Below are 56225 nucleotides of genomic sequence, written 5' to 3'. Positions count from 1 at the left end.
ATTGGGGATATTGCGCGACACCTCGCGGTGTGCGGCATGGCAACAAAAACAGATCGGGCATGGCCGAACCTGAAACAGGAGGGGTAAACCTGTTTCAGATCCGGCCATGTTTTCGCGGGCCGCCCGGCAATCGCGCCTGTACGGGACGCGTATCAGTGGCCCAAGGTGCGCGGCCCAGCGTGAATACGGGCCTGCGCCAATGTAAAACCTGTGCGCTGCCGGGCCTGTGGCCCAGCGCTCAGGCCATCACGTCGTTCAGCAGTTGCAACAGGCGGCGTGCGTCATCCGCCCCGGGTGCGGGCGGCAGCGAGGTCAGAATGCCAAGCCCCTCCATGGCGTCATGAAAGGCATCAGCCGCCATGTCAGTAACAACCGCTGTATGCACCAGCGCGTTTACACGCATGATGCCTATAACATCCTGCCGTGCCTGCCCGTGCGTGGGCGCGTCAACCACCACCAGCTGCGGGGCCTGTCGCTGCACGCAATCCTTGCAGGCTGCGGCATCTGCAACCGTGGTTACGGTGCAGCCCTGCCGCTCGAGCTCCCGCACAAAGGGGGCAAAAACGGCCGGTCTGCCCGTCTGCAACAAGATGGAGCGCTTCATGGCGACCTAGTGACCGCCGCCGCAGGTCTGGTCGGGCGTAAATTCTGTCAGCTTGCCCTGGCAAAAAGCCTGTACGGCCATGCCCACTGTGGGCTGGTTGCCAGCGTAGTACACGCTGATGCCCATCTGGTTGAAACCCATCAGGGGGCGCATGCCCATACCGCCAGCCAACAGCGCGTTTACACCGTGGGCGGCAAGGTACTGTACCGGAGCAAGACAGCCGCCCTGCTGATGAGGAATGGAGGCGAGGGTGGATTGACCAGCCACCTGCCCGTTTTCCAGCTCAACAATGGTGTAAATATCGCAATGACCAAAATGCATGCCCATGCCGGAATCCAGGCCGCCGGGCATTTGCGAAGGAATTGCCAGAATAGTCTTGCTCATGATGCTTTCCTTTTACAGACTGTTTTTTGCGCCCCGCCGCCCCGGCTGAGCAGCAAGGGCGCACGCGCGCTCCCAGGCTGCGGCCAGTATTTCGGCAAGGGCTGAATTTTCTTCCGTAAGGGCCTGACGCCGCACCATGGTCTGCGTTACCAGTGAGCTGAAAGGCAGCTCGCCCAGCAGGTGGTGCCCCCCCTCTTCAATCATGGCGTGGATACGGGCTGTTTCCTGCGCGTTCAAGTCGGCCTTGTTGATGAGTACCGTTACGGGAATACGAAAATGCGCGCACAGCTCGGCCACCCGGCCAAAGTCGTGCCGCCCCGAAGGGGTGGGTTCCACCACCGCCACGGCCAGCGCCGCGCCGGAAAGAGAGCTGATAACAGGGCAACCTACGCCGGGCGAACCATCGCAGAGCACAAGGTCTGCCCCCAGGCTGGCAGCCTTTTCGCGGGCCTGACGCTTGATCTGCGACACGAGCCGACCGGAATTTTCCTGTCCCGGTTCAAGCTGGGCATGCACGAAGGGGCCAAGGCGTGTATCGCTCATGTACCACTCACCGCAGCGCCGCTCAGGAAATTCCACGGCCCCCGCCGGGCATAGCTTGTGGCACACACCGCAGCCCTCGCAGCCCAATTCGTCAATGCTGTATACGCCGTCGGCAAGGTGCACCGCGTCAAAGCGGCACAACTCGGCACAACGTCCGCATGCGGTGCAGAGATCAGGATTGATGCGGGCCGTGTTGCCCGATATGAAGGCCTCGCGCTGCTGTATCTGCGGGTTCAGCAGAATGTGCATGTCAGGCACGTCCACATCCAGATCGCAGAGCACGGCCTTTTGCCCACGTGCATGCGCCAGCGCGGCAAATGCGGCGCAAACCGTTGTCTTTCCTGTGCCGCCCTTGCCGCTAACAACTACAATCTCATGCATGGCGCGCACCCTCCGCAAAATTCCGCAGCTTTGCCGCAAGCTCGGCAAAACTCTGCCGCCACTGCTGCCCAGTGGCGCCCTGGTCCTCTGTGGGAGGTACGCCGTGCGCATAGGCCTCGGCGGCCTCGCGCTCAAAGGGCAGTTCTGCCAAAACAGGCAGTTTGGCCCCGGCGCACCAGGCGCGCATCTCTTCCTCGCACGCAGCATTGCCCTGCATGCCCACGCGGTTGATAACCAAGGCAACAGGTCGCCCCAGCTGTGCAAAAGCCGCATGGGCCAGCTTGAAATCGTACAGACCAAAGGGTGTGGGTTCCGCCACCAGCAGCACGGCATCGGCGTTGCGGGCAGCGGTCATGGCCGGGCAGCTCACGCCGGGTGGCGCATCCATAAGTACATCCGCGGGGTGGGCCATGAGCTCTGCCGCCAGCCTGCGCTCTTGCGCGCGCAGCAACGGCGGGGTCATGGCCTCACCCACACGGGTGCGCCCCATAAGAAATGGCACGCTTCGTTCGCCAGCCCGGGCCGTGCCCAGCAGCAACGCGCCCAGCTCGCGCTGTGCCACGCGCAGCGCCTGTTCCGGACACACCGCAAAACAGCCGCCGCAGCCGTGACACATATCCTGAAAATACATGGGCTTTGCGCCCAGCATGGCAATAGCGCCATAGGAACACATGGGGCGGCAAGCGCCACAGCCAGTGCATCTTTCTGCCAGCAGTTCCGGCACTTCAAGGCAGACCGTTTCAGGCTCTGCAAGGCTTGGGTGCAGCAAAAGATGCAGGTTGGGCGCTTCCACATCGGCGTCGGCCAGCATGAGGTCGCCTGTCCACTGTGAGGCAAGGCAGGCGGTTACCGTGGTTTTTCCCGCGCCGCCCTTGCCACTGGCAATAACAATGCGCATATGAACCTACTTGTTGGGAGCAGTGGCGGGGCTCACCGAGCCATCCGCAAGGCAGCGCACGGCATCTGCCACGCTGCGGTTGTCCATGTCCTGATACACGTCCAGCCCTGCAGCCTTAAGCGCCATAAAAGCCTTGGGCCCCACATAGCCGCTCATGACAGCCTGCACACCCAGCCCGGCCAGACGCTCGGCAGTCTGGATGCCAGCCCCCTGAGCAGCAGCCTGTGACGCGCCGTTATCCACATAGTCGGCCCGCATGGTTTCCATATCCACAATGACAAATCCGCCAGCCCTGCCGAATCGCGGATCAACCTGCGATTCCAGCCCCGGGCCTTCGCTTGAGACGGCAACTTTCATCTGCTCGCTCCCTTGTTTTTGCTCAAATGAGCATAATCCCACGCGACAAATTGTCAAGCAGATAAAAATAAAATCCGCCGCACCAGCCAGTTGCTGCATGCGGCGGAAACTCCGCCAATGGCGGTTGGGGGGGAAGAATGAATTACTTGTTCACGTAATGGTCAAGAGATTTGACGCGGTAGCTGTTGACCGGCATGAGATCGGTGGTCACGTAACCGGGCGCGGCGTTGATGAGGTCAGGAATGCGGTTGACTATGGTGGCGCAGGTCAGCTCTACCGTGGCGGGCCGTGAAATGACGACCTGAGTGTCTGGTTCGCCCATGAGCGTCCAGTCGTTACGGTCAACCTCGCCGGGGGCGTAGACCTTACCCACGCACTCGCTCTCGATGACTATGCCCTCTTCCGTCTCAGTGGTGACCACGGCAGACATGCCCGTGGCATGCCCGGCCGGTATGGTCATGCCCAGGGTTTCAGAACGCAGCTCGGCCCCGTGGGTTTGCGGCACACACTTCTGCACCTGACTTTTTACCGTGAGACCCAGCCGTTCGGCCAGCCAGCCGTTGACGTTCCACATATACGAGGGCAAAAACTCGCCCTTTTCGATGAGCTGCTGCCGCTCTGCGGGCGAGATAGCGTCTGCCGAGGCAATTTCCCTTTCAAATGCCGACAGATCGAGGCCTGCGCCGTGGGCTTTGGCCAGTGCGATGCCGTAGTCTTCCACATTGTAGCTCGAGTTGCCCTTGATGCGCGTAATGCTGTGCATGGCACCAGCCAGAGTGGCAATAAGATTGCCCCAGAAAACATCCTGATACCCCGAACCGCAGATGGTGCAGCCGGTCTGCTTTGCCATGGCGTCCACCTGCCGGGTGAGCGCGGGTGATGAGTTCATGGGAAAGATGGCTTCTTCATTGGTGGTAATGGCGTTGACGCCGTTTCTGGCGCAGACCATGAGGGCCTCGGCGATATCGCGCATCAGGCTCATGGTGGTGATGATGCAGGCATCGGGCTTGATGGCAGCAAGCACCCTGTCGGCCTCGCTCGCGTGCTGCACTACCACGCCCCGGTCTGGGCCGCCAATGATAGAGCCGATATCGTGGCCCACTACCGCCGGGTTCACATCAAAGGCTGCCACGATTTCCGCGCCTTTCTCATATACATAGCGCATCGAATACTTTGACATTTTTCCACAACCATACTGGGCAATCCGCAATTTGCTCATGAGTTTCCTCCTGGTTTTGGATATGCTTTATGCTGAAAAATGCTTTCAACTTCAGCATACGCAACGCTTGTGAAAAAACAAGCATGTTACGCTTATAAAATTTTAGCGCGTTTCATTTCTTTGCCAGAACCAGCACGAATGCCTGATACAAAGCGCAAAAAACCCCCGGATCAGAAAATCCGGGGGTCTGAATCAGCCATCTACCAGTTGTAAGGCGGCATGGACGTGGGTTTGTTAACACTATGAGAAATCTTGTTCCCTGCCAAGGAAGGAAGCCTTTTTATGAAGGCAGTGTACTCTTTGGTACTCGACCGGAATCAAAGGGCTTCCTGACGCAGGCAGGGGAAAAAAGAGCCATGGTGTTAACAGACCCTCTAGCCCCTGTCTTCCAGCGCGGCCACCGAAGGCAGAACCTTGCCTTCAAGCAGCTCAAGCGACGCACCGCCGCCAGTGGAGATATAGCCCATTTTTTCAGACAGGCCGTACTTTTCCACAGCAGCCACAGAATCACCTCCGCCCACCACCACAAAGGCCTTGGAATCGGCAAGATAGTGCGCCAGTGCCTTGGTTCCCTCGCCGAAGGGGTCGGTTTCAAAAGCGCCCACGGGACCGTTCCACACCACGGTGGCAACCTTGGAGAGCAGCTTTTTGTACTGCATGACGGTGTCTCGGCCGATGTCCAGAATCATCTGGTCGGCGGGCACGTCGCCTACGGCGCGGGTGGTCGCCGCCTGACCGGGGGCCAGTTCTTCAGCGGTCACGACATCCATGGGCAGGGGCAGTTCCCTGTTGAGATTCTTGGCCTGCTCCATGATGCGCTTGGCGTCGGGCACGAGGTCTTCCTCGTACAGCGACTTGCCCACCATGTACCCGGCAGCAGCCAGAAACGTATTGGCAATGCCGCCGCCCACGATGAGCACATCCACCTTGTCAAGCAGATTTTCGAGCAGGGCCAGCTTGGTGGAAACCTTGGAACCGCCGATGATGGCTGCCAGCGGACGGGCGGGATTATTCAGCACCTTGGCGAAGGCATCCAGCTCGGCCCGCAGCAGAGGCCCGGCGCAGGCCACCTTGGCCACGCGCACCGCGCCCTCGGTGGAGGCATGCGCGCGGTGGGCAGCGCCAAAGGCGTCCATCACATATACATCGCCCAGAGCGGCCAGCTGAGCGGCCAGGGCGGGATCATTCTTTTTTTCACCCTTGAGAAAACGCACGTTTTCAAGAAGGGTTACGGCACCGGGGGCCGCCTTGGCCTCGTCGAGCGTGGGGGCAAGAGCCACGGGCAGTTCCAGCAGTTCTGAAAGACGGGCCGCCACGGGCTTGAGCGAAAACTGTTCTTCATACTGGCCCTCGGTGGGCCGCCCCAGATGCGAAATCAGCACCACGCCCGCGCCCTTTTCCAGAGCGGTGCGGATGGTGGGCAAGGACGCACGGATGCGCTTGTCGTTGGTGACCTGTCCGTCCTTCATGGGAACGTTGAGGTCTTCACGAATCACAACGGTCTTACCCGCCAGCTCCAGATCCTGCATTTTCTTGATAGGCATATGTGTTCTCCCTGTCAGAGGATTGGCCCGGTTTGGCAGAGGGGCTACTTCGTACCCTGCTGCAAAAGCTCTTCCGCCAGTTCCAGCACATGCGCCACGGTAAAGCCCAGGCGCTCAAAAAGTACCTTGGCAGGCGCGGAGGCGCCAAAGCGCTCCATGCCGACCACTGCGCCGTCAAGGCCCACATACTTGCGCCAGTAGTCCGCCGCTGCGGCTTCAATGGCAATGCGGGCGCGCACGCCACGGGGCAGCACGCTTTCCTTGTAGGCCGCGTCCTGCGCGTCAAAAATCTCGGTGCAGGGCATGGAAACCACGCGGGCCTTGCGGCCATTGGCGTTCAGCTGCTCTGCCGTCTCAAGGGCCAGACCCACTTCGGAACCGGTGGCCATAAGGATGATCTCGGGCGTACCCTTGCAGTCGCGCAGTACATAGCCGCCGCGCTCAATGGCCTCTACCTGTGCATCGGTACGCTGGCAGAAAGGCAGATTCTGGCGCGAAAGTGAAAGACCGGTAGGCGTGTGGGCGTTCTCGAGGGCGCAGCGCCAGGCCACGGCGGTTTCCACCGTGTCGCAGGGACGCCACACGTTGAAATTGGGCATCAGGCGCAGCATGCCGAGCTGCTCCACTGGCTGGTGGGTTGGGCCGTCCTCGCCCACGCCGATGGAGTCGTGCGTCAGCACCCACACAGAGCGGATACCCATGATGGCGGCAAGACGCAGGGCGTTTTTGGCCTGATCGGCAAAAGACATGAACGTACCGGCGTAAGGAATAAAACCGCCGTGCAGGGCAAAGCCGTTCATGATGGCGCTCATGCCGAATTCGCGCACGCCGTAGGAAACATAGTTGCCCTCGTGGGTCTGCACGTCCATGTGCTCGGAAGAGCTGGTGAGCGTGCCTACAGAGCCGGTGAGGTCAGCAGAGCCGCCCACCAGTTCGGGCAGATAGGGCACAAGGCATTCCAGCGCTTTTTTGGAGGCCACGCGGGTTGCCGTGGTTTCGGCCTTGCTCACGGCGTCGGCCACCATGTTCTGGGCAATGGTCGCCCAGCCGCCGGGCAGTTCGCCGCGCATGCGGCGGGTAAATTCGGCAGCCAGCTCGGGGTTGGCAGTGGCGTATTCCGCAAAGGTGTGTTCCCAGGCGGCCTCGTCGGCCTTGCCCTTTTCGCGCGCGTCCCACGCCTTGTACAGATCCTGGGGAACGCTGAAGGGTTCCTCTGTCCAGCCAAGGGCAGCGCGGGTGGCGGCAATACCCTCGTCGCCAAGAGGCGAGCCATGGCAGGAGGACGAATCGGCCTTGGGCGAACCAAAACCAATGTGGGTACGGCAGATGATAAGGCTGGGACGGCTGTGGTCGGACTTGGCCTCGGCAATGGCTGCGTCCAGGGCCGAAGCGTCGTGCCCGTTGATGGGGCCGATGACCTGCCAGTGATAGGCGCGGAAGCGCGCGGCCACGTCTTCGTTGAACCAGCCGTCGATCTTGCCGTCGATGGAAATACCGTTGGAATCATAGAGGGTGATGAGCTTGCCGAGGCCCCAGGTGCCCGCCAGAGAGCAGGCTTCGTGCGAGACTCCTTCCATCAGGCAGCCGTCGCCGGTGAACACATAGGTGTGGTGGTCCACAATCTTGTGTTCAGGCGTATTGTAACGGGCGGCCAGCATGCTTTCGGCCAGCGCCATGCCCACGGCGGAAGAAATGCCCTGCCCCAGAGGGCCGGTGGTCATTTCAATGCCCAGATCGGGTTCGTATTCCGGGTGGCCTGCGGTTTTGGCTCCCCACTGGCGGAAGTTGCGCAGCTCTTCCATGGGCAGATCGTAGCCTGTGAGGTGCAGCAGGGCGTACAGCAGCATGGAAGCATGGCCGTTGGAAAGCACAAACCTGTCGCGGTCAAACCAGCGGGGGTTGGCGGGGTTGTGCTTGAAACCGTGACGCCACAGGGCTTCGGCCATGTCGGCCATTCCCAGAGGTGCGCCGGGGTGACCGGAGCGGGCTTTTTCAATGGCGTCCATGGCAAGGGCGCGGATGGCATTGGCGCACTGTCTGCGGGTGGGCATGACTCTTTCCTCTACTTTTGCGTGATATTGTTGGCGGCGCGTCGTTTCAGGGCTTCTTCCGCAGAGCGGGGTGTTCTGCCCGCCAAGGGAGCCATGAAGGCGGCAAGCCGCTTGTCGTATGGTTTGTGGCCAAAAAAGGCCGAACCGGACACAAGAACTTCTGCTCCGGCATCCACAAGCTGGGCCGTGTTTTCGGGGCACACGCCGCCGTCGATCTGGATAAGCGCGTCGGCTCCGCCGTTGGCGTCGAGCATCTGGCGGGCGGCGCGGATTTTGTCAAACGTGGCGGGAATAAAAGCCTGCCCCGAAAAACCAGGGTTCACGCTCATGAGCAGCAGCATGTCCATATCTGCCGCCAGCCACCGTGCCGCGCTGATATCCGTGCCGGGGTTGAGGGCAAGGCCCGCCTTGCAACCCATGGCCCGTATGGCCGTGAGGGTGCGCTGGGGGTGCCTGTCGGCCTCGGCGTGGATAACCAGCATGTCTGCCCCGGCCTTGTGAAAATCAGCAATGTACCGGGCCGGATCATTCACCATGAGGTGCACGTCAAAAAAAAGCCCGCTGACAGACCGCAAGGCCTTAATCAACGGGGGACCAAAGGTAATGTTGGGCACAAAGGCCCCATCCATTACGTCCAGATGCAACCAGGTGACGCCAGCTGCTTCAAGAGCGGCAAGCTCTTCGGCCAGTCGGGCGAAATCGGCAGACAGCAATGAGGGCGATAAAATCATGATTATATCGGGGGGTCGTTTTGCGGGGGAGGACCACCAACAGAAAGGGTCGCCTCCCCCGCGTCCCTTCCCTGAAATTTTCGGCAGGCGTACTGCCGCATCAGTTATTTACGCAAGCCGGGTCTGGCTTGCAGCTGCCAAGGCTGCCTACTTTTCGCTGAGCAGGCGGCGCAGCGAGATCAGCTCGCGCTGAAGCATGCGCATAAAATTCGGGTCGGGCACGGCCGCCACCCTTTCGGGCAGGCTGTCATCCACCACCGCACTGCCCGCAAGCACGCGACGCGCGCCTTCAATGGTCATGCCCTGCTCGTGCAGCAACTGCTGGATACGGCGCAACAGGGCCACGTTTTCTTCTGTGTACAGGCGCTGGCCCTTACCGGTGCGCAACGGCGCCAGCTGGGGAAACTCCGTTTCCCAGAAGCGCAGCACATGGGTCTTGAGGTCGAGCAGTTCCGCAACCTCGCCTATGCGATAGGTATTGTCGGGCGTGTGGTCCGACATGCTATACCCCTCCTGAAACTCTCTGACCATGTGCTGGAAATGCGCAGGCCCGAAAAAGCCGGGCCGGCGCGCACGTTGCTAGATCTTTACGCCCAGAGCGCTCACCAGTGACTGTGCCACCTTCTCCCGCTCTTTGTCCACTTCCGTATCCTTCAGGGTACGCTCCGCATGGCGGAAGGTAAGCCGGAAGGTAAGGTTGCGCACGGGCTCTTCGTCCTGCTCCACCTTGGGTTCAAAGCAGTCGACCAGGGCCACGTCTTCCAGCAGGGCAACCTTGAGGCCCTGCACATGGGCAATAATGTCGGCCACCTTGAGACCGGTACCAGTGGTAACCGTAATATCGCGTCGTACGGGCGGGTATACGGGCAGGGGCGCAAAGCGCACCGTGGCCGCATCGTGAAGCTCGCGCAGGATTTCGAGGTTCATCTCGGCCACCCACACGTCCTTGCGCGCATGATATTCGTCGGCCATGGCGGGTTTGACCCGGCCCATGAAGCCCACGGCGCGGCCCTGCACAAAGATGTTGACGCAGGGCAGCAAAAAGGCGTGCTGCTGCGCAAGCTCGTAGGTGGGAGCTTCAAGGTGCAGGTAGTGCAGCAGGTTTTCCACCACGCCCTTGAGGTCGGCGTAGTCCATATCGCCTTCTGCCTGGGGCCAGGCAGTGTCGTAACGCGCGCCGTACAGCAGCACGCCCAGCATGCCCGTTTCACGGGCAGTGGTTTCAGAAGCGGCATCGGCCTCAAAAATATTGGCCAGTTCAAACAGTCGCAGCCCCTGAGCACCCTGGGCAAGGTTGTTGCGCAGATCGTACAGCAGGCCAGGGGCCAGCGCGGTGCGCAGGGCATCCTGTTCTGCCGACAGGGGGTTCATGATGGAGATGCGGCCCTCGCGGGGCAGGCTCAGGTGGTCCATGTCCTTGTGGCCCACAAAGCTGTAGTTCACAGCTTCGTTGAGGCCAAGACCGGCACCCCAGTGCTTCAGGCGCGACCAGAAACCATAGCGGGATTCCGGCTCGCCAGCGCGGTCAAGATTGCGGGCAACGGCGGGCAGCACGGGAGCGATGGTATCGAGCCCGTGCACGCGGCCCACTTCTTCAATAAGATCGGCCTCGCGGGTGAGATCGGGCCGCCACGAAGGCTGGCTCACGCGCCACACGGGGCTGTTTTCGCCCTTGTCCACGTTGCAGCCCATGCCGGTCAGCACCCTTTCGTCAAACTCGTTGGTGAGGTGCACACCCAGCAGAGAATCGGCACGAGCGGGGCGGAATTCGATGCTCGCGCCCTTGAAGGGGCAGGGTTCACTGATGGAAAGGCCACGCTGCACGCGTCCGCCACTCACGGCGGCCATCATGGCGCAGGCGCGGTCAAGCGCCCACACGGTGCGCTGCTGGTCAATGCCACGTTCGAAGCGGTACGAAGCTTCGGACGAAAGGCCCAGACGGCGCGAAGTTTTGCGGATGGTGGCGGGCTTGAACACGGCGCTTTCCAGAAACACGTTGGTGCTTGCATCGGAAATCTCGCTGTTCAGGCCGCCCATAACACCGGCCAGTGCCACGGCGCGGGCTCCGTCGCGTATGTACAGGTCGGCACCGGTAAGCGTGCGTTCCTGTCCGTCCAGGGTGGTGAACTTGTCGCCTTCCTGCGCGCGGCGCACCACAATGCGGCCACCCTCGAGCTTGTCCATGTCGAAGGAGTGCAGGGGCTGACCGCATTCAAAAAGAATGTAGTTGGTCACGTCCACGATATTGGAAATGGGGCGCACACCCACGGCATGCAGGCGGTGACGCAGGCGCATGGGCGAAGGCCCGATCTTGACGCCCGTAATCACTCGGCCAGAATACAGCCAGCAGTGTTCGGGGTCTTCAATATCAATGGGAACCAGCACCTCAGACCCTGCTGCGTCAAGTTCGAGCGGCAGATCAGGGATGGAAAGTGGCAGGCTGCACGCAAGGGCGGTTTCACGGGCGAGGCCCAGCACCGAGAGGCAGTCCGCACGGTTGGGCGTAATGGAAATATCGAGCACTTCCCTGTCCAGCTCAAGCTGTTCCACCAGGGGCTTGCCCACCACAAAGCTTTCGGGCAGCACCATGATGCCGGTGTGGTCTTCGGTCAGGCCCAGCTCGCGTTCAGAGCAAATCATGCCAAAGGAAGGCGCGCCGCGCAGCTTGGCCTTTTTGATCACCAGGCCGTCGGGCATTTTTGTGCCAACCAGAGCCACAGGAACCTTTTGCCCGGCTGCCACGTTGGGCGCACCGCAAACGATATCCAGCAGCTCGCCCTGCCCGGCGTCCACCTTGCACACATGCAGGTGGTCAGATTCCGGGTGGTTGTCGCACGAAACCACATGCCCCACCACAATGGAGCCGATGGCATCGTAGGGTCGCCTGATGTCTTCCAGCTCCAGGCCGAGCATGGTCAGGCGGTCGCCCAGCGCCTCGGCCGTTCCTTCATACGGAGTAAATTCACGCAGCCATGAAAGTGAGAGCAGCATAGTTCGTCCTGTTTCCGCGCCTTGGCGTGGTTATTTGAAACTCCAGGCAGGAGTTTGATTTTGCGGGTTGGGCAGAGGGCGCTCGTAGTGGCCGCCCTGGCCCGCGCCCGGTCCATAGGCTCCCGGCAGAGGGCGCTTGCGTTCGGGCTTTTCTTCCGGCTGGCGGTCGTCAATGGTGTTGCCGTAGGCATCGGTATACCCCATGCCACCCTCGGCGGTGCGCCCGGCGCTCTTGCTTGGCAGGGCCTCAATGCGTTTTGGCTCACCGGGCGGATCCATACCCGAATTGCGCGCGCTGTAGGCAGAGGCCGCCAGAGCCGAAGGCGCAGCCAGCCACTGCGGGCTGCAAGGTGCAAGCGAAACCGCGGACAGCAACGCAAGTAATACAAAAGCGAGCGGCAACACCGCACGCTGGCGGCGCAACCGGGCAGGCATGACACTGCGTGCTATGCAACTGACAACACTGGGCATACTGACCTACCGGGCAAACTGGCCCAAAAAGCGCACGTCGTTTTCAAAAAACATGCGCAGATCGCCAATGCCGTACTTGAGCATGGTCACGCGTTCCACGCCCATGCCAAAGGCAAAACCGCTGACGTCGGCGGGGTAACCCACGGCCTCGAACACTGCCGGGTCAACCATGCCGCAGCCCAGAATTTCAACCCAGCCGGTGGTTTTGCACACGCGGCACGGGGCATCGCCAATGTGGCCCTTGCCGCCGCACATGCAGCACGAAATGTCCACTTCTGCCGAAGGCTCGGTAAAGGGGAAGAAGCTGGGGCGAAAACGCACCTGGGTTTCAGCGCCAAACACCGCGCGCACAAATGCCGTAAGCGTGCCGCGCAGATGGGCCATGCTGATACCCTCGCCCACCATGAGACCTTCAATCTGATGGAACATGGGGGTGTGGGTAATGTCGCTGTCGCGGCGGTAGACCTTGCCGGGGGCGATAACAGCCAGGGGAGGCTTGCGCGCCAGCATGGTGCGGGCCTGCACGGGCGAAGTATGCGTGCGCATGAGCACCTTTTCGGTGACGTACAGGGTATCCTGCATGTCGCGGGCGGGGTGTTCGGGCGGCATGTTGAGCGCCTCAAAATTGTAGTAGTCGATTTCCACTTCCGGGCCGGAGGCAACGTCAAAGCCCAGCCCCTGAAAGATCTGGCAGATTTCTTCGGTCACCAGTGTGGTGGGGTGCAGGCTGCCGCGCCAGGGGGCGCGACCGGGCACGGAGGGATCGAAACGGCGCAGCGCTTCGGCCTCGCGACCAGCCTCAAGGGCGGCCTTGCGGGCTTCAAACAGGGCGTTGCAGCGTTCTTTGACGCTGTTGGCAGTCTGGCCCACGGCGGGACGGTCTGCCGGGGCAAGCGAAGGCAACTGGGCCATGATCTGGGCTATGCGGCCCTTGCGACCCAGAACATCCACGCGCAAAGCCTCAAGGGCATCCAACGAAGAAGCCTGGCCCAGACCTTTTTCAAGTTCAGGAACCAGGCTTTCCAGTGCAGAAATCAGATCCATAGCGGATATCCCAATGCCGCGTGGTGCGGCTTTTGTTAAGGGAGGCGCGGTTGCTGAAAGGGAGAGCTGCGGGGTGGCCTGCTATCAGACCCGCCCTTGCGGCAGCATGCCAATTCTGCGCCCACGCTTCCTCACGGCATGAATTCGCCCTGCCTGCCGGGTTTACCGGCAACACAAAAAAATCAAGGCGCGGACGGCGCTTGTGCACCGCCCGCGCCTTATACCATGCAAGGCCCCGCTCCCGCAAGCCGCACTGTTCCGCCAGGAATCATGCGTCGCTGCCAGGAGGCTGCCCTCCGGCGCGGGGAGCGCCACTCTTACTTCAGAGCGGCCTTGGCCAGATCGACGATCTTGGCGAAGTCGTCCTTGTGATACACGGCAAGGTCAGCCAGAACCTTACGGTTCAGCTCAATGCCAGCCTGCTTGAGGCCGTGCATGAAGCGGCTGTAGGACAGACCGCTCAAACGCGCGCCGGCGTTGATGCGGAGAATCCACAGAGTGCGGAAATCGCGTTTCCTCTGCTTGCGGCCCACATAAGAATACTGCATCGAGCGTTCCACAGCCTCGCGCGCGGTGCGATACAGACGGCTGCGGCCGCCGCGGAAACCCTTGGCTGCGGTCAAATATTTTTTGTGACGACGATGACTTGCAAGACCTCTCTTTACACGCATATGCGCTGCCTCCTTCTCCCAACCAGGCGGAGGAATGCCCGTTGGGGAGCGTAAAAAACTCCAGACTCTCAAATGAGAGACGCGGATTGAACGTCAGTCGCGGCTCCGCATGCGCCGCCGATGCCGTAGCATCGCGCTGATTTACCTAAGTCCCTACAGAATTTGCCTTGCGATTTCACAGCGCTTGCCGTGATTTGCGCAATATCTTGCTCTGCTGTTTCTGCTGTCTGCAATGCAAACGGCTGACGCAGCTAATTCGTTCGTTGACTCGGAAGCCAAGGGAAGCGCCGAGCGGAGCATAGTTAGACCTATGTGACCGAGGCGCGCCCCGCAGGCTGACAAAGCCAACGGGCGAATGGGCAAGTCAGCTAGCCGTTGGGCAGCATCCGGCGCACAGCCTTCTCGTTGGTCTGATCCACGGTGGTGGACTGACCCAAGCGCATCTTGCGGCTGGCGGCCTTCTTGGTCAGAATGTGGCGCAAGTTCTGGCGGCGACGCTTGAACTTACCGCTGCCGGTCTGCGAAAAACGCTTGGCGGCGGAACGCCGGGTTTTGATCTTGGGCATGGCGTACTCCTTAAAAACGTATACACTTGGCCGCCGTTTTACGGGCGCACCAAGGGAAGGGCATAATGCCCCAAAGCGCCGTACCGCGCAAGGGAAAATTCGTCCCCTTGCACAGATGTCACACGGCTACTTTTTTGGAACCAGCATCATCTGCAGAGTGCGGCCTTCGGCGCGGGCTTCCTGATCAACCTTGGCGATATCGGCAAGGTCCTGCACAACCCGTTCAAGAATGGCCATACCGCGATCTTTGTGGACAATTTCGCGGCCCCTGAAAAACACAGTAATCTTGCAGCGGTCGCCGTCTTCAAGAAAACGGCGGATGTGGCGGACCTTGGTTTCGTAATCGTGGTCGTCCGTCTTGGGGCGAACCTTGATTTCCTTAATCTGCACCACGGCCTGCCGCTTTTTGGCTTCCTGCTTCTTTTTCTGCTGCTCGTACTTGAACTTACCGTAGTCCATTATGCGACAAACGGGCGGTTCAGAAGTGGAAGCCACCTCCACAAGATCCATGCCGGCTTCTTTGGCCAGGGCAATAGCATCATTGCGTTGCAGAATTCCAAGCTGTTCGCCATCGGCGGCGATCACGCGCACTTCGCGGGCGCGGATCATCTCGTTGCGACGCACACCGTCTTGCGGCATGTCGCGACGGAATCTCATATTAGGCGAAGCTATAGCGCATCCCTCCTTGTTTGAAAGGCTCCTCGGCGTCCGCCCGGATAAGCGCGGCGATTTCCGCTACGGACTTGAGCCCCAGATTATCCCCATTGCGCAGGCGCACATTGGCGCCGCCCGCCTGCACTTCTTTTTCACCCACCACCAGAATAAACGGAACCTTGGCAAGCTGCGCTTCGCGCACCTTGAAGCCCAGCTTCTCGTTGCGCGTGTCGGCCGTGGCGCGGATACCCAGCGCCTTCAGCTCGTCGCACATCTTCAGGGTAGCCTCATCACCGGCATCTGTCACCGTGAGCAGGCGAGCCTGCTCGGGCGCAAGCCACGTGGGCAGCGCACCGGCGAAGTTCTCAACAAGTATGCCGATGAACCGCTCGAGCGAGCCCATGATGGCACGGTGCACCATGACCGGCCTGTGCCGTTCGCCGTCCTGCCCCACGTAGGTGAGGTCAAAACGCTCCGGCAGGGTGAAATCAACCTGAATAGTCGAGCATTGCCATTCACGGCCGATGCAGTCAAGCAGGCGCACGTCAATTTTGGGGCCGTAGAACGCGCCATCGCCCGCATTTATCTCGTAGGGCAACCCGGCTTTTTCAACAGCCTTGGTAAGGGCGTTGGTAGCCAGTTCCCAGGCTTCGTCGGTACCAATGCTGCTTTCGGGGCGGGTAGATACGGCCACCTTGTACTGGAAGCCAAACAAATTCATGAGGTCGCGGATAAGGTGAATGACCTCAAGAATTTCGCCTTCAAGCTGCTCTGGCGCGCACAAAATATGCGCATCGTCCTGGGTAAACTGACGCACGCGCAAAAGCCCGTGCAGCACACCACTTTTTTCGTGGCGGTGCACGACGCCCAGTTCAAAATAGCGCTGGGGCAGATCGCGGTAGCTGTGCAGCTCGTTGCCGTAAATAAGCATATGCGAGATGCAGTTCATGGGCTTGACGCCGTAAGCGTCTTCCTCGATCTGCGTAAAATACATATTTTCGCGGTAGTGGTCGTAGTGGCCGGATTTCTGCCACGTTTCCACGCGCAGCAACTGCGGGCCCTGCACGATTTCGTAACCGCGCTTCAGGTGCTCGCGCCGCCAGAAGTCTTCAAGTATGGTGCGAACCATCATGCCGCGGGGCAGCCAGAAAACCATGCCGGGCGCAACATCTTCCTTGAAAGTAAAGAGGTTGAGCTCGCGGCCCAGCTTGCGGTGGTCGCGGCGCTTGGCTTCTTCAAGCTGTTTCAGGTAGGCGTCCAGCGCCTTTTGGTCGGCAAAGGCCGTGCCATAAATACGCGAAAGCATGCGATTTTTTTCATCGCCACGCCAGTAGGCACCGGCAACGCTCATGAGCTTGGCCGCCTTGGCAAAGCCCGTGTGCGGCACGTGGGGGCCACGGCACAGGTCGGTGAAATCGCCGCAGGTGTAGAGCGACACCGTATCGGCGTCGATGCTTTCAATCAGCTCTACCTTGTACGATTCGCCCATGGCGCGAAAAACCTCAACGGCTTCGGCCTTGGGCAGCACCTTGCAGGTAAAGGGCTCGCGCGCATCGGCAATGCGCTGCATTTCCGCTTCGATAGCGGGAAAATCTTCGCTGGAAAAAGGCTTTTCCACGTCAAAGTCGTAGTAAAAGCCAGTATCAATGGAGGGGCCAATAGTGACCTTGGCCGTGGGGAAGAGACGCTTGACCGCCGCAGCCATCACATGGGCGGTAGAGTGACGGATCATCTGCAGACCTTCGGCCGAGTCGGCATACACGGGCGCAAGCTCGGCGCAGCCAGCAGGCAGGGGTGCGGAAAGATCCAGCAGCGCGCCGTTGTCGGCACGAGCGGCCACGACCGCCTTGAACTTTTTACCGCTCAAGGCTTTCTGCAGGGCAGAGGCTACAGAATCACCGGCCTCCACCATCTGCCCTTCCACGCGGACTTCCATGAGAAACTCCTTACAAAAACATCCGGAGGCACATAAAACAAAGTGGGGAGGTAAACCTCCCCACTGCGCCGAATCCGGTCTTCGGGTCGCTTGCTGCGACCTGTGCTATGGGCGGGGCCAAGGCCTTCCGCCGTTAAGGGGAACTATCCCCGAAGAGTCATTTGGTAGGAACGAACAGACTTGAACTGTTGACCCCTTCCGTGTCAAGGAAGTGCTCTAGCCACCTGAGCTACGCTCCTACATGGGCAAGAGGCTATATAGCTACTCCCCATGCCCCCGTCAACACTTTTTTGTCACATTGCCGCAATTTATTGCAAAACAATCTTTCAAAACCGCTTGAGCCGCCAGTTTTTCCGCCCAATATTTTTGGCTGGCGCACCGCCCCCAAAAACCCGATCAGGGCACTAGAAAGCCCCAGTCTGACGCAGTTCTGCCAGCCACGTGGCAAAGCATTCCTGCGCGCGGGCAGAATACAGGGCCTTGCGGTCTTTTTTGCGGGCCTTTTCGCCCAGCTCTGGCACAAGACCAAAGTGCGCATTGGACGGCTGAAAATGCTTGACCGGCGTACGCAGGTGGTTGAGCAGACCGCCAAGGGCGCTCTCCACAGGCGGGGGGGGCAGCTCGTGCCCACGGGCACGGGCGTCAAGCAGCATGCCCAGCCACAGGCCGCTGGCGGCAGACTCCACATAGCCTTCCACGCCGGTGATCTGCCCCGCCAGATACACGCCGGGGCGCGCCCGCAGGGAAAGATCGGGCGCAAGAACCTCTGGCGCATTCACATAGGTATTGCGGTGCATGCTGCCAAAACGCGCGAATTCCGCGTTCTCCAGACCGGGAACCAGCCGGAACACGCGGGCCTGTTCGCCCTGGGTGAGCTTGGTCTGGCAGCCTACGAGATTGCAGGTTTCGCTGTTGGCGTTTTCAGCCCGCAATTGCAGAATTGCCCACGGGCGGCGGCCCGTGCGCGGGTCTACAAAGCCCACGGGCTTGAGCGGCCCAAAGGTCAGCGTGCGGGGGCCGCGCTCGGCAAGTGCCTCGATGGGCATGCAGCCCTCAAAATGCTTTTCCTGCTCAAATTCGTGGGGCGAAACCTTCTGCGCTTCCAGCAGGGCTGCATAAAATGCGTCGTATTCATCGCGGCTCATGGGACAGTTGAGGTAGTCGCCCTCGCCTTCGCCCTCGCCGTTTTCCTGCCCGTAGCGCGAGGCGCGGAACACGACATCCATATTAAGGGAATGCGTCCACACGATAGGCGCGATGGCATCGTAAAAATAACAGTGCCTGGCGCTCAGGGTCTCGGCCAGCGAGGCGGAAATACCTTCCGAGGCCATGGGCCCGGCGGCCAGCACCACTGCTCTGCCCTCGCCGTAAAAAGGCGCAAGCACGGGATCGTCGAGCGATTCCACCTGATGGTGCACCAGCGTGATATTGGCTTGGCCTGCCACGCGCTCCGTCATGGCGCGGGCAAAGGCCTCGCGGTCAACGGCCAGCGCCTTGCCCGCAGGCACGCGGTGCGCGTCGGCCAGCGCCATAAAATCGCTGCCAAGGGCACGCATTTCGGCCTTGAGCAGACCCACGCCAGAGGTAAGCTCGTCTGAACGCAGTGAATTGGAACACACAAGTTCGGCCAGATGATCGCTGATATGGGCAGCCGACCTGTGGGCCGGCTTTTGTTCAAACAGGGTTACGGAGTGACCGGCGCGAGCCAGATACAGGGCACATTCGCACCCGGCAAGGCCACCGCCCACCACTGCTATGGACATGGTTTGCATACATTCTCCTTGCCGCGCAGCTTGTAAGAAAACCCGGCTGTTGGCAAGGGCTGGCCCCAACAGTCTGCAAAGCATCAGCATGGTTATGGCAGAATACCCGCCCCGCGGCATGGCAAAGCCCCTGTAAAAAAACGCAAAGCGCCCCGATCTCTCGGGGCGCTGGCATAATCCGGCTCTGACATTTCTGCGCGTACTGAGCCAATGGACACGGCATCAGCCAGCCCTGTCGGCTTGCCCACAACGTGCAAGAATCTTGTAAACCGCTTTTTCCGAAAGAAAATACCGCTCCGCCAGTTGCGGAACAGTCCAGCCCGCATTGCGGCACGCGACCATTTCGCGGTTTCTGGCCGCACGTTGCGCACGGCAGGGGGCAACCTCGCCCCACTGCTTTCTGTTTTCTTCCTTACGGGGAATGTACAGGTACTCCCCGTCAACATATTCCTGTATGGCCTGCAGCAGATGCTGCGGCAAAACATGTGTGGCCTTTTTATAGCCCATGGTGCTTCCTCCTGCTGACAATTCAGGACGGAGCAAGGGCTATTGCCTAAACATTCAAGCTGTTATGCAATAGCCCCTGCTAAGCACAACAGGCAGAATCCTTATAAGTGTTCATCCAGCATCCCTGTTAGTTGTTTGTGAATATCTATTTTTATACTGGCCGCCACTGGCCGTCAACGACTTCTGGCCTCAACACCGCGCTTGCCCCCGCTGAAAACCTGCGCTACTAACAACTGATGCACGACGATCTTTCAGCACAGCACACCGCCAACCAGGCGCACGAAACAGGCATGGCCCCCGTGGACATTGCCTTTGTGCGCGCAGGTGCGCGTGAGCTCTACGCTCAGGGGCAGGACGACTTTCTGGCCCCTGCCACCAGCCAGTCGGCAGGTATGGACCTGCGCGCCTGCCTTGAGGGTCCTGATGCTGTTATCCCCGTCGGGGGCAGGCTCAAGGTACGCACGGGCATAAGCGTGCAACCCCGCGCCGCTGGCATTGCCGGTTTTGTCTACTCACGCAGCGGCCTTGGAGCGCGCGACGGCATCACCGTGGCTCAGGGTGTTGGCATCATCGACCCGGACTATACCGGTGAAATTCTGGTGTTCCTTCTGAACACCTCTGGTCACGAGCGACGTATCCAAAACGGAGAGCGCGTGGCCCAGCTTATTTTTCAGCCCTACGTGCGACCCCGATGGCGTGAAGTTTCGGAACTGTCTGCTACAGAGCGCGGTTCCGGCGGTTTCGGTCACACCGGGCGCTGATACTCTGCACTGGCCACCGCCGGTGTCTTTCATCCATTCCACCATTCATACGTTCACCGAGAAGGAGTTTGTCCATGTCACAAGCTTTTGCCGCCGTGAAAGCCGGGGAAGAGAGCCTGCTCTGCCGTTCCTACAGCCGTTACCCGCTGGCTATCGTCCGAGGCAAGGGCTCGCGACTCTGGGACGTGGACGGCAAGGAATATGTCGACCTGCTGGCTGGCATTGCCGTAACAGCTCTTGGGCACTGCAATGATGAAATCTGTGCGGCTCTGGAAACCCAGGCCCGCAAGCTCTGGCACGTGAGCAACCTGTTTTATCAGGAAGAACAGCTGGAGCTGGCAACGCTGCTGCTCTCCACCGGCCACCACGGCAAGGCCTTTTTCTGCAATTCTGGCGCAGAAGCCAACGAGGCCTGCATCAAGCTGGCGCGTCGCTACATGCGCAGCGTGAAAAAGCGCGATGCCTATGAAATCATCACCCTGGGCGGCTGCTTTCATGGCCGTACCCTGGGCGCGCTGGCAGCCACCGGACGCGAAAGCCTGAGCCAGGGCTTCACCCCCCTGCCAGAAGGCTTCAAGCAGGTTCCGGCCTGCGATCTGGCAGCGCTTGAAGCTGCCATCACCCCGGCCACGGCCGCGGTGCTGGTTGAAGTGGTCCAGGGCGAAGGCGGCATTGTGCCCCTGCCCGCAGACTACCTGCACGGCGTTGAGGCCCTGTGCCGCAAGCACGACATACTGCTGATGTGCGACGAAGTTCAGGCGGGTTTGTGCCGCACCGGCAAGTTCTGGGCATTCCAGAACTACGGCCTCACGCCCGACATCATCAGCATGGCCAAGTCGCTGGCCAACGGCCTGCCCATGGGTGCCATGCTGGCGACAGACGAAGTTGCGCAGGGCTTTGAAGCTGGCAGCCACGCCACCACCTTTGGCGGCGGCGCGCTTGTTTCTGCCGTTGCGGCCAAAACCGTGGAAATCATGCTGCGCGACCACCTGTCCGAACGTGCAGGAGCGCTTGGCGAACACATGAAGGAACAGCTGGCCGCACTGCAGCAGCGCGTACCCGGCAAAATCCGCGAGGTACGCGGGCTGGGCCTCATGCTGGGCATCGAGCTGACTGTTTCGGGCAAGGATGTGTGGGAAGAATTGCTGCGCCGGGGCTACATATGCAACCTGAGCCACGGCGTGACCCTGCGCCTTTTGCCGCCGCTGAACATCGACCAGGCTGATCTGGATGGTTTTGTGGCCACGCTTGAGGATATCCTGAAGGCTTTTTAAAAAAATCGCCCTCCACGGGGCTTTACAGAAGCACAATTGTACACTAAAAAGTGCTTCCTGAAATATTCTGCAAAAACATACGGCAACCCCGCTCTGCGGGGTTGCCGCTTGCTTTACACAAGGAGTTGAAAAAATGGACGTTTTTGACCAGGCTACCGAACTGGAGCGTCTTGACCGCGAATCGGCCCTCATGCGTGCGCGTGCCGCAGTGGACCGTGGCGGCCCCGAATGGATCAACGGCGTGGCCTGCTGCCGTGAATGCGGCGACCCCATCCCCGCCAAGCGCCTTGAAGCTCTGCCCGGTGTCGGCCTGTGCCGCGCCTGCCAGGAAGAGCGCGAAGGCAGCCGCGACTAGACAGCCCGCGCTGACGTGCCACTGGCCCAGCATTGATGGCCGCGACATTTGGGGTTCCGTGCCCTGACAGCTCACCAGCCCCCAAACCGGGCATACCTGCGCGGCATTGCTGCACAGGCTGCTGGCTTCAGGCACAAGCCCAACCGTCTACGCACGCCCTTGCTCCGCGCAACCGGCTTACCACGCCCCCAGGGCCTGCCAGACGGCAGGGCCTTTTTTTTCGCCCATAATCAGGCTGCAAAAATCAGTACCTGGCTTCTTCACGGCTCTAGCCGTCCTCATTACGGCCAACGGCCACTCCTTGCGCAAAAAAACGCCCTGCCCGCAAATTTCGGACAGGGCGCATAATCAGCACGCAGACTACAGCGCAGGCGAACTGACCGGGGTCAGTTCCAGATAAAGTGCAGCAGCCAGTAAGAGATGTAGCCAATACCCGCCGCAGCGGGCAGGGTGAGCACCCACGCCGTCACCAGATTGGCGGCCACATTCCAGCGCACGGCCGAAAGCCGCTTGGTGGAACCCACGCCAAAAATGCAGGCCGAGATGGTGTGCGTGGTGCTGACCGGCGCGCCCATGAGCGAGGCCCCGGTAATTACCATGGCAGCGGCACTTTCAGCCGCAAAACCGTGCACCGGCTCAAGTTTGAAGATACGGTGCCCCATGGTTTTGACAATCTTCCAGCCGCCTACGGCAGTGCCCAGAGCCATGGCACCCGCGCAGGAAAGCTTGACCCACATGGGCACTTCCACGGTGTCGATCTTGCCAAAAATCAGCAGGGCGAGCGTGACAATACCCATGGTCTTTTGCGCGTCGTTGAGGCCGTGGCTTGTGGCCATAAAGGCGGCAGACACAAGCTGCAAACGCCGGAACGAGGCGTTGACCGTACGCCGGTGAATGCGCCCGCAGATCCAGTAAATAAGCCACATGCAGCCAAAACCCATCACATAACCGGCCATGGGCGAAGCTACGAGAGGCACAAGCACCTTGTCCCAGATGCCCTTGCCGTTGAGAGCACCGAAGCCCGCATCGGCCACTGCCGCGCCGATCAGCCCGCCAATAAGTGCGTGCGACGATGACGAGGGGATGCCGAAATACCAGGTAATACAGTTCCAGCTGATAGCCCCCACCAGTGCCGCCAGCACGAGAACATGGCTGCCCTCAACAACCTGCGGCAAGACAATACCGCTGCCAAGGGTTTTGGCCACTTCCGTACCCAGCAACGCCCCGCCGAGATTCAGCAAGGCCGCTGCCCCCACCGCAAAGCGCGGCGTGACCACCTTGGTGGAAACCACGGTGGCAATGGCATTGGCGCAGTCGTGCGCGCCGTTGGTGAAGTCGAACACCAGGGCCACCAGCACAATGAGCGCCAGCAGCACGGGGATATCAAACATTTTTCAGCACCGCTTCCTCAATGGTTTCCGCCAGGGCATTGACCTGCTCAAGCAGAATGTTCATGCGCTCGTACGCCTGGCTCCATTTGAGCACCCGCATGAGAGCCTTGCTTGTAAGTTCCTGATGCTCGTCCATCAATTCTGCCAGGCCTACGGCCAGCACCATGTCGCATTCGCTGCGCAGGGTACGGAAGGCACGGGTTTTGTGGCAATCACGCCTGCTGGCCAGGCCCTCAAGCATTTCACGGGTAAGGTCAAGCATGGCACTGATGGTGCGCGCCATTTGCAGGGCAGGAAAACGGATGGAGGCGAATTCAAAAATATGCAACCGCGTGCTCAGGCTGTGCAGGCAGTCCATGCACTCTTCCTGTTCCTGGTTGATACGCAGGATGTCCTCGCGGTCAATGGGCGTGATGAATGTCTGCGAAAGTGCCCGGATGATCTTGCTGTGCAGCAGGTCGGCCTCTTCTTCCAGAAAGGCGATTTCCTTGTGCACGTGGTCCATGTTGGAAACGTCTTCCAGCATGTTTACCAGCAGGGCGGCCATGCGGCGCAGCAGATCATTCTGCTCTGTCAGCATGGAAAAAAACGGTGCGGATTTGGGCAATAGAGCAGGAAACATCCCTTCTCCTTAAAACGGGTTGCGGGCGCAGGGCGCCAACGAATAGCAGCTGCTCCGCACAGGCGACCTGCGCTGCTCAGCCGTGGCGAATACAACACTGCTTCGCCATCCTGTTTGACCTAATCCATTTATACCGGCCAGAACTTTGTGCCAAGAGAAAACACGGGGGCAAATTAAACTTTTCAACTTTTCAAAAATAAATCAAATCATGATAGTATGTTATGAGAAGTGATTTTTGCGTTTTTTTGGCTGCAACCGCAGGTTTTTGGCCACTTGACAATCAACGGATTGAGCAATCAATCCATAGCTAAAACAAGCCTTGTGCCCCAAAAACCCATAACCTCCCGCCTCTGCTGCCGAACGCTATCAGTAACCCGTGTCGAGCCACTCCATCGCGCGAAGTGCGGCTGGTTCTGGCAAAAACGTCCAGGGGGGCGGCACCACACAGGTTGCTCCCGGCAGGGTCAGGCAGCCATGATGCAGAAAAAATACCGGGGAATCCGCGCCAGAGTCATCATCGGGGCTGGCGAAACCGTAAAGGGGGTCATTCCACAAAGGATGCCCGAAAGAGGCCGCGTGGGCGCGTATCTGGTGTCGCGCGCCGCGGCGGATGCGGCAGCCCGCGAGGGTCAGACCCACGCGGTGGAACTGTGAATCTTCGGTAAACGCGGGCAGGTTCAACTCTGGCCCGTCAAAGTAGTACAGGGGCAAAAATTCCGTCCAGCGTGTACGGCCAGTGTCACACTCCAGCACACGGCTTTTGTTGCGCTTGTCTGTGCGCAAGGCCCGCCTGACCGTAAAATCTTCCTCAAGCCGCCCTGCCAGCAGGGCCACATAGCGCTTTTCACAGTGGCCACCGGCTTCGAACCGCCGAAAGTCATCCGCTGCTTCAAGGCTGAAGGCCCCGCACACAAGCCCCGATGTACCGTGGTCAAGCCGCTGGAGCAGCTGTGGGATTGGAGACGCCGCTGCCCCCGAGGCACTTTCTGCACGCCCGGTGTGCGCGCCCCTGCCCCGCAAAAGTTGCGGCAGCATACCCTCAAGACTGGGAGCGGTGCCGCCCACCAGCGCGGCCGTGTGCAACCCTGCTGGTTTGAAAAAAAAGCACAGATCACCCTGTACGCCCAGAAGACGCGGCTCGCACTGGTCGCTGTCCATTCCGGGGGCGCATGCGGCGGCCTGTCCGCAGGCTTCCACCTGTTCCCCCCGCACGGGAGCGGTCTGCTGCGTTGAATCTTGCGCCACTTCCTGCGCGGCCTCCTGCAGTACAACCACATCGCCCTTGCGCAGGCGTTGCGCCGCTGTGCAGACGCGGCCATTTACCCGCACCAGTCCGTTTTCAATGCAGCGCTTACGACCACGCAGGCCCATGTGCGGCAAGAGCACGCTCAGGGAAAAATCAAGCCGCTGGCCAGTCATTCCCTGACTTTCTGCCTCAAACTGGCCTGATGCAAATTTGGAAGAGGCGGGTTCTGTATGTGAGATGTCGTTGTTCACAGGGTCACCGAACTGCCGGGCACGAGCTCCAGCAGGGCTTTGGCGGTTAGTTCCGGCACATGTCTCTGAGGATCATTTTCATTCACCAGATCCTTTTCCACCAGCCGCACGCCCATGCGGGCCAGAGCCGCGCGTTCGTCTGTATCAAGCCCGCCCTCATAACGGCCATGCCGGGTATCGACCAGCACGTCATGCAGCAGGGCTTCACCCGGCGCGTCGGGCGCGTCTTCGCGCAAATGGCGCAAAATCATGGCCGCCTGCCCCGACACCGTAAGACCGTGCAGTTCAGCGTCTGTACCAGTGTTGGGAATAAAAATTTTGGGACACGAAATTCCGGCAATGCACTTGCCCACGTTTTGAGGCAGCAGATTGGCCAGCACGCTGGTGTAAAAACTGCCCATGGGGTAACAGATGGCCCCCGCAGACCTCAGATAGGCCGCAGATGCTGGCGCAAGCGGCGGGCGGCACGGTGTTTGCGGCTTTTTTGATCCGTCCTGATTACGGTCCGGCTCGTGCACGGTCAAAAACAGCCGCCGCACGGCAACGCTCAGATTTTTGAAGTGGTGCTGCCCCACCACAACCGAGCCGTCTTCAAGCTCTGCCGCCAGGTGCAGGCTCTCGCTCACAATGGGCAAAACCACTCCGCGCGTCTGCAACAGGCGGCTCAGAAATGCCATTACAGGCCCAAAAACGCGCTTGTGGTGCAGATATCCGCCCGCCAGAATCAGATTGCCCATACAGGCCCTGAAAGGATCAAAATCGTCTGGCATGCGCTGCAAAAAGAACTTGAAGTGCAGGCGTAGCGCATCGGCAAACAGGGGGGGCATGTCTGCCCACACGGGGTGCGATTCACTGCCCATGCTTCGCAAATGCTCACGCAGCGGCTCGGGATCGGCATGTTCTTCGCCTTTGTCCGGCAATCTGCTGGCGCAGAAGGCCATGACGGCGGCGGGCACAACAGCGCTGTCGGCCAGGGCCAGCAACCTGTTACGAATGTCTCCCACGGCGGGCATGGCAAATGAACGCCGCAGGGCGGCAGAACTGCCGCCGGAATCAAAGGGCGTCACCAGATGTACGGAATTATGCGTGTAGTGGATCAGTTCGCGGCTCAGGTCGCGCAGGGCCGTGCCGCCCGTAAAAAAAACCAGTCGTGGACCAAGAGGCGGAAAACAGAAAGGCGAAGAGTTTTCGCTCACACCGGGCTCCCTGCGGCCAGAAAGTCGCCTTCGGGCAGGGTTTCGCAAAGGTTGCGACAGGAGGGAATAAGCCCCATCTCGCACATACGTAAAAAGATCAGTCGGCCTATCCAGGCATCCGTGGCGGCATAGGCAATCTGGCGAGGGGTCAGTTCCATGAGGCTCCAGTTGGAGCACTGCGAACCCTTGGAAATACGCCAGCCAAAAAAGTTTGCGGCAAGGGTGCGCAGCCCCTGGCTGGGCAGCTTGTGCGCGCGCGCAACACCGCCAAGATCAACCAGCCCGGCAGGTTCAAAATCATACACCTTGGCAAGGTCGCGCATATCGTCGCGAATACCCACACCGGCCTTGACCTGATCGGGATTGGCCAGAATCTCGACAATGTGCGGGCCAAACGGCAGAAATGCCAGCTGCACCAGGTACACGGCATTGGCTGTGGCCAGCTGGATAAGAGCCGGAGAATTGCGCCGCCCCTTGCGGAAAGAAGGCCGCGTTTCCGTATCAAAACCAAGCAGATCGGCAGAGCGCAGATCAGGCAACGCATTTTTCCAGTCGTCCAGAGAGCGAATAACCTGTACCTGCCCTTCGTAATGACAAAGGGGCATGGCGTTGATTTCTTCGCAACTCAGCCGACGGCGCAAGACGTCCATATCCATAGGTTACTTACCAATGCAGAATTGGGCAAATATGCTGTTCAGCACTTCAGCCGGGCTTGAAAGCCCGGTAACTTCCCCCAGATACGAGGCGGCCAAATCAAGCCTGACCGCACAACAATCATAAGGCTGCCCAGCGACCACATCCGCACGCAGCCCTTCAAGCTCTCTCAAGGCGTTCTCGAGCACCAGCGACTGGCGCGCGTTGGGCGCAAGGCCGTCTTCCGGCGCGGCTTCAGCGCTGCCCCCAAGCAACACTGCACGCAATGTCGCGGCAAGCTCCTCGACATATGTATCGGAAAGTGCGCTTACAGCGCAACATGTTCTGGAGCCAATCCACCGTGGAGGAAAAACTTTTGGCATGCAAATGTCGCATTTGTTCCATACCACAAGCAGAGGGGTATCGCCAACCGCTTCCAGAACCTCGCAGGCGGCGGGGTCGGGACACGCATCAGCGGCCGCGCCCTCATCGCCCAGCCTGGCTCCATCAAGCACCAGAACCACAAGATCGGCGTGAGAAAGTTTTTCGCGGCTGCGGGTTACGCCCAACTGCTCGACGGTTTCCTCCGCATCGCGCAGTCCCGCAGTATCGGTAAGGCGCACGGGCAGTCCGTCGAGCAGGCAGGTTTCTTCCAGAAAATCTCTGGTCGTACCGGGAATGTCGGTCACAAGCGCACGTTCGCGCCCCAGCAGGGCGTTGAGCAGACTTGATTTGCCCGCATTGACGGCCCCGGCCAGCACCACTTGCGCGCCCTGCTGCGCAATCTGCGCGCGACGGCTGCCCGCCAGCAGGCGGCGCACGGCCAGCATGACGCTGTCCAGCACCTCGCACAGCGCCGCGGGCTCCATGCCTTCCACTTCCTCATCGGGAAAGTCCACGGCAAGGCACATCTGCGCACGCAGTATTTCAAGCTCGTCCCGCAGCTCAAGGGTTCGCTGTCCAAGCAGCCCGTCCAGCCGGTTGAAACCATAGCGCAGAGCCTCGCGGGAGGGAGCGGCAATGAGCTCGGCCACGGCTTCGGCCTGGCTGAGATCCATGCGGCCATTCACAAAGGCACGACGCGAGAATTCACCACGTTCTGCCTGACGCGCCCCGTAGCGAATGGCGCTCTCAAGCACAGCCTGGACCAGATACGCGCCGCCATGACTGTGAATTTCAGCCACATCCTCACCGGTAAAGGTGCGCGGCCCGGGCATGAACACGGCCAGCGCATCATCAAGAGCCTCGCCGTTCCAGTCGATAACCCGCCCCCGGTGCAGATGCCAGGGCGTAAAATTTTCCACCAGAGCCGACATGGGCAGGAACATGCGGGCCAGTACCTCTTTGGCGCGCGGCCCGGAAATACGTACAATGCCAATGCCCCCAGAACCCGGCGGCGTTGCGATGGCAGCGATGGTGTCGTTGCGCTCTGGCTGCATTGCTGTTTCCATTACTTTCCCTGCTTTTTACCCTGAATTCTGATTGGCCCGGTTTGCGGTGTGCGCTGGTCGCCGGGCGAATTTTCGTCAACCAGCGCCCGTAAAAAGCGTTGCCGGAGATATGCCCCAGATGGGCCTTTTCTCCGGCAACGTAACAAGCTCTCAAGGCCGTGCAGCCCGCTTGCGATGACGCGTAAACGCGCATGTGCCGTGCGGCTGAACGCTAGGCGCGTTCTCCCTTCTTGCGCATGATGACCACGCGCTTCATGGGGCCGTCGCCCGTGCTGCGGGTTTGCACATCAACCGCTTCCTGCAGGCACACATGCACAATGCGCCTGTGGTAGGACGAAAGCGGCCGGGTCGAGTACGAACGCCCGCTCTGGCGAACTTTCTCTGCCAGGGCCAGCGCCATTTCACGCAACTTTTCGTCCTGACGGCGCCGGTATTCACCCGCATCAAGCTGAACGCGCACGGCAGCGTTCATGCCGCGCGAAACAATGCGCGAAATCATGTACTGCAATGCCGCGAGGGTTTGCCCCTCGCGCCCGATCAGCAGGCCGGAATCCTCATCGCACTCAATGCCCACATACACCCTGCCACCACCGATCTTGACGGCGATGCCCACTTCGTCGCCCGTGATGGGCCGAATGAGCTTGCGCACGGTGTCGTCGACCAGGGCTTCAAGCTTGGCGGCATCAAGCTGCTCAAGCGGCGTGACCGGCAGGCCCTCGCCTGCGGCTTCAAAATCATCTTCAAGACCATCAAGTGCTGCGTCAGTCTTGGGGGCACGCTCCGGGCGGGTTCCTTCGCGGTGGGCGGCACGGGCATCACCCCTGCCGTTTCCGTTGTTTCTGCCTTCAGCACGGGAATCGTTGCGGCGGCCACGCGGTTCGCGCTGCGCGGCTTCAGTCACATTGCCAGATTCCACAGCCTCATCGCCCTCGGCATTTCTGCCTGCGCGTTCACGGCGGTCGTTTCTGCCATTCCGGCCAGAAGGCTTGTTGCCGTTCCTGTCCTGCTTGCCGTTGCGGTCATTGCGACGATCAAAGGGCTTATCGGCAGGTTTTTCCAGCACATTGCCATTACAGGCAGCATCCAGAGCCTCTTCGCTTTCATAGGAATCAAGCGACGGGGGCTTGTTACGGTTGCGGCCACGGTTACGGCGGTCGTCCTGCTGCCCGCGCGGCGGACGGCCTTCATTCGAGCGCTGGTCCTGCCCACGCTGGTCTGCCCCACGAGAATCCTGCCGCGAACGGTCACGATTTTCGTCTCGACCCTTTTCTGCAGGAGCTTCGGCTGCCTTCTGAGCAGGCTCTGCGGCGGCTTCTGCGGCAGGAGCGGACACCGCTGTCACGGGGGCTTGTCTGCCGCCGTTTTTGCGCTGTTCGCCTTCGGCCGGGGCATTGTCACCCGCAGCCTGACCAGAGGCCTGAGCAGAAGTTTGGCTAGCCGTCTGGACAGCAGCTCCATCGCCGCCCTTTCTGCCCAGTATGCTCTCTACAGTTTCACGCAGCTGCACGCGGCGGGCGCGCACCTTGGCCTTGCGCGCCCCCACGATGCCGAATATGCCGGATTTGGCATCCTGCACAATTTCGATCTCAAGCTTTTCCCGCGCCGTATTGAAGTAGCCGCAGGCTTCCTCTATGGCGCCATCAAGATCCTTGCCCTGGAACTCCTTAAACCCTTCCATAAGAACCCCTTGCTGTGTCTTGCGAACCCGCCGGGGCGGCCTACTTCGCTGCGACTGTAGAGAACTTCTTCGCCATCATCCTCTGCTGCGCAATGGAAAGGATGTTGTTGACCAGCCAGTACACCACCAGACCAGAGGGGAAGCTCAGGAACATGGCGGTAAAGATCAGGGGCAGGAACATCATGATCTTCTGCTGTGTGGGGTCAGAGGCCGGGGGGCTCATCTTCTGCTGGATAAACATGGTCAGGCCCATGATAACGGGCGTGATGTAGAAAGGATCCTTGGCCGAAAGGTCAGCCAGCCACAGGATATCCGTGCCGGGCACGTAAGTGATGAAAGGAGCGTGACGCAGTTCGATAGAGGTGAGCAGCGCCTGATACAGACCAAAGAACACGGGCATCTGGATAAGAATGGGCACGCAGCCGCTGGCCGGGTTTACCCCATAGGTCTTGTAGAGCGCCATGACTTCCTTGTTCATGAGCTCCTTGTCGTCCTTGTACTTTTCGCGGATGGCCGTCATGTGGGGCTGAAGCTTCTTCATCTTTTCCATGGAGGCGTAGCTCTTGGCCGTAAGCGGCCAGAACAGGGCCTTGATGAAGACCGTCAGCAGAATGATGGCAACGCCCCAGTTGTTGACGTACTTCTGGAAAAATTCGAGCAGCCACAGCAGACCCTTGGCGATAACGTGGAACATGCCAAGGTCGATACTTTTGGCCAGCTGGTCGGAAACAGCGGCAAGCTTGGCGCGTTCCTTGGGTCCAAGCCAGTAAGAAACGGTCAGTTCCCGTTCCTGCCCGGGGCCAAGCATCACTTCGGGCTCTTCAATTGCAGCGCGAAACACGTTCTGCTGCATGCGGCCCTTGACGATCACATTGCTGGTATCGCCCGGCAGCACCGCCGCCAGAAAATAGGTGCTCATGGTACCGGCCCAGTAAACCTTGCCAGCAACCTGTACGCCCGTGGTTTCAAGAGTGCTTGCCGAAGATTCTTCGCCAAGGCTTCCGTCGTTATCCCAGGCAAGGCGCATAGCGTCATAGCGACCGCCTGCCGCGTTGCTGGCGTCGGCGGCAACGGTGTAGCTCACGCGCACGCTGCGGGCCTGATCGGTGGTATTAACCACGCGGATTTTTTCGCGGATCAGATAGGTATCAGAGCTGAAAGTCATTTCGCGCACAACACGCAGGTTGTCCACTTCACCGTTAAAACGCAGCACACCCTGCTGGCCGGCAGCAATATTCAGGCCGTTTTCGTTGCTTTCAACAGACCACTGGCCGGTGCTCCACGAAGGCTGGCTGTTAACCACAAGGCCAAGCGGGGCAACAGTGGCGGTCTGGGGATCCACAAGATTGACCAGAGGAGAATCAGAGGCGAGACCGGTCTGGTACTGCTTGAGCTTGAAAGAGCGCAGAGCTCCGCCGCCGGTATGAAAAACGGCTTCGTAAAGGGGAGAATCGACCTTGAGGTCGCGTCCGGGGGCGGGGGTAAACACAGGCAGAGCCTGCTGGGCTACGGCAGCGGCCTGCTGCTGCGCCTGCTGCTGTTGGGCGGCCTGCTGCGCCTGCTGTTGCTGCGCAACAACGGCCGGATCAGGCTTGCGAACCCAGCCCATGTATTCGGACAGGTAACTCCAGCCCACAATAACGACGAGGCACAAAAGGATGGCGATGATCAGATTTTTTCCGTCTTGCATGAGGGCGTTCACTCCTGGGACAGTGGCGGGACGTCACGAGGACGCCTTGGTGGTGGAACAGGGTCGTAACCTGAGCCGCCCCAGGGGTGACAGCGGGCAAGGCGCTTAAGCGCAAGCCAGCCGCCCCGAAAGATGCCGTGGGTCATGATGGCCTCTGCGGCATAGGCGGAACAGGTGGGATAATACCGACAGGCGGGGGGAAGCACTGGCGAGATGCAAAGCTGGTAAACGCGTATAGGTAAGATGCATAGCTTACGCAGCAAATGACTCATGGCAGCCCATCCAATGCCGGGCGGCCCGGCTCACGCCGAACCAAACGCCGCATCAACGGCAAAAGCTCGGCGGCCACGCTGGCCAAATCCAGCGCAGCCTCTCCGGCATGCTTTTTGGCAACGGTAACGATGTCGGCCTCTGTGGGCAGATCGCTGCGGTGCAAACGATAAAACTCCCTCAAAAGCCTTTTGACGCGATTGCGCACAACAGCATTGCCAACCTTGCGGGAAACAGCCATGCCAGTGCGCGCAGCTAGACCGGGACAATTGCCCGACAGCACAAATACAAGAAAATGCTCGGTGTGCAGACGCCTGCCCCGCTCATAGCACGCCACGAATTCCGCCCTACGGCGTATCCGCAGATGCTGCGGCAGACCATTCTGATGCATGGGAATACCCATGTAGAACGGGGCAAGCCCGCCCCGCTAGGCGCTCAGAACCTTACGGCCCTTGGCGCGGCGGCGACGAATGATGGCGCGCCCGCTGGGGGTGGCCATGCGGGTGCGGAACCCGTGGGTGCGGGCCCTTCTGATTTTGCTCGGCTGATATGTTCTTTTCATGGCAGACTCCTTAAAAAATTTCCGGCAGGGCCTTGGGCCGACACCGGATCGATGCGGCACGCCGGGCCTGAGCGGTTTGGGGCTACCCCCGGCTTTTAAGCGCGGAGAGCGGCATTGCCCTGGCGTTAAAATATATGGAACAAGCTACATACACGCCAGCACGGGCTCCGTCAAGCGCCAGTTGCCCTATTCAGCGCGCGACTATCATGCCCATGTAAGCGCGGGGGCGCAAGGGCAATAACACCTTGTCCTCAATAAAATTTCCGAGCAGACGACAGCCTGCACATCACAGGCAAACAGCCCTGAAGCATTCACCCCTAAGGGCACAGCGTACAGACGAGCAGCGAAAATACGGACGAATGACTGAAATCGCATCAGCCGCTGACAGTTGCCTCTGGGTAAAAAATATTGGGGCCGCAACCATCATTGCGGCCCAAAATTCGGCGCGGGTTTTGCCGTGCCCTGACAAAAAGTGCTATATGTATGGTCAGGGTCTGGCGTTGGCGCGCGGCAAAATATCGTCGGCAGAAACAGCGGACACAGGCGCACTACTACTGCCCAAGCCGGGCATTGGGGCTACGGGCGTAGTGGCGCTTCCACCCACCCCGCCTACCGGTGATGCGGCGGCAGAGGAATAAGGCGAATCCACCCCGCCAACACCGCTGGCGGCAGACGTAGAACCTGTGCCTGCCGCGCTCAACGGGGGTATACTGCCAGCATCACCGGCAGGAGTTTTGGCTGATGTGCTGGCGGGGGTTTTATCCGGAGCCTTGAGGGATGTCTTACCGACACCCTTGGGAGGCGTACCGGGTTCGGTGCTGGATGCGGCGCCAGCGGGAGCGGATTTTGCAACCTTTGCCTTGCGGGTATGCCGCACGGGGGCCTTTTTGTCTGCGGGCGGGGTCAGGGACAGTTCAGGCACGGCAGCAGGATCCACAAAACGCGCCCCTTCCAGGGCAATCTGCCGTGGAGCCACAAGCGTATTCTGGTACAAACGTCCGCCACCGTTGTGCAGCCACACATCGTTGATATTTGTAGCCCCCGACGCTGTGCGTGCGGGAACCTGTGGCGGCAGGGGGTCAACTTCAGCGGCCACGGCCGCCGAAACCGGACAGACAGAAATCGCCAACACCGCAAGTAACGGCAATACAACTGACTTGCACATGGAACTCACCTCTACTGCGCTTATCGGCACAAAGCCACACAAACTTTAGCCCTTGATACGAGCCGTTAGCCATTCGCGCATCCAATGAAACCACCCTTCTGGCGGCGGGTCATTGACAGGTCGCTCTGGCTTCGGCACATTCAGCTCTATATCAGATAGTTGCAAATTCGCCGCCGCGCACTTGCGAGTGCATCTGTCATTTTTTCAGGCAACAATCAGGAGCCAGCATGCCTACCAAGCCGGAACTTACCGCCGCACCTTCTGCGCCAGCCCCCTGCATTACTCTTATCGGCATGGCCGGCGCGGGTAAGTCTACCGTTGGATACGCACTGGCCCAGGAACTTGGCTGGGCACTCGTTGACAGCGACCATCTGATTGAGGCTGTGTACGGCGCACGCCTTCAGGACATTACAGATTCCCTTGGCAAATTCGCTTTTCTGGATACTGAAGCCAAGGTTATTGCCGCCATCAAGGCGCATCGCACGGTCATTGCCACTGGCGGCAGCGTCATTTATCGCGATTCTGCCATGAATCACCTTGCCACCCTGGGCCCCATTGTTTTTATTGATGTGCCCTTTCGCCTTATTGAGGAGCGTATTGCCCGCAATCCGGAACGCGGCATTGCCATGAACCCGGGTGAAAAGCTTGAAGACATTTTTAATGAACGTCTTGCCCTTTACACCCACTACGCCAACCTGCGCTGCCCAGCGGAGGGCAAGAATCCCGCGCAGTGCGCACGCTGGATACGTGAACATCTCCCCAAGGATTTTTTGCGTAATGACGGCGGACAAGGCTAGTCAGTAGAGGTCAACGACTTGGACAAAACAGCCGGGCATAGTTTCTGAAAATTCTATAAGTTCATTTCGTCAAGCACGCATAAACCGCCAGAATATCTGCGGGGCTGGCAAGCAATACAGTCGCTTGCGCCTGAAATTTAACGTTACAGCCAGCCAGTGCAAACCACTCGCATGGCACGGCGGAGTCAGCAGATTTGTATATTCAAAATAGAAGCGGCCAGAACCTGTGGTTCTGGCCGCTTCTGTCATCTTGCGTTTTCACGCATATGCGTAGACCAAAAAAAGCGGGGCCGAGGCCCCGCCAAAATTCCTTCGCCCAAAGCAGTGTCGCCCGGCAAAGAACACCCGCTCCGGCATAACGCAGCTTTACGCAGCGCACGGCCAGAGCGGCATCTTTTGCTTGCGTACTAGTACTGCCAGGTGCTGCCGTCGTAACGGATCAGTTCGTTAAGGTTACGAGCCTTAACCTGTTCGCACGAGGCAGTAGTGGTGGCTTCCTGCTTGGTTTTTCCGCGGCATTCCATCACCTTTTCCTGATAACGGATAAAGCCCACGTACTGACCGGTGGCGCTGGGCCGCAATTCGGTGGTCACGTTGGACGCGTCCACTTCAATGTAGCTGGCAACGAAGCCCTTGCTGTCCTGGCGCACTTCCCTGGATGCCTTGGAAGGCATAACAGTGCGTGCGGCCTGGGCGGCAAGCTTGTTACCCACCATGGTAAGCTCGGCGGCGACCTGAGCCTCGGTCTTTACAACCTTTTTAGAGGCAGCGGGTTTGACTTCAGCCGGTTTTTCGGCCTTGGTCTTGGCCTTGCCCTTGCCTTTTACGTCCTTGGCAGGGGCTTCAGGAGCCGGAGCCGGTTCAGGGGCGGCAGTCTGTTCCTGGGGCTGAGCGGGTTTAACTTCTTCGGAAGAAGAACCGCCAAACCAGGCGCAACCGCCGGTGGCCAGGCCCATCGCGAGAATAAGTGCCAAAATCTTACGCATGTGCAATGCACCTCATAAAAAGCCGGGCGGCATACACCACCCGGCTTTTGCTTTAATTCGACTGAAGCGAAGGTCCGCGATTACTCGAAGGACACTTCGGTGCGCCGGTTCATGGCGCGACCTTCGTCGGTCTTGTTGTCATACTTGAAGGACTTGCCACGACCGATGGCGGTCATGCGGCTGGCAGGAATGCCCTGCTTCGCAAGGTAGTTCTTAACCGCGCTGGCGCGTTCCTGCGAAAGCTTCATGTTGTAAGAGTCGGAACCCACGTAGTCGGTCCAGCCAGAGAGAACAACGCGCTTGTTGGGGTTGTTCTTGATCAGGGTGGCGGCTTCGTTCAGGATGCCCATGGCCTTGCCGTCAAGGGCGAAGGAGTTGAAGGCAAAATGCACGCCGCGCAGCACGATGACGTCTTCATCCTTGCAGAACACGGAAAGCACGAAACGTTCAACAGCGGCGTCGCTGGTGGCGAGCTCTTCAGCGCGCACCACAACGGCGTTGGAGTTCAGGGCGGCGATCTTCTTGATGTTGGCTTCACCGTTGGGGGTGTCGGCCAGGGAGATCACATGCACAACCAGGTTACGCTGGCTGGCGTACATCTGGCTCACAACCTGCACGAGGTCGTTACCGCGGTTGTTGTCACCGTCGGTCACGAGGATCAGGGCGGCGTCGCGCTTCATGCTGGAGATGAAGGGTTCGTAAGCCTGAAGGCCGTTACCCATGCTGGTCATACGACCAAAAATATCAAAGTTGCTGCTCAGCTTCTTAAGGCCGGCGGCCATGGCGGCGCGATCCCAGGGGCCCTGGGCGACGATGGCGCCGTTGGGCGAAAGGGTGTGCAAGCCACCGTTGTAGCTCAGAGCGGGAATAGCGGCGTTAACGCGCGTCAGCACGTTTTTGGCCACAATGATCTTGTCCTGCTTGAGCTTGTCGTTCTTCATCATCATGGAACCAGAGTAGTCCACGACGAAGTCGAAGCTTTCAATTTTCTTGTTGCACGCCGGAGCGGCCGCAGCGGCCACGGCGAAGCTCAGAACAAGAGCGGCCGCAAGAGCAAGAAGACGAAACGATTTCATACTGCCTCCCAAACGTTGTTTGTGTCGTCGATTACCGTCACAACAGTAAATCGCGGTGTGCCCGCCACGTTACCGGCTCACTCACAGCCATGGGCCTTGGAGACGGCAACTGCTTTTGACATACCCGCGTTTGCGAAAAACCGCAAGTTGTAAATAGGAAAGACTCTTTCGGTTTTGCGCGACTCCTTAAATGATATACTGATGACATCTGCCCGCATATTTTTTTGCGCGGCCCCCTGCCCTGCTGTTGCGCGCCTCCAGCGCGCCCCGCACGCCAATGCTGGACAGCCCGCCGGGGCTAAGGCATACTTGGCCGTGAACCAAGGATTTTCCATGCCTGCACTGACTTTTTCCAAGTGGAGCCCAGGGGGCAACACCACACTGCTTTTCCCCGACAGCGGGCAACGCCCCGCCGAACAGACGCGGCTTGCGGCCCTCGCGCTTGATCCGGCAATGCTTGGCGGAGAGCAGGCGGGCTTTGTGCATCTGGCGCAGGGCAAACTGCGCATGGCTGGCGGTGAATTCTGCGTCAACGCAAGCCGCGCCGTGGGCGCTCTGCTCGCGTACACCGCGCAAAGTGCAGGCCCGGAACAGGGCGTGCTCGAGGGCATGACCGCCGGTACCGCGCAACCAGCAGGCGACGTTCACGCAGAATATCCCGAACGCACCGACGAAATTCAGGTTTCCGGCTGGAACAGCCCTGTGCGACTGCGCACCAGAGGCACGGCCCCGCTCTGGCAGGTAGAAGCCCTGCTGCGGCTGCCCTCGTATTCCATCACCACTGTAGAAGAAGGCGCGCAACTGGTGCGTCTGCCGGGCATCTGCCACCTGCTGCTCGGCGGGCCAGTGCATCCACTGCCCGACGACTCTTATGCCGTTGCCGCCCAGATGCGCCAGCGGCATAATCTTGAAAACGAGCCAGCCGCCGGGGTCATCTGGTGGCGTGAATGCCAGGGGCAGCTCGACATGCTGCCGCTCGTGCATGTGCGCGATGCGGGCACCACTTTTCTTGAAAACGCTTGCGGGTCCGGCGCATTGTCCCTTGCTCTGCGTCTTGCGCGTTCTGGCCCGCGCCGCGCTTTTTCCATCATGCAGCCAGGTGGATCTGCCCTTGATGTACGGCTGTTTACAGAAAACGGCGCGGAGATGGCTGGCGTGGACGGCCCGGTGTCCCTTGTGGCCCGGGGCAAGATATGGCTGCCAGAGCCAGAAGCCCGCACCCGCCCCAGTCAGGCCTGAACCATGCCCGGCAAGCTGCGCGAGGGCTTTACCACAGGCAGTGCTGCCACTGGTGCGGCGCTTGCAGCGCTGCATCTGCTGCGCCATGAATGCGCACCAGCCCGTGTGCGCGTGCCGCTGCCGCCTTTTGCAAGCACACCCCAAGCAGATAACGTCGGGCAACCAGTACCGCGCGGCTGGCTTGACCTGCAGGTTGCAAACTGCCAGCCGGGGCCAGCGCCAGAACTGGCCGAATGCTGGAACACCAAAGATTTTAGGCACTGCGACCCACCGCCGCAGGGCATCATACGCTCTGCACACGCCAGCATTATCAAGGATGGCGGGGATGATCCCGATGCCACGTCGGGCGCGTGCATAAGCGCCACTGTGGTTGAAAGCGCCCTGCCCTTTGACGGCGCGGAGCTTGCAGACCCCGGCAACATCATTATAAAGGGAGGGCCGGGGGTCGGACGCGTCACCCTGCCGGGCCTGCCTGTGCCGGTGGGGCAAGCAGCCATAAACCCGGTGCCGCGCCAGCAGATCAGCCTCGCCCTGCGAGAACAGGCGTGCGGGCATATCCACGGCACCGCAAATGCGGCCAAAACAGTGCTGACCGTTTTTGTCAGCGTGCCGCAAGGCACAGCCCTGGCGCAAAAGACCTTCAATCCCCGGCTGGGCATTGAAGGCGGTATTTCCATACTGGGAACACAAGGCACGGTACGGCCATTCAGCCATGCCGCATGGAAGGCCACCATTGAGCAGGGGCTGGCAGTTGCAGCCGCCACGGGATGCCACACGGTATGCCTGACAACGGGCAGGCGTTCGGAAAGACTGCTTATGGAACGCTATCCGCAACTGCCCGAACGCTGTTTTGTGCAGGTTGCCGACTTTGCGCAATTTTCGCTGCAAGCGGCTGGAGCCATGGGCTTTGAGCGTATTGTGTGGGGCTGTTTTTTTGGCAAGCTGGTCAAGCTCGCCCAGGGCCATGCCTACACCCACGCCAAGGACTCCACCCTCGACATGCAGGCGCTGGCGCAACAGGCCGATGCCACCGGAGCCGCCTGCGGCAGCGAGATTGCCCGGTGCATTACTGCAGCGCATGCGCTTGAATTGCTGCTGCCAGACGCCGCTGGCCCACAGGTGCTTGAGCATGTAGCCCGGCAGGCAATGCATACAGCCCGAAATTTTGCGGGGCAGGCCGTGGGCCTGCACCTTTTTCATACTGATGGCAGGGAATTATTGGCATTATGAAACAACAGGTATCACTGCCCGGCATTGCCGTGCCATCCCATACGCCCACAGTTCCGGCACAGGAGCATGAGGCGGGCCTCGCTACGGGCACTACGCACACGCTGTTGGCGGAATCGGCCAGCATCCCTGAGCCTGCTGAACTGTTGCCCGCAGAACTGTCTGCCAAACTGCCCACAGAGGTCGCCCCAGAAACCGCCACCGAGCAGCCCGCTACCGCAGAAGAATCCACCATCGCTGCCGATGCTGCTCCTGATGTCGCTGATGCAAATGAAGCGACCGAGGAGCCGCCCGCAAAAACGGAAGAAACTCCGCTTTTTCATGAAAATGAAAGCCCGGAATCCGCGCCTGAACCCGCATCAGCCCCTGCTTTTGAGCCTGTAGTTTCTGAAGATGCGCCTGATTCTGCTTCTGCACTCGCAGCAGAAGCTTCGCCTTACCTGCATGGTGCACCGGCAACTGAAGCTCCTGACAGCACTCCCGCATCAAATGCCCCACAGCCCCAGACGCCCAGCACCATGGCTGGCCCCGCGGCTGGCGGCATGTCCGAGCAGGACGACTGGCCGCCCATGTCGGAGATGTTGCAGTCTTTCTTTGTGTTCGAGCCCACCATTGCAACGCCCGAACCCATCACGGTCATGGGGATCGACTGCGCCCGCCCGCGCGGTCTGGCGGGGCTTGCCGAAGCACAGCGCCAGCTTGCGGAACAGGCCGACGTTATCTGCGCAGGCCGCCTGCTGCTTGAAGAATTTTCTGGCCTCAGCCTTGCGGGCAGTGAAACCACGGGCGGAGAATCGCCTGCCACGACGCCCACTATCGAAGGCACGACCCTCAAGGCACGCCTGCTGCCCCTCAGCACACCACTTGAACCGCTGCTCACCCGCCTCAGCCAGTTGCGGGCCGCTGGCGAACGCGTACTGGTGCTTGCCGACGGCGATCCCCTGCTTTTTGGCATTGGTGCAACGCTTGTGCGCCGTCTTGGCTCCACAGCGGTGCGGCTGCTGCCTGCGGTCAGCTCGCTGCAACAGGCCTGCGCGCGCCTCTCACTGCCGTGGCACAAGGTCATCTGCCTGTCGCTGCACGGTCGCGACGACCTGCGCCCCCTCAATGTAGCCTGCGGCAAAAACGCGCCGCTCTGCATCCTTACCGACGCGCGCATGTCGCCCGACGTACTGGCCCGCCACCTGCTCGACAGGGGCGTTGACTGGTTTGACGCGCACATTTTTGAACGCATGGGCGCAGCCGACGAAACAGTAAGCCATCTGAGCCTGGCCGATGCCGCCAGCCGTGAATTTGGCCCCGCCTGCACCATGGTTCTGGTGCCTGCCGCACCCGCACGCCGCCCGCATCTGGGCCTCGATGCCGACCAGCTTGCAGTTGACCGGGGCCTGATCACCAAGAAACCCGTGCGGGCAGCGGCCTTGTCCCTGCTGCGCATAGAGGCCGGGCATGTGGTGTGGGATCTGGGCTCTGGCTCTGGCGCGGTGGCCCTTGAGGCGTCGGTGCTGGCGCACGAGGGCCGCGTTATCGCGGTAGAGCGTTCCGCTGGCCGCGCCATGGGCATTCAGGAAAACCGCCGCCGCTTTGGTGCCGCCAATGTGGAGGTGCGACTGGGACAGGCCCCGGAATGCCTGCCCGGCCTGCCTGATCCCCAGCGGGTCTTTATTGGCGGCGGCCTTTCGGGCGATGACGGCGATGACATTCTGGGCCATGTGTGCCTGCGCCTGCCCGTGGGCGGGCGTGTGGTGGTCAGCTGTGTGCTGCTCGACAGCTTCAGCCTTTGCCGCCGCTTTTTTGAAGACATGGCATGGCCTGTGGAAATTTTGCAGATATCCGCGGCCGAGGGCAAAACGCTGGGCGGCGACGTGCATCTCTCTGCCATGAACCCGGTATTTTTGCTGGCCGCCCAAAAACCCGCGCCCTCCCCAATCCAGTCCGGCGCACAACCTGAAAGCAGGTAAGCCATGGATGACGCAGCGCGCGCCGGGGTTGCACCCGGCACAGTCACATTTGTAGGAGCTGGCCCCGGCGATCCGGATCTCATGACAATCAAGGGCCGCAAGGCCATTGAACAGGCAGCTCTCGTGCTCTACGCAGGTTCGCTGGTTCCACGCGAGGTTGTGGCCTGCGCCGCGCCTCCGGCCATGGTAGTGGATTCCGCACCGCTGACGCTCGAGCAGTGCCACGCACTGGTGCGGGCCACCGCCCTTGAAGGACGCCCCGTGGCCCGAGTGCATACGGGCGACCCCTCGCTGTACGGCGCGCTGCGCGAACAGGCCGCCCTGCTGGATGCGGACGGCATCCCCTGGCGGGTGATACCGGGCGTCACCGCCGCCTGCGCTGCCGCAGCCGCCGCCGGCATTACATTTACCGTGCCGGAAGTGACGCAAAGCCTCATCATCAGCAGGCTTGAGGGCCGCACCCCGGTTCCCGCGCGCGAGCACCTGCACCTGCTGGCCGAGCACAAGGCCTCCATGGCCGTGTACCTTTCCGCCGCTTCGGCGCAGGCGCTGCAAGACGAGCTGTCGCGCAGCCTGCCGCCAGAAACCCCGGTATTCTGCGCCCACATGGTCAGCTGGCCAGAAGAGCAGCTCTACTGGACCACCCTGGGTGAACTTGCCCAGTGCATCACCAGCCACAACCTCACCCGGCAGACGGTCTTTCTCGTGCTGCCTGCAGAAAACAGCCAGGGTGCCCCATCACGGCTCTACGCCGCCGACTTTGCCCACGGCTACCGCCCCGCCCAAAGCTGATTTCTTCCACACAAATCTTTCCGCATCATGAATTCAGGCAGGATACCCCGTTGTATCCTGCCTGAATTTCATTCTTTTTCTGTCACTGCCATCCTGATACACAACATTATCGTGACACGTTTGTAAAAAATATTTGCACTGTTATTAATTGATTTACGAAGTGAATCGATTCATATGTTGCAGTGTTTTAGAAAATGCGCGTTTGTATATTTTTTCACATAAAGATCTACAGGACGCATTTTATCTAAAAACTACTGTTTGAAATATGGATTTGCAGTCCATATTTCTCTCTATTTGTCATTATGACAATCATGGTTTTTAAAAAAGGAGTGATTCATGAACAAACCAGACATTCAGGATTCGTACTCCCTTTTCATCAACGGCCAGTGGAAACCAGCCTCTGACGGCGGCACTTTTGACACATACTGCCCTGCCAACGGCGAACGCCTTGCCACCTGCGCCGAAGCCACCAGCCAGGATGTGGACGACGCCGTTACAGCTGCCACCACTGCATGGCACAGCTGGAAAAAGGTAGACCCCATTGAGCGCGCCAACCTGCTGCTGAAAATCGCCGACCTTATTGACGCCAACAAAGAGCACCTGGCCATGGTGGAAACCATGGACAACGGCAAGCCCATTCGGGAAACCATGAATGTGGATATTCCCTTTGCCGCCGACCACTTCCGTTATTTTGCAGGTGTTGTGCGCGCTGACGAAGGCACGGCTGTAATGCTGGACGAAAACACCATGTCGCTGGTGTTTCGTGAACCCATCGGCGTGGTGGGGCAGATTGTACCGTGGAACTTCCCCTTTCTCATGGCCGCATGGAAGCTGGCGCCTGTGCTTGCCGCTGGCTGCTGCACCGTTTTCAAGCCGTCAAACCACACATCCCTTTCCGTTCTGGAGCTGGCGCGACTGATCGCCGATGTGCTGCCAAAGGGTGTGTTCAACGTTATTACCGGGCGCGGTTCGCGTTCCGGCCAGTTCATGCTTGAGCACCCCGGCTTTCGCAAACTGGCCTTCACCGGTTCCACCGAAGTGGGCCGTCAAGTGGGCCTGGCAGCAGCCAAACGCCTTATTCCCTCGACCCTGGAGCTGGGGGGCAAATCGGCCAACATCTATTTTCCTGACTGCCAGTGGGATCTGGCTATGGACGGTCTGCAGCTTGGCATTCTGTTCAATCAAGGGCAGGTGTGTTGCGCTGGTTCGCGCGTTTTTGTGCATGATAGCATCTACGACAGATTTGTTGCCGATGCCGTGGAACGCTTCAACCGCGTCAAGGTTGGCCTGCCGTGGGACCCTGCAACCCAGATGGGCTCGCAGATTTACGAATCGCACCTCAAGGCCATCCAGCATTGCATTACGCAGGCCAAGGCCGAAGGTGCAACCCTGCTCTGCGGGGGTGAGCGCATCACCGAAGGCGAACTGGCAAAAGGCTGCTTTATGCGACCAACCCTTCTCGGCAATGTCACCAACAATATGCGTGTGGCGCAGGAAGAAATATTCGGACCGGTGGCGGTCATCATCAGGTTCAAGACAGAAGAGGAAGTTGTGGCTATGGCCAACGACAGCCTCTATGGCCTTGGCGGCGCGGTGTGGACGCGTGACATCAACAGGGCCATACGCGTGAGCAGGGCAATTGAAACTGGCCGCATGTGGGTCAATACTTACAACAGCATCCCGGCGGGTGCGCCCTTTGGCGGGCACAAGGAATCTGGCATCGGGCGTGAAACACACAAGATTATCCTTGAGCACTACACGCAGCAAAAAAACATTCTCATAAATCTTTCCGAAAAACCCACTGGATTCTACCCCTAACCACTCCCCCGCATGCGGCAAACACATGAAGTTTACCGCATAACCAAAACGGCCCCGAAAGGGGCCGTTTTATCTGTGGGACGAGTATCTTCCGGTGCGGCAAAGCCGCAACCGGCTCGCTGTTTTCGGTGTTGCCCCTTGGCAGCACGAGAGGCGGGCAATCACTGACGGAAAGACAACTGAGGCATGAGATAAAGACGAGAGGCGGAGGCCCCACGCCCCCGCTACAAAACCGCATGCCCGCGCATGGGCGCGGAAGGGCACGAAAACCGCTCACTTCCGGCGCGGCAAAGCCGCAACCGGCTCGCTGTTTTCGGTGCTGCCCCTTGGCAGCACGAGAGGCGGAGGCCCCACGCCCCCGCCTCTCTTAGGTGGAGAATTCGTTATGGATTGCGGACTGCCATGCCCCCTATCATGTCACGGAAAAGTGATGCTAGTGGTTTGTGTTCTGCAGTGCGGGCCTAGCCCTGCACTGGGAACGCATGGTCTTTCTGCATCCGGTCCGGATCTCCACTTTGGAGACCGTCCGGTTTACTGTTCCGGCGCATCAATAATGCGCCTCACAAGAGCCAGGGCCAGCAAGGCCGGAGACATTCTGGGCATTTCGGCTGGTCTGCGCAGCTGGCGCTTCACAAAACCCGCCATGTCCAAGGCCATATCCGCATCAGTTACATCTGCGCGGCAGGCCTTCTTGTTTTCTTCCAGTACAACAAGATACCGCTCAATGAGCAGCAGATTCCGACTTCGGGTCGGGTCTTCTGCCACTTCGGGCGGCGATGATCCCGTCTGGAAAACGTCACCGAGGTGTTGCGACATGACCATTCCTCCATGAATGGATCACTGCTTCCTTGCAAAGGGGTTGGCCCTGTCCGCCTCCTTATTAGTTGTACCGACTCCCCTTCCCCACCTGTCATTGAGCTTATCGGTACAATAGGCCCGGGCTTTAGGGCAATACCCCAAAAATTGGGCCATACAAGCCGGTTTGTGCCAAATCTGCGCAAACAATAAATCATATCAGCCATGTAAAAGAACCACAAAAAAACTGTTGCTTGCAAGTAAGGTCGCACACAGCTACCATGCAGCAACTCACATGCCTGACGAGGAGAACCTATGCCAACACCTATATTGCACAAGGAAAGCCTGATCCCGGGCAAAACCAGCAAACTGGTGCTCCATGCGCCGCAAATCGCGCAAAAAGCGCGCCCCGGCCATTTCGTCATGCTGCGCATGAGCGAACAGGGCGAACGCATTCCACTCACCATTGCTGATACTGACCGGGACAACGGCACCATCACTATAGTTTACCTGGTTATGGGCAAGAGTACCGCCATGCTTGAAGCCCTTGGCGCCGGAGACTCCATTCTCGACGTCTGCGGCCCCCTAGGGCACCCCACCCATATCGAAAAACGCGGCACGGTCGTGTGCGTTGGCGGCGGCACGGGCATTGCCGCCATGCACCACATTGCCAAGGGCCACGCCCGAATCGGCAACAAGGTTGTGGGCGTCATTGGCGCTCGCAGCAAGGATCTGCTGCTCTTTGAAAACGAACTTAAATCCTTTGTGGACGAACTGCTCATCTCTACCGACGATGGCAGCTACGGGCACAAGGGTCTTGTTACCGAACTTCTGCGCAACAGGCTTGAAACAGACAAGGACGTGTTTGAAGTAGTTGCCGTCGGCCCCGTGCCCATGATGGCCGCCGTGGCCGAAACCACCCGTCCTTTTGGCGTTAAAACCACGGTCAGCCTCAACCCCATCATGGTTGACGGTATTGGTATGTGCGGCGCCTGCCGCGTTACCGTGGGCGGCAAAACCAAGTTTGCCTGCGTTGACGGCCCCGAATTTGACGGCCACGAAGTGGACTTTCCCGAGCTGCGCCGCCGCCTGGCCGCATACCGCGAGCAGGAGACTGTTTCCATTGAAGAATACCGGAGAGTCAGCCATGGAGAATAGCAAGCCCAAAAAGACCGTGGCTCCCCGCGTGGACATGCCCTGTCAGCCTGCCAAGGTACGCCGCGCCAACTTTGAAGAAGTTGCGCTCGGCTACACCAAGGAAATGGCCAAGGCTGAGGCTAGCCGCTGCCTTCAGTGCAAAAAGCCCCTGTGCGTCACCGGCTGCCCGGTCGAAGTGCCCATCCGCGACTTTATCCATCAGGTTGCCGAAGGCAACATGGATGCGGCCTACCGTATCATCAAGACCACCAACAGCCTGCCCGCCGTCTGCGGTCGCGTGTGCCCGCAGGAACACCAGTGCGAAGGCAAGTGCGTGCTCAAGGCCAAGGGCCAGCCCGTGGCCATTGGCCGCCTTGAACGTTTTGTGGCCGACACCTACATTGCCACCACTGCCTGTGAACAGGTAACCGGCACCAATGCCTGTGCCCTGCCCCTTGGGGCCAAAAAGGTGGCCTGCATCGGCTCCGGCCCCTCGGCCCTGACCTGTGCTGGCGTGTGCGCTACTGCGGGCATCAAGGTGGACGTGTTTGAAGCCCTGCACGAACCCGGCGGCGTGCTTATTTACGGCATTCCCGCCTTCCGTCTGCCCAAGAACGTGGTTGCCACCGAAATCAACGGCCTGCGGCAGGCCGGTGTGGACTTCCACCTCAACTCCGTTGGTGGCCGCACCATTGATATTGCCGACCTGCGCAAGGAATACGACGCCGTGTTCATCGGCGTGGGCGCTGGCCTGCCCGTCTTTCTGGGCGTTCCCGGCGAGAACCTCGTGGGCGTTTTCTCGGCCAACGAGTACCTCACCCGCGTCAACCTTGGCCGCGCCTACAACTTCCCCACGCAGGATACCCCGGCCTATCCCGGCAAGCACGTAACCGTATTTGGCGCGGGCAATGTGGCCATGGACGCGGCCCGCACCGCCCTGCGCATGGGCGCTGAAAGCGTGCATGTCGTGTACCGCCGTACCCGCGCTGAAATGCCTGCCCGCCTTGAAGAACTGGAACATGCAGAGGAGGAAGGCGTGCAGTTTGCCATGCTCTCCGCGCCGCTGCGTTTCAACGGCGATGCGGAAATGCGCCTGCAGTCCGTAACTCTGCAGCGCATGGAACTGGGAGAACCCGATGCCTCTGGCCGCCGCAGGCCCGTGCCGGTGGAAGGATCGGAATACGATCTGCCCACCGACCTTGCCATCGTGGCTCTTGGCACGCGCTCCAACCCCATCCTTCTTGAGGCCACGCCCGAGCTCAAACTTAATAAGTGGGGCTACATCGAAGCCGATGAAAACACGGGCGAAACTTCCATTCCCAACGTCTTTGCGGGCGGTGACATCGTCACCGGCGCGGCCACGGTCATTCTGGCCATGGGCGCAGGCCGCAAGGCCGGGCAGGAAATAGTCCGAAGAATAGTGGGCTGATAGCAGCCAACAGCATATCAAGGGAGCTCCCAGACGGGGGCTCCCTTTTTTCATACCACGCGCCCACCGCCCCAGCGGCTTGCCAGACGCCCGGTTCACGGTCATACTCGCAAAAGGGCAACGGCATATTCAGCATATTCAGGAAACAACATGATTCTTGCAGACTTGCACACGCACACCAAGTATTCGCACGGCGGCAACACCCCGGACGAAATGTTCGCGGCGGGCCAGGCACGGGGCCTTGCCTTCATGGGCTTTACCGAGCACTCGCCCCGCCCCGTGGGATTTGATTACACCCACGAATACCGCGAGCAACTCACCCGGCACCTGCCCGACTACGAGCGCGAGGTCTGCGCCCTGCGTACTGCCAATGCCAATGGACCGTGCCGCGTGCTTTTTGGCATGGAAATGGACTGGCTTGAAGGGCAGGAGGACTTTACCCGCGCCTCGTGCGCCGCCTTTGATTTTGACTATCTGCTGGGCAGCGTCCACTTCATCGGCAACTGGGGTTTTGACGACGGCGCGGAACCGTGGAAGGCGTTCTCGCAGGAAGAATGCGAAAAGCAGTATCAGGCATACTTTGAAACCTGGGAGCGCATGATCCTTTCCGGCCTGTTCAACATCGCCGCCCACCCCGACCTTATCAAGATTTTTTCGGTAGAGCAGTTTCACATCTGGCTGGCAAAACCGCAAAGCCAGGCTCTGGTGGCACGCGGCCTTGCCGCCATCAAAAACATGGGCATGAGCATGGAGATATCCTCGGCCGGCATTCGCAAGCTGTGCCGCGAGATATACCCCGCACCGCCCATCATGCTGATGGCCGCGCAAATGGGCCTGCCAGTCAGCTTTGCCTCAGACGCCCACAGCACGGAAGATGTGGGCTACGGCTTTGCCCGGCTGGCCTCGTACGCCCGTGCCTTCGGTTTTGCCGAATACACCATTTTTGACCGGGGGCAGCGCATCGTTCTGCCACTGTAAAGCAACAACCGCCTTAGAAAACACGGATTTTTTATGTCCGAAATTATCGTATCCATTGACGACGTAAGCCTTTTTCTGCCCGGCGATTCAAGCCAGCAGCACGTGCTGCACAACATAAACTGGCAGGTGCGACGCGGCGCGCACTGTGCGTTGCTCGGCCCCAACGGTTCCGGCAAGTCTACCCTGCTGCGTCTCATGCGCGGCGAGCTGTGGCCCGCCAAGGGGCGCATCCAGTGGCATGGGCCTGACGGCGCGGAAGATTCGCCTCTGGCTGGCAGGGCCATGACCGCCCTTGTTTCGCCTGCGCAACAGGAAAACTATCAGCGCCAGGCCTGGGATCTCACAGGGCGCGACCTGCTGCTTACCGGCTTTGAAGATACACCTCTGGTGTACACCGACAGCACGGCCTTCCGTAAACAGGCAGTGGATGCCATGGCCGCCCGCCTTGACGCAGAGGGCCTGCTTGACCGCACCGTACCCACATTTTCGCAGGGGCAGCTGCGTCTGCTGCTGCTTGGCCGTGCCCTGCTGCGCGCACCCACCCTGCTTCTGCTGGACGAATGCGACGAAGGCCTCGACGAACGCTACCGCCAGATTTTCTTTGAAACCCTGGGCGAATATGCCAGCCGCTGCACTGTGATCATGACTGCGCACCGCGCGGCCAATATTCCCGACTGGTGCACGGGCCGCCGCTATGTGCGCAACGGGCGGCTGCTTACCGCACCGCCTGCTGGCGACGCGGCGGACGAAGCAAACAAGCCTCAGGGCAACAGCGCGCCTGCCGCCGGGGAGCCCGTGCAGGGCAGCGGGCACATCATGCTTGATCTGGACAATGTAACGGTGTTCATCGAAAGGCAGGAAGTGCTGCACAATATCAACTGGTGCATGCATCAGGGTGAAAACTGGCGCATCACCGGGGCCAACGGATCAGGCAAGTCCACTTTTCTGCGGCTGCTGGCGGGCGACGAATTTGTGGCTGCAGGCGGTAGCCTTGACCACTGGCTGCCCAACCAGGGCGGGCATGTGACCACTCTTGAGGCCGTGCGCAAGGGAGTGCGGCTGGTTTCTGACCTTTCCCAGGCGCTTTATGGCTATTCGCTCAATGCGCTCGATATGGTCTGCACCGGCTTTGACAACAGCATTGGCGTGTACCGCCGTTTTTCTGAAGCCGAACGCGCGGAGGCCAAGGGCCGCATGGCGCTCATGTTTCCCGAGGAATCTGCCGAAAGGCTCGAACTGCTGGGCCAGCAGTCCATCCGTCACCTTTCCACAGGTCAGCTGCGCCGTCTGTTTCTGGCGCGTGCGCTGGTGGGCGGACCAGACATTCTGCTGCTGGACGAACCGTGCTCCGGCCTGGATGCGGCCAGCCGCGCCCAGTACCTGCACCTGCTCGACCAGCTGGCCGCGCAGGGCATTCACATGGTCTTTGTTTCGCACCATAACGAAGACGCCCCCCTGTGCATAAACAGGGAGGCGCATATGGAAGGCGGCAGACTGCGCGTGGTGCAGTAGGGTCTAGCCCTTGTTGCCCATGCGGCCCCGCACAATTTCTATGACCACGGGAAGCACCGAAACGATTATGATGCCGTAGACGATCAGGCTGAAATTCTGCCGCGCCCACTCAAGGTTGCCCAAAAAGAACCCGGCAGAAACGAGCCCACCCACCCACAAAATGCAGCCCGTGATGTTGAACAGAAAGAACGTGGGCGGGTGCATGAGGGCAATGCCCGCCACAAAGGGGGCAAAGGTGCGCACGATGGGCACAAAGCGGGCCAGCACAATGGCCTTGCCGCCGTGGCGTTCATAAAAATCGTGGGCCTTGATCAGGTGGGACTTTTTAATGAACCTGTTCTCGCGCGAGAATATGGCTGGCCCCACATGCCGCCCGATACAGTAGTTCACCGCGTCGCCCAGTATGCCAGCCGCGAGCAGCACGGCCATAACCTCGCCATAGCCCAGCAGGCCAGCCCCTGCCACCACGCCGGATGCAAACAGCAGGGAATCGCCTGGCAAAAAGGGCGTAACCACAAGGCCGGTTTCGCAAAAAACAATAACAAACAGTATGGCATACAGCCACAGACCATACTGGTTGGCAAGCTCGAACAAATGCACGTCTATGTGCAGAATAAAACTAACAAAATTGCTCAGCAGTTCCATAAAGGCTTTCTCCCAGTTGGGCGCTCTGACGCGCCTTCGGTGTGCTCTTGTACCCCAAGGCAGCTTGTGGCACAACACAGCCATGCGCGTATTCACCACCATTGCCCTTCTTGCCCTGCTGCTGGTTACTCCCCAGGCATTTGCCGCCGACACCTACATGGTGGGCTTTCGTACCCTTGGGCAGTGGTCGCCTGATACCGGCCTGCGACTGGACGTAAACGTCTGGTATCCTTCATCACGCCCCCCGCGTGATCTCAATTACGCCCCGTGGGAAATTTCTGCATCGCGTGCGGGCAAGGCTGTGGACGGGCGTTTTCCCCTTTTGCTGCTCTCGCACGATACCGCCGGAACGCGCTTTTCGTACCACGATACCGCTGCCTGGCTGGCATCGCTGGGTTTTGTGGTGGCCGCGCCCAACCACCCCGGCGACAATATGGACAACATGGACAACCTGCTGACCTGGCAGCAGCTTGAAAACCGTACGCACGAACTTTCTGGCAGCATTGATCTGCTCCTACACGATCCGGAAGTAGAGCCAAGTGTTGACGCCACGCGCATCGGCGTGGTTGGCTTTGGCGTTGGCGGCGCTTCTGCCCTGCTTCTGGGCGGCGCGCTGCCCGATTGCGAGGGTTGGGCAAGCTACTGCTCGCGCACCGCGCCCACCGACATGTATTGCAACACCTGGGCCCGCGAACGCATGGAGGCCCTGTGCAAGCGCCTGCCGCTCACGCGCAGCCTTGCCGATCCGCGCATACGCGCCATCGCCGCTGTGGCTCCGGGCTTTGGCATGCTGTTTTCTCGCCAGTCGTTCCACTGGTTTTACCCGCCCCTGCTGCTCATGGCCGCACCCAACGATGTGCTCAATCCCCCGGCCCTGCACGCGCGGCGCATCTACGAGCTTATGGACAAAAAGCCCCGCTGGCTCTCCCTGCCCCAGGCAGACACAGGCTCGCTCATGGCGCCCTGCCCTGAAGCTCTGGCGCTGGAACTGCCCGAGCTGTGCCGCTCTGTTTCTGCAGAAACCCGCACGGCCATCCACAAGCGCATGACCGAAGCCCTCGGCGATTTTTTTCTGCACTATCTTGGCAATGCGCAAAATCTGCCCCAGATTCCGCCGCCGCCGGACCTTACGCCCCAGCAACCCAAGGTTACGCCCGAACCCGCGCCGCAGACCACGTCAAAACCCAAGAAGCGTCGCCCCGGGTAGGTCTGCAAAGACATACTGCAGGCGGCTTTGCAGCAGCCTTGACAATTGTTCCCCTGCTCACTAAAGGGTTTGTCATGGCGGTAGAGTAATACCGTAAACGACGAATTTTTCCATCCGGAACAGGAAACTATGCGGAACACACTATATTTGTTCTGTTTGCTGCTTGCCATGTTGACCCCGGTGACCGCATCGGGCACAGAAACCCAGAGCCAGGCTGACCAGCAGCAGGGCTGGGTAGTCATGCCCGCTGGCGCGCGCCAGGCCTATTTCGGCATACATGGTGGAACCATGCCAGTTAGTCTGCTGGTTTACGGCGATGGTTCTTCTCTGGTGACTTTTGTGGGGCGCACTGGCAACGACTTTATCGACGTGCTGCGTCGAGCAGAGGTTTCCATGCCCAGCCTGCTCAACGCCACCTCGCAACGCTCATCAGCCAGCAAGGCGGCTTCGCCCTCTGCCAATGCCACGGCGGTGCTTATGGCTGGCTCTTCTTCCAGCAGCCTGCCGGTCTTTAATGTAAGCGGCGAGGGGCTCTCGCGTATGGATGTACCGCCCGGTCAGCTGCAGCCCTTTGGGCTTTCCGACAAGGCGCTTTCCATTGAGGGCGAGGTTACCGCGCCGCAGCGTCTTTCTACTGTAAAGCAGTACCGTCTGCTCTTTCAGCCCCAGTATCTCCAACCCCGGCGCAACCAGCGCTAGCAGCGCTCTACTGCCGCTTTACCTGAGCTCCAGCATCATACCAGTTACGGCCTGAAGCTTTCCGATTAAGCCCTTATCAGCATTTCCATCTGGCTTTCGACTATATTCAGTTCTTTAAGGCCCGTGCTTTGCGCGCGGGCTTTTTCTTTAGTTATCTATTGATTTGAATATCTATAAATATTAAGCTATTCACTGGTAGAACAATTTGCCTCAGGAGCAAGCCATGCCTCTCTCTGACCACCTAGACCGGATTCAGCACGTATGCGCCAAAGCAGCAAAAGAACACAACTGGCCTCTCGAAAACATCTTTCGTTCCAGCCTGTTGGCAATTCTGGAATCCCGCGCGGTTTACGACTCGATCGTGGATGAAAAAAATCCATTTTACAGGGAATTTGCTCTCTGCTCGCAGCAGGATAACATTGGTGTGGATGAGCTGTTCTGCATTTTTGAATGCCTGGTTATCTTCATCCGCATGCGTCAGATGGCCAAACCGCAGCTAGAGCTCAGCGCCACGGAACAGGAAGTGCTGGAGTATTTTGAAACCTCCGGCGAATGGACAGCCTGCGACGACACCGTTGTGAGCCAGTGGTACTGGAAGCGCCTGCCCAAGAAATGTTGCAATCACTAGCCTGGGTGTAGAATATTTGCGGCAACAGGCAGCCTGTGATCTGCCACATGCTGTTGCCGTGCAACCGGGGACCGGCGGGCAGGTTTTGCAAGGCCCGCCCCAGCCTCACAGGGCAGGCTCGCCGTCCACCTGTTGTTCCTGTTTATTCCCGCTGGCAAGCCCACTCCACTTCTCTCACGCTTATGGGCGATGCATGACAGACATGCACCGTGATACGCAGCCACATGCCTGACCTCGTACTGCGTGTCAGGGCAGCCATCTGCGCCCTGGGCATCAGACCGGCAATTCGCAAATCACAGGCGCACTGCGCGGCAAAGCCGCTACTGTCTCCTGATTTCCGGCGTTGTTGTTGCCTCAACACTGCAAAAGGGCGGTGCATGACAAGCATGCACCGCCCTTTTTTATCAGCAAGCCGACCTGATTATTTCTTCAGGTTTTCGGCCAGCAGTTCTGCAATGTGATCAACCTTGATCTTCAGGCCCTGCTTTTCAGCGCCGCCACGGATCTGCATGACGCAGCCGGGGCAGTCGACCACCAGGCGGTCAGCGCCAGTAGCCTTCATGTTGGCGATCTTCTTGTCCAGCAGCTGGGCCGAGATTTCGGGGAACTTCACAGAGTAGCTGCCACCAAAGCCGCAGCACACTTCTTCTTCCTCGCAAGGCACGTATTCAGCCGCATCGCCAATCAGTTCGCGAGGGGCCTTTTTCACGCCCAGGCCACGGCAAAGGTGGCAGGAGGCATGGTAGGTGACCTTCTGGCCAGACTTGTTGAAGTCTTCGGCCTTGAGGCCCAGCACATCGTGCACGAAGGAGCTGAAGTCAATAATCTTGGCCGCAAAACCCTGGGCCTCCACTGTCGAGAAATCGTTGTCGAGAATTTCAGGATAGTGGTGCTTGAGGTGACCGGCGCAGCTGGCGCACAGGGTGATGATGTAGTCGTAGTTGCCGCCACGGAAGGCCGCAATATTCTGCTTGGCCACGTCCATGGAGGTTTTGCGCTGACCCATCATTTCCAACGGCAGACCGCAGCAGGACTGTTCCATGGGGAAGTCCACGGCCACGTTCTTGGCGGCCAGAATCTTCACGCAGGCTTCCAGTTCCTCGGGATAGATGAAGTCCTGGGCGCAGCCGCTGAAGATGGCCACACGCAGGGTGGGGTTCTGCACCTTGGGTGCCAGTTCGGGCCAGCGGTCGCGGAACGACTTGTTGGCGATGGCGGGCAGAGCCTTGAAGTTGTGCTTGCCAAGGAAGACCGCAGGCAGGTGACGCTGGAACTGCGCGCCACGGGTAAAGGGCTTCTGGGCAAAGCTGGCGAACTTGAGCAGCTTGTGGAAGAGCTTGCGGTTCTTCATCACGGCCGAAAGCAGGTTGGCTTCGACGGGCGCGCCCTGTTCCACGTTGAGGCGCGAGCGCACTTCGCGGATAAGACGCGGCAGGTCAATGCCGCCAGCGCAGACATTGGCGCACGATTCGCAGCCCATGCAGTTCTGGCTGAGAATGCGCGCACGGTCCTTGCCGTGGAAGAAGTAGGTAAGGATCAGGCCGATGGCACCAATGTAGATGTAGCCCATCTTGTGGCCGCCCACGAGGCGGTACACGGGGCACACGTTGGCGCAGGCGCCGCAGCGCACGCAACGGAACACCTGCGAGAACAGGGGATCCTTGGCGATTTCGGTACGCCCGTTATCAAGGAAGATAACGTGCAGGATCTTTTTGTTGTCGGGGTTGGCCGCGCAGGGGCCAGCGCCGCACATCCAGGTGACGTACGAGGTCAGGCGCTGGGCAGTAGCGTTGCGGGGCAGCACCTGAAGGGCCACCAGGGCGTCGTCCAGCTTGGCAACCAGCTTGTCCAGACCGGCAATGGCAACGTGCACGCGCGGCAGGGTGGTAACCATGCGGGCGTTGCCTTCGTTGGTGACGGTGGAAATTGCGCCGTTTTCGGCCACGGCAAAGTTACAGCCGCTCACACCCATGTCGGCGGCGATGAACTTGCGGCGTAGCTGCACACGGGCAACCTTTACCAGACGCTGCACGTCCGAATCCTGCTTTACGCCAGTGGCCTTGGTGAAGTCGTCGGCCACCTGATAGCGCGAAAGGTGGATGGCGGGCATAACCATGTGCGAAGGACCTTCATGGCGCAGCTGGATGATCCATTCGCCAAGGTCGGTTTCGTCCACGATGAGGCCGTTGCCTTCCAGCGCGGTGTTCAGGGCGATTTCTTCGGCGGTCATGGACTTGGACTTGACCACCTTCTTCACTTTGTTTTCTTTGGCGATGCGAACGACGATGTCGTTGGCTTCCTGGGCGGTGGCGGCACGGTGCACGTGCACACCGCGCTTTTCGGCTTCGGCCTTAAACTGCGCGTACAGCTCGTCCATGTGCTGACAGGCGTAGTCCTTGGCGTCGGCGATCTGCTTGATCAGCGCCTTTTCGTCCACTTCCTTGAACACGGCTTCGCGATTGGCGCGGTAGGCCACGGCAAAGGTATCAAGGGTGCGACGCAGAAATTCGTCGTTAAGGGCCTCGTCCAGTTCCTTATGATAGCCCGATGAGCTCTTGAGGGCGTCATGCATGGGTTAGTCCTCCAACAGAATGATATGCAGTTCCAGCGGTCCATGCACGCCTACGGCCGCCACACGCTCGATGTCGGCGGTACGGCTGGGGCCGGTCACCAGGGTGGTGTAGGTGGCCGTACCATCGTTCATGCGCTCACGCAGCAGCTGCGCAATTGAGGGCAGATCGGGGTAGATGGTGGACTTGCGCAGCATGAGCACGGAAACTTCAGAAATCATGCCCGTAAGGCGCACATCTTCGTTGTCCGTGTTGAGCATGCAGGTGCCGCTGGCGGCAACGCCCAGCTCGGCGGTGGAAAGGCCCACGTCGATACCGGCAAGGTAGTTGCGCAGCCCTTCGCGGATGCACAGAAAGCCTTTTTCTTCGCACGCGGCAGCCAGAGATGCAAAATCGGCGTCATTCAACTGCGGTGCGGCCACCACGCGCTGCACGCGGGTGGGAACCTTGTTGGGGCCAAGGGGGCCCTGTTCGGTGCCGGGCTCGTCGGCCAAAAGTTCGGCAGGCGCCTTGTTGGCGCACACGTCCACAACATACTGCAAGGCGGCTGCCATGCTGGGCACTTCCTGAACCACGGCAGTAACAGCCGCAGCCTTGGCGGAAAAGGCTTCTACCAATTCCTGATGTGTCATAAACAACTCCTTTTTCAAAAAACGCCCGGTTCGCACACCATGCAGCATCGCCACAAAAAAATGCTATTGCAGCAGTACAAAACTCACCCTCTGAGTTTTGCGCTGATTTACCTGCGAACGGCGCGCAGCGCCCATAGCTTCAGAAATAAACCCCCACGGTTCTTCGTCAGTTGGGCATTCTGGCAGAATAACCGCCGGGTCAGGCAGCGTCGGCGGGGAAAAACCACAGTTCCCCGC

54 protein-coding genes and 1 tRNA gene are annotated in these 56225 nt (G+C 59.8%); 17 read left to right on the top strand and 38 right to left on the bottom strand.

What is annotated here, in order from left to right:
• Positions 1-238 precede the first annotated feature (238 nt).
• The 20 genes from F8N36_RS16020 to F8N36_RS15925 all read right to left on the bottom strand — a co-directional run bounded on the left by F8N36_RS16020 (position 239) and on the right by F8N36_RS15925 (position 19315).
• Positions 239-604: a response regulator receiver protein gene (locus F8N36_RS16020; protein ID WP_291334067.1), complete on the bottom strand. Its 366-nt coding sequence runs from the start codon at positions 602-604 to the stop codon at positions 239-241.
• A 6-nt stretch (positions 605-610) separates the two neighbouring features.
• Positions 611-988 (bottom strand): NifB/NifX family molybdenum-iron cluster-binding protein, encoded by a 378-nt coding sequence (locus F8N36_RS16015; RefSeq protein WP_291334066.1) that lies wholly within the window; start codon positions 986-988, stop codon positions 611-613.
• A gap of 12 nt (positions 989-1000) precedes the next feature.
• Positions 1001-1912, bottom strand: a complete 912-nt coding sequence (locus F8N36_RS16010) for an ATP-binding protein (RefSeq protein WP_291334065.1) — start codon at positions 1910-1912, stop codon at positions 1001-1003.
• On the bottom strand, positions 1905-2810 hold the full coding sequence (locus F8N36_RS16005) for an ATP-binding protein (RefSeq protein WP_291334063.1): 906 nt from the start codon (positions 2808-2810) through the stop codon (positions 1905-1907). The genes F8N36_RS16010 and F8N36_RS16005 overlap by 8 nt, the downstream gene beginning before the upstream one ends.
• Before the next feature lie 6 nt (positions 2811-2816).
• The gene (locus tag F8N36_RS16000; protein ID WP_291334062.1) at positions 2817-3167 is read right to left on the bottom strand and encodes a NifB/NifX family molybdenum-iron cluster-binding protein; all 351 of its coding nucleotides are present in this window, start codon (positions 3165-3167) and stop codon (positions 2817-2819) included.
• Positions 3168-3309: 142 nt separating this feature from the next.
• Positions 3310-4386 (bottom strand): dihydrodipicolinate reductase, encoded by a 1077-nt coding sequence (locus F8N36_RS15995; protein WP_291334061.1) that lies wholly within the window; start codon positions 4384-4386, stop codon positions 3310-3312.
• Between the two features lie 374 nt (positions 4387-4760).
• The gene (locus F8N36_RS15990) at positions 4761-5930 is read right to left on the bottom strand and encodes a phosphoglycerate kinase (protein WP_291334060.1); all 1170 of its coding nucleotides are present in this window, start codon (positions 5928-5930) and stop codon (positions 4761-4763) included.
• 44 nt (positions 5931-5974) lie between these two features.
• Positions 5975-7981, bottom strand: a complete 2007-nt coding sequence (gene tkt / locus F8N36_RS15985; RefSeq protein WP_291334058.1) for a transketolase — start codon at positions 7979-7981, stop codon at positions 5975-5977.
• Between the two features lie 11 nt (positions 7982-7992).
• Positions 7993-8712 carry a ribulose-phosphate 3-epimerase gene (rpe, locus tag F8N36_RS15980; protein WP_291334057.1) on the bottom strand — a complete coding sequence of 240 codons (720 nt, stop codon included), beginning with the start codon at positions 8710-8712 and terminating at the stop codon, positions 7993-7995.
• A 147-nt stretch (positions 8713-8859) separates the two neighbouring features.
• Positions 8860-9213: a MerR family transcriptional regulator gene (locus F8N36_RS15975; RefSeq protein WP_291334055.1), complete on the bottom strand. Its 354-nt coding sequence runs from the start codon at positions 9211-9213 to the stop codon at positions 8860-8862.
• Between the two features lie 78 nt (positions 9214-9291).
• Complete coding sequence (gene pheT / locus F8N36_RS15970; RefSeq protein WP_291334053.1) at positions 9292-11703, bottom strand: phenylalanine--tRNA ligase subunit beta; 2412 nt, start codon at positions 11701-11703, stop codon at positions 9292-9294.
• A 30-nt stretch (positions 11704-11733) separates the two neighbouring features.
• Positions 11734-12138, bottom strand: a complete 405-nt coding sequence (locus F8N36_RS15965; protein WP_291334050.1) for a translation initiation factor IF-2 — start codon at positions 12136-12138, stop codon at positions 11734-11736.
• Positions 12139-12180: 42 nt separating this feature from the next.
• Positions 12181-13218: a phenylalanine--tRNA ligase subunit alpha gene (locus tag F8N36_RS15960; protein ID WP_291334048.1), complete on the bottom strand. Its 1038-nt coding sequence runs from the start codon at positions 13216-13218 to the stop codon at positions 12181-12183.
• Between the two features lie 317 nt (positions 13219-13535).
• Complete coding sequence (rplT, locus tag F8N36_RS15955; protein ID WP_291334046.1) at positions 13536-13889, bottom strand: 50S ribosomal protein L20; 354 nt, start codon at positions 13887-13889, stop codon at positions 13536-13538.
• Positions 13890-14257: 368 nt separating this feature from the next.
• The gene (gene rpmI / locus F8N36_RS15950; protein ID WP_179980804.1) at positions 14258-14455 is read right to left on the bottom strand and encodes a 50S ribosomal protein L35; all 198 of its coding nucleotides are present in this window, start codon (positions 14453-14455) and stop codon (positions 14258-14260) included.
• A gap of 126 nt (positions 14456-14581) precedes the next feature.
• On the bottom strand, positions 14582-15112 hold the full coding sequence (gene infC / locus F8N36_RS15945; RefSeq protein WP_291334044.1) for a translation initiation factor IF-3: 531 nt from the start codon (positions 15110-15112) through the stop codon (positions 14582-14584).
• A 1-nt stretch (position 15113) separates the two neighbouring features.
• On the bottom strand, positions 15114-17045 hold the full coding sequence (thrS, locus tag F8N36_RS15940; protein WP_291334043.1) for a threonine--tRNA ligase: 1932 nt from the start codon (positions 17043-17045) through the stop codon (positions 15114-15116).
• A 162-nt stretch (positions 17046-17207) separates the two neighbouring features.
• Positions 17208-17284 (bottom strand) — tRNA-Val (locus F8N36_RS15935).
• Positions 17285-17449: 165 nt separating this feature from the next.
• Positions 17450-18817, bottom strand: coding sequence for a methylenetetrahydrofolate--tRNA-(uracil(54)-C(5))-methyltransferase (FADH(2)-oxidizing) TrmFO (gene trmFO, locus F8N36_RS15930; protein ID WP_291334041.1), 1368 nt, complete (start codon positions 18815-18817; stop codon positions 17450-17452).
• Positions 18818-19030: 213 nt separating this feature from the next.
• A complete protein-coding gene (locus F8N36_RS15925; protein ID WP_291334039.1) occupies positions 19031-19315 on the bottom strand; it encodes a CD3324 family protein in 285 nt (94 codons plus the stop codon).
• A gap of 236 nt (positions 19316-19551) precedes the next feature.
• Here F8N36_RS15925 and dut point away from each other — a divergent pair, with 236 nt between their 5' ends.
• The 3 genes from dut (at position 19552) to F8N36_RS15910 (ending at position 21705) form a co-directional block, all read left to right on the top strand.
• The gene (gene dut / locus F8N36_RS15920) at positions 19552-20076 is read left to right on the top strand and encodes a dUTP diphosphatase (RefSeq protein WP_291334037.1); all 525 of its coding nucleotides are present in this window, start codon (positions 19552-19554) and stop codon (positions 20074-20076) included.
• A gap of 74 nt (positions 20077-20150) precedes the next feature.
• Positions 20151-21350: an aspartate aminotransferase family protein gene (locus tag F8N36_RS15915; RefSeq protein WP_291334035.1), complete on the top strand. Its 1200-nt coding sequence runs from the start codon at positions 20151-20153 to the stop codon at positions 21348-21350.
• 133 nt (positions 21351-21483) lie between these two features.
• Positions 21484-21705, top strand: coding sequence for a TraR/DksA family transcriptional regulator (locus tag F8N36_RS15910; protein ID WP_291334032.1), 222 nt, complete (start codon positions 21484-21486; stop codon positions 21703-21705).
• A 386-nt stretch (positions 21706-22091) separates the two neighbouring features.
• Here F8N36_RS15910 and F8N36_RS15905 read toward each other — a convergent pair whose 3' ends face one another.
• From F8N36_RS15905 to F8N36_RS15850, 12 genes are all read right to left on the bottom strand, one after another.
• On the bottom strand, positions 22092-23096 hold the full coding sequence (locus F8N36_RS15905; protein ID WP_291334031.1) for an inorganic phosphate transporter: 1005 nt from the start codon (positions 23094-23096) through the stop codon (positions 22092-22094).
• The gene (locus F8N36_RS15900; RefSeq protein ID WP_291334030.1) at positions 23089-23718 is read right to left on the bottom strand and encodes a DUF47 family protein; all 630 of its coding nucleotides are present in this window, start codon (positions 23716-23718) and stop codon (positions 23089-23091) included. Before F8N36_RS15900 ends, F8N36_RS15905 begins: the two co-directional genes overlap by 8 nt.
• A gap of 366 nt (positions 23719-24084) precedes the next feature.
• Complete coding sequence (locus F8N36_RS15895; protein ID WP_291334028.1) at positions 24085-25215, bottom strand: pseudouridine synthase; 1131 nt, start codon at positions 25213-25215, stop codon at positions 24085-24087.
• On the bottom strand, positions 25212-26411 hold the full coding sequence (locus F8N36_RS15890) for a GAK system CofD-like protein (RefSeq protein ID WP_291334026.1): 1200 nt from the start codon (positions 26409-26411) through the stop codon (positions 25212-25214). Before F8N36_RS15890 ends, F8N36_RS15895 begins: the two co-directional genes overlap by 4 nt.
• Positions 26408-27067 carry a 3'-5' exonuclease gene (locus F8N36_RS15885; protein WP_291334024.1) on the bottom strand — a complete coding sequence of 220 codons (660 nt, stop codon included), beginning with the start codon at positions 27065-27067 and terminating at the stop codon, positions 26408-26410. Before F8N36_RS15885 ends, F8N36_RS15890 begins: the two co-directional genes overlap by 4 nt.
• Before the next feature lie 3 nt (positions 27068-27070).
• The gene (mnmE, locus tag F8N36_RS15880) at positions 27071-28495 is read right to left on the bottom strand and encodes a tRNA uridine-5-carboxymethylaminomethyl(34) synthesis GTPase MnmE (RefSeq protein WP_291334022.1); all 1425 of its coding nucleotides are present in this window, start codon (positions 28493-28495) and stop codon (positions 27071-27073) included.
• A 211-nt stretch (positions 28496-28706) separates the two neighbouring features.
• Complete coding sequence (locus F8N36_RS15875; RefSeq protein ID WP_291334020.1) at positions 28707-30173, bottom strand: protein jag; 1467 nt, start codon at positions 30171-30173, stop codon at positions 28707-28709.
• 40 nt (positions 30174-30213) lie between these two features.
• On the bottom strand, positions 30214-31863 hold the full coding sequence (gene yidC, locus F8N36_RS15870) for a membrane protein insertase YidC (protein ID WP_291334018.1): 1650 nt from the start codon (positions 31861-31863) through the stop codon (positions 30214-30216).
• Positions 31864-31871: 8 nt separating this feature from the next.
• Positions 31872-32135, bottom strand: coding sequence for a membrane protein insertion efficiency factor YidD (yidD, locus tag F8N36_RS15865; protein ID WP_291334016.1), 264 nt, complete (start codon positions 32133-32135; stop codon positions 31872-31874).
• Positions 32132-32536: a ribonuclease P protein component gene (gene rnpA, locus F8N36_RS15860; RefSeq protein ID WP_291334014.1), complete on the bottom strand. Its 405-nt coding sequence runs from the start codon at positions 32534-32536 to the stop codon at positions 32132-32134. Before rnpA ends, yidD begins: the two co-directional genes overlap by 4 nt.
• Positions 32537-32560: 24 nt before the next feature.
• Positions 32561-32695 (bottom strand): 50S ribosomal protein L34, encoded by a 135-nt coding sequence (gene rpmH, locus F8N36_RS15855; protein ID WP_022657771.1) that lies wholly within the window; start codon positions 32693-32695, stop codon positions 32561-32563.
• Positions 32696-33182: 487 nt separating this feature from the next.
• On the bottom strand, positions 33183-33860 hold the full coding sequence (locus F8N36_RS15850) for a hypothetical protein (protein ID WP_291334011.1): 678 nt from the start codon (positions 33858-33860) through the stop codon (positions 33183-33185).
• 227 nt (positions 33861-34087) lie between these two features.
• Between F8N36_RS15850 and thrB the strand changes: the two genes are divergently transcribed.
• Entirely contained in the window at positions 34088-34657 is a 570-nt protein-coding gene (gene thrB, locus F8N36_RS15845) for a homoserine kinase (protein WP_291334010.1), read from the top strand.
• Between the two features lie 407 nt (positions 34658-35064).
• Here thrB and F8N36_RS15840 read toward each other — a convergent pair whose 3' ends face one another.
• A complete protein-coding gene (locus F8N36_RS15840; protein ID WP_291334008.1) occupies positions 35065-35643 on the bottom strand; it encodes a translation initiation factor 2 in 579 nt (192 codons plus the stop codon).
• 80 nt (positions 35644-35723) lie between these two features.
• Positions 35724-36719: an OmpA family protein gene (locus tag F8N36_RS15835; protein WP_291334007.1), complete on the bottom strand. Its 996-nt coding sequence runs from the start codon at positions 36717-36719 to the stop codon at positions 35724-35726.
• 333 nt (positions 36720-37052) lie between these two features.
• Between F8N36_RS15835 and F8N36_RS15830 the strand changes: the two genes are divergently transcribed.
• From F8N36_RS15830 to F8N36_RS15810, 5 genes are all read left to right on the top strand, one after another.
• Positions 37053-37958 carry a hypothetical protein gene (locus F8N36_RS15830; protein WP_291334005.1) on the top strand — a complete coding sequence of 302 codons (906 nt, stop codon included), beginning with the start codon at positions 37053-37055 and terminating at the stop codon, positions 37956-37958.
• Between the two features lie 3 nt (positions 37959-37961).
• Complete coding sequence (gene cbiD, locus F8N36_RS15825; RefSeq protein WP_291334003.1) at positions 37962-39188, top strand: cobalt-precorrin-5B (C(1))-methyltransferase CbiD; 1227 nt, start codon at positions 37962-37964, stop codon at positions 39186-39188.
• Positions 39185-41146, top strand: coding sequence for a precorrin-6y C5,15-methyltransferase (decarboxylating) subunit CbiE (gene cbiE / locus F8N36_RS15820; protein ID WP_291334001.1), 1962 nt, complete (start codon positions 39185-39187; stop codon positions 41144-41146). The genes cbiD and cbiE overlap by 4 nt, the downstream gene beginning before the upstream one ends.
• 3 nt (positions 41147-41149) lie before the next feature.
• A complete protein-coding gene (cobM, locus tag F8N36_RS15815) occupies positions 41150-41938 on the top strand; it encodes a precorrin-4 C(11)-methyltransferase (RefSeq protein ID WP_291333999.1) in 789 nt (262 codons plus the stop codon).
• Positions 41939-42274: 336 nt separating this feature from the next.
• Positions 42275-43756: an aldehyde dehydrogenase family protein gene (locus tag F8N36_RS15810; protein ID WP_291333997.1), complete on the top strand. Its 1482-nt coding sequence runs from the start codon at positions 42275-42277 to the stop codon at positions 43754-43756.
• 531 nt (positions 43757-44287) lie between these two features.
• Here the strand turns inward: F8N36_RS15810 and F8N36_RS15805 are convergent.
• Positions 44288-44572: a hypothetical protein gene (locus F8N36_RS15805; RefSeq protein WP_291333995.1), complete on the bottom strand. Its 285-nt coding sequence runs from the start codon at positions 44570-44572 to the stop codon at positions 44288-44290.
• A 294-nt stretch (positions 44573-44866) separates the two neighbouring features.
• On the opposite strand from F8N36_RS15805, the gene F8N36_RS15800 reads away from it, so the two are divergent.
• The 4 genes from F8N36_RS15800 (at position 44867) to F8N36_RS15785 (ending at position 49607) form a co-directional block, all read left to right on the top strand.
• Positions 44867-45709, top strand: a complete 843-nt coding sequence (locus F8N36_RS15800) for a sulfide/dihydroorotate dehydrogenase-like FAD/NAD-binding protein (RefSeq protein WP_291333993.1) — start codon at positions 44867-44869, stop codon at positions 45707-45709.
• Positions 45699-47117 (top strand): NADPH-dependent glutamate synthase, encoded by a 1419-nt coding sequence (gene gltA, locus F8N36_RS15795; RefSeq protein WP_291333991.1) that lies wholly within the window; start codon positions 45699-45701, stop codon positions 47115-47117. Before F8N36_RS15800 ends, gltA begins: the two co-directional genes overlap by 11 nt.
• 150 nt (positions 47118-47267) lie before the next feature.
• Entirely contained in the window at positions 47268-48095 is an 828-nt protein-coding gene (locus F8N36_RS15790; protein WP_291333989.1) for a histidinol-phosphatase, read from the top strand.
• A 33-nt stretch (positions 48096-48128) separates the two neighbouring features.
• Complete coding sequence (locus F8N36_RS15785; protein WP_291333987.1) at positions 48129-49607, top strand: ATP-binding cassette domain-containing protein; 1479 nt, start codon at positions 48129-48131, stop codon at positions 49605-49607.
• Between the two features lie 3 nt (positions 49608-49610).
• Here the strand turns inward: F8N36_RS15785 and F8N36_RS15780 are convergent, their stop codons facing one another.
• Positions 49611-50252, bottom strand: a complete 642-nt coding sequence (locus F8N36_RS15780; protein ID WP_291333985.1) for a DedA family protein — start codon at positions 50250-50252, stop codon at positions 49611-49613.
• Between the two features lie 82 nt (positions 50253-50334).
• On the opposite strand from F8N36_RS15780, the gene F8N36_RS15775 reads away from it, so the two are divergent.
• The 3 genes from F8N36_RS15775 (at position 50335) to F8N36_RS15765 (ending at position 52786) form a co-directional block, all read left to right on the top strand.
• Complete coding sequence (locus F8N36_RS15775; protein WP_291333983.1) at positions 50335-51459, top strand: dienelactone hydrolase family protein; 1125 nt, start codon at positions 50335-50337, stop codon at positions 51457-51459.
• A gap of 129 nt (positions 51460-51588) precedes the next feature.
• On the top strand, positions 51589-52158 hold the full coding sequence (locus F8N36_RS15770; RefSeq protein WP_291333981.1) for a hypothetical protein: 570 nt from the start codon (positions 51589-51591) through the stop codon (positions 52156-52158).
• A gap of 223 nt (positions 52159-52381) precedes the next feature.
• Positions 52382-52786, top strand: coding sequence for a hypothetical protein (locus F8N36_RS15765; RefSeq protein ID WP_291333979.1), 405 nt, complete (start codon positions 52382-52384; stop codon positions 52784-52786).
• A 421-nt stretch (positions 52787-53207) separates the two neighbouring features.
• Here F8N36_RS15765 and ldhH read toward each other — a convergent pair whose 3' ends face one another.
• Together ldhH and F8N36_RS15755 are read right to left on the bottom strand one after the other, a co-directional pair.
• Entirely contained in the window at positions 53208-55358 is a 2151-nt protein-coding gene (gene ldhH / locus F8N36_RS15760; RefSeq protein WP_291333977.1) for an L-lactate dehydrogenase (quinone) large subunit LdhH, read from the bottom strand.
• Positions 55359-55361: 3 nt separating this feature from the next.
• Complete coding sequence (locus F8N36_RS15755) at positions 55362-55988, bottom strand: lactate utilization protein (protein ID WP_291333975.1); 627 nt, start codon at positions 55986-55988, stop codon at positions 55362-55364.
• On the opposite strand from F8N36_RS15755, the gene F8N36_RS15750 reads away from it, so the two are divergent.
• Positions 55980-56225: hypothetical protein (locus F8N36_RS15750; protein WP_291333973.1), on the top strand; the 246-nt coding region annotated here is incomplete at its 3' end. The two genes, F8N36_RS15755 and F8N36_RS15750, sit on opposite strands and share 9 nt — an antisense overlap.

This window comes from Desulfovibrio sp., assembly GCF_009712225.1.
In the GTDB taxonomy this organism is placed as follows: domain Bacteria; phylum Desulfobacterota; class Desulfovibrionia; order Desulfovibrionales; family Desulfovibrionaceae; genus Desulfovibrio.
The sequence above is the reverse complement of the archived record's forward strand: the minus strand, read 5'-3'. Positions and strand labels throughout refer to the sequence as shown.

What these genes read in the sequence shown, in the direction of transcription:
- F8N36_RS16020 (WP_291334067.1), bottom strand. Translation starts at nt 604, where the DNA reads ATGAAGCGCTCCATCTTGTTGCAGACGGGCAGACCGGCCGTTTTTGCC.
- F8N36_RS16015 (WP_291334066.1), bottom strand. Translation starts at nt 988, where the DNA reads ATGAGCAAGACTATTCTGGCAATTCCTTCGCAAATGCCCGGCGGCCTG.
- F8N36_RS16010 (WP_291334065.1), bottom strand. Translation starts at nt 1,912, where the DNA reads ATGCATGAGATTGTAGTTGTTAGCGGCAAGGGCGGCACAGGAAAGACA.
- F8N36_RS16005 (WP_291334063.1), bottom strand. Translation starts at nt 2,810, where the DNA reads ATGCGCATTGTTATTGCCAGTGGCAAGGGCGGCGCGGGAAAAACCACG.
- F8N36_RS16000 (WP_291334062.1), bottom strand. Translation starts at nt 3,167, where the DNA reads ATGAAAGTTGCCGTCTCAAGCGAAGGCCCGGGGCTGGAATCGCAGGTT.
- F8N36_RS15995 (WP_291334061.1), bottom strand. Translation starts at nt 4,386, where the DNA reads ATGAGCAAATTGCGGATTGCCCAGTATGGTTGTGGAAAAATGTCAAAG.
- F8N36_RS15990 (WP_291334060.1), bottom strand. Translation starts at nt 5,930, where the DNA reads ATGCCTATCAAGAAAATGCAGGATCTGGAGCTGGCGGGTAAGACCGTT.
- tkt (WP_291334058.1), bottom strand. Translation starts at nt 7,981, where the DNA reads ATGCCCACCCGCAGACAGTGCGCCAATGCCATCCGCGCCCTTGCCATG.
- rpe (WP_291334057.1), bottom strand. Translation starts at nt 8,712, where the DNA reads ATGATTTTATCGCCCTCATTGCTGTCTGCCGATTTCGCCCGACTGGCC.
- F8N36_RS15975 (WP_291334055.1), bottom strand. Translation starts at nt 9,213, where the DNA reads ATGTCGGACCACACGCCCGACAATACCTATCGCATAGGCGAGGTTGCG.
- pheT (WP_291334053.1), bottom strand. Translation starts at nt 11,703, where the DNA reads ATGCTGCTCTCACTTTCATGGCTGCGTGAATTTACTCCGTATGAAGGA.
- F8N36_RS15965 (WP_291334050.1), bottom strand. Translation starts at nt 12,138, where the DNA reads ATGCCTGCCCGGTTGCGCCGCCAGCGTGCGGTGTTGCCGCTCGCTTTT.
- F8N36_RS15960 (WP_291334048.1), bottom strand. Translation starts at nt 13,218, where the DNA reads ATGGATCTGATTTCTGCACTGGAAAGCCTGGTTCCTGAACTTGAAAAA.
- rplT (WP_291334046.1), bottom strand. Translation starts at nt 13,889, where the DNA reads ATGCGTGTAAAGAGAGGTCTTGCAAGTCATCGTCGTCACAAAAAATAT.
- rpmI (WP_179980804.1), bottom strand. Translation starts at nt 14,455, where the DNA reads ATGCCCAAGATCAAAACCCGGCGTTCCGCCGCCAAGCGTTTTTCGCAG.
- infC (WP_291334044.1), bottom strand. Translation starts at nt 15,112, where the DNA reads ATGAGATTCCGTCGCGACATGCCGCAAGACGGTGTGCGTCGCAACGAG.
- thrS (WP_291334043.1), bottom strand. Translation starts at nt 17,045, where the DNA reads ATGGAAGTCCGCGTGGAAGGGCAGATGGTGGAGGCCGGTGATTCTGTA.
- trmFO (WP_291334041.1), bottom strand. Translation starts at nt 18,817, where the DNA reads ATGCAAACCATGTCCATAGCAGTGGTGGGCGGTGGCCTTGCCGGGTGC.
- F8N36_RS15925 (WP_291334039.1), bottom strand. Translation starts at nt 19,315, where the DNA reads ATGGGCTATAAAAAGGCCACACATGTTTTGCCGCAGCATCTGCTGCAG.
- dut (WP_291334037.1), top strand. Translation starts at nt 19,552, where the DNA reads ATGCACGACGATCTTTCAGCACAGCACACCGCCAACCAGGCGCACGAA.
- F8N36_RS15915 (WP_291334035.1), top strand. Translation starts at nt 20,151, where the DNA reads ATGTCACAAGCTTTTGCCGCCGTGAAAGCCGGGGAAGAGAGCCTGCTC.
- F8N36_RS15910 (WP_291334032.1), top strand. Translation starts at nt 21,484, where the DNA reads ATGGACGTTTTTGACCAGGCTACCGAACTGGAGCGTCTTGACCGCGAA.
- F8N36_RS15905 (WP_291334031.1), bottom strand. Translation starts at nt 23,096, where the DNA reads ATGTTTGATATCCCCGTGCTGCTGGCGCTCATTGTGCTGGTGGCCCTG.
- F8N36_RS15900 (WP_291334030.1), bottom strand. Translation starts at nt 23,718, where the DNA reads ATGTTTCCTGCTCTATTGCCCAAATCCGCACCGTTTTTTTCCATGCTG.
- F8N36_RS15885 (WP_291334024.1), bottom strand. Translation starts at nt 27,067, where the DNA reads ATGGATATGGACGTCTTGCGCCGTCGGCTGAGTTGCGAAGAAATCAAC.
- mnmE (WP_291334022.1), bottom strand. Translation starts at nt 28,495, where the DNA reads ATGGAAACAGCAATGCAGCCAGAGCGCAACGACACCATCGCTGCCATC.
- F8N36_RS15875 (WP_291334020.1), bottom strand. Translation starts at nt 30,173, where the DNA reads ATGGAAGGGTTTAAGGAGTTCCAGGGCAAGGATCTTGATGGCGCCATA.
- yidC (WP_291334018.1), bottom strand. Translation starts at nt 31,863, where the DNA reads ATGCAAGACGGAAAAAATCTGATCATCGCCATCCTTTTGTGCCTCGTC.
- yidD (WP_291334016.1), bottom strand. Translation starts at nt 32,135, where the DNA reads ATGAGTCATTTGCTGCGTAAGCTATGCATCTTACCTATACGCGTTTAC.
- rnpA (WP_291334014.1), bottom strand. Translation starts at nt 32,536, where the DNA reads ATGGGTATTCCCATGCATCAGAATGGTCTGCCGCAGCATCTGCGGATA.
- rpmH (WP_022657771.1), bottom strand. Translation starts at nt 32,695, where the DNA reads ATGAAAAGAACATATCAGCCGAGCAAAATCAGAAGGGCCCGCACCCAC.
- F8N36_RS15850 (WP_291334011.1), bottom strand. Translation starts at nt 33,860, where the DNA reads ATGTGCAAGTCAGTTGTATTGCCGTTACTTGCGGTGTTGGCGATTTCT.
- thrB (WP_291334010.1), top strand. Translation starts at nt 34,088, where the DNA reads ATGCCTACCAAGCCGGAACTTACCGCCGCACCTTCTGCGCCAGCCCCC.
- F8N36_RS15840 (WP_291334008.1), bottom strand. Translation starts at nt 35,643, where the DNA reads ATGCGTAAGATTTTGGCACTTATTCTCGCGATGGGCCTGGCCACCGGC.
- F8N36_RS15835 (WP_291334007.1), bottom strand. Translation starts at nt 36,719, where the DNA reads ATGAAATCGTTTCGTCTTCTTGCTCTTGCGGCCGCTCTTGTTCTGAGC.
- F8N36_RS15830 (WP_291334005.1), top strand. Translation starts at nt 37,053, where the DNA reads ATGCCTGCACTGACTTTTTCCAAGTGGAGCCCAGGGGGCAACACCACA.
- cbiD (WP_291334003.1), top strand. Translation starts at nt 37,962, where the DNA reads ATGCCCGGCAAGCTGCGCGAGGGCTTTACCACAGGCAGTGCTGCCACT.
- cbiE (WP_291334001.1), top strand. Translation starts at nt 39,185, where the DNA reads ATGAAACAACAGGTATCACTGCCCGGCATTGCCGTGCCATCCCATACG.
- cobM (WP_291333999.1), top strand. Translation starts at nt 41,150, where the DNA reads ATGGATGACGCAGCGCGCGCCGGGGTTGCACCCGGCACAGTCACATTT.
- F8N36_RS15810 (WP_291333997.1), top strand. Translation starts at nt 42,275, where the DNA reads ATGAACAAACCAGACATTCAGGATTCGTACTCCCTTTTCATCAACGGC.
- F8N36_RS15805 (WP_291333995.1), bottom strand. Translation starts at nt 44,572, where the DNA reads ATGTCGCAACACCTCGGTGACGTTTTCCAGACGGGATCATCGCCGCCC.
- F8N36_RS15800 (WP_291333993.1), top strand. Translation starts at nt 44,867, where the DNA reads ATGCCAACACCTATATTGCACAAGGAAAGCCTGATCCCGGGCAAAACC.
- gltA (WP_291333991.1), top strand. Translation starts at nt 45,699, where the DNA reads ATGGAGAATAGCAAGCCCAAAAAGACCGTGGCTCCCCGCGTGGACATG.
- F8N36_RS15790 (WP_291333989.1), top strand. Translation starts at nt 47,268, where the DNA reads ATGATTCTTGCAGACTTGCACACGCACACCAAGTATTCGCACGGCGGC.
- F8N36_RS15785 (WP_291333987.1), top strand. Translation starts at nt 48,129, where the DNA reads ATGTCCGAAATTATCGTATCCATTGACGACGTAAGCCTTTTTCTGCCC.
- F8N36_RS15780 (WP_291333985.1), bottom strand. Translation starts at nt 50,252, where the DNA reads ATGGAACTGCTGAGCAATTTTGTTAGTTTTATTCTGCACATAGACGTG.
- F8N36_RS15775 (WP_291333983.1), top strand. Translation starts at nt 50,335, where the DNA reads ATGCGCGTATTCACCACCATTGCCCTTCTTGCCCTGCTGCTGGTTACT.
- F8N36_RS15770 (WP_291333981.1), top strand. Translation starts at nt 51,589, where the DNA reads ATGCGGAACACACTATATTTGTTCTGTTTGCTGCTTGCCATGTTGACC.
- F8N36_RS15765 (WP_291333979.1), top strand. Translation starts at nt 52,382, where the DNA reads ATGCCTCTCTCTGACCACCTAGACCGGATTCAGCACGTATGCGCCAAA.
- ldhH (WP_291333977.1), bottom strand. Translation starts at nt 55,358, where the DNA reads ATGCATGACGCCCTCAAGAGCTCATCGGGCTATCATAAGGAACTGGAC.
- F8N36_RS15755 (WP_291333975.1), bottom strand. Translation starts at nt 55,988, where the DNA reads ATGACACATCAGGAATTGGTAGAAGCCTTTTCCGCCAAGGCTGCGGCT.